The sequence below is a fragment of the Mycolicibacterium sp. SMGY-1XX genome (assembly GCF_059132455.1).
Genome location: NZ_CP101139.1, coordinates 6,477,385 through 6,533,722, shown reverse-complemented (window position 1 = coordinate 6,533,722; position 56,338 = coordinate 6,477,385). Strand labels below are relative to the sequence as shown.

At 68.0% G+C, this 56,338-nt stretch carries 57 protein-coding genes and 1 pseudogene (2 of these 58 running past the window's edge); 30 read left to right on the top strand and 28 right to left on the bottom strand.

Translation table 11 applies throughout. The features are described 5' to 3' along the window. Both NL241_RS31195 and mspA read left to right on the top strand, forming a co-directional pair. On the top strand, positions 1–66 hold the 3' portion of the coding sequence (locus NL241_RS31195) for a thiamine pyrophosphate-binding protein (protein WP_494395991.1). The gene continues 2,220 nt to the left of window position 1, outside the view; only the last 66 of its 2,286 coding nucleotides appear in the window; the start codon falls outside the window, past its left edge; it ends in the stop codon at positions 64–66. 159 nt (positions 67–225) lie between these two features. After that, the gene (gene mspA, locus NL241_RS31190; protein ID WP_487693219.1) at positions 226–885 is read left to right on the top strand and encodes a porin MspA; all 660 of its coding nucleotides are present in this window, start codon (positions 226–228) and stop codon (positions 883–885) included. A gap of 1 nt (position 886) precedes the next feature. Here the strand turns inward: mspA and fabG are convergent, their stop codons facing one another. Next, positions 887–1,663, bottom strand: coding sequence for a 3-oxoacyl-ACP reductase FabG (gene fabG, locus NL241_RS31185; RefSeq protein WP_487693218.1), 777 nt, complete (start codon positions 1,661–1,663; stop codon positions 887–889). A gap of 78 nt (positions 1,664–1,741) precedes the next feature. Between fabG and NL241_RS31180 the strand changes: the two genes are divergently transcribed. Next, positions 1,742–2,092, top strand: coding sequence for a hypothetical protein (locus NL241_RS31180; protein ID WP_487693217.1), 351 nt, complete (start codon positions 1,742–1,744; stop codon positions 2,090–2,092). Here the strand turns inward: NL241_RS31180 and NL241_RS31175 are convergent. Then, the gene (locus NL241_RS31175; protein ID WP_494395990.1) at positions 2,089–2,706 is read right to left on the bottom strand and encodes a DUF4873 domain-containing protein; all 618 of its coding nucleotides are present in this window, start codon (positions 2,704–2,706) and stop codon (positions 2,089–2,091) included. The genes NL241_RS31180 and NL241_RS31175 overlap by 4 nt on opposite strands. Continuing rightward, positions 2,703–3,602 carry an AurF N-oxygenase family protein gene (locus NL241_RS31170; RefSeq protein ID WP_487693215.1) on the bottom strand — a complete coding sequence of 300 codons (900 nt, stop codon included), beginning with the start codon at positions 3,600–3,602 and terminating at the stop codon, positions 2,703–2,705. The genes NL241_RS31175 and NL241_RS31170 overlap by 4 nt, the downstream gene beginning before the upstream one ends. 117 nt (positions 3,603–3,719) lie before the next feature. Here NL241_RS31170 and NL241_RS31165 point away from each other — a divergent pair, with 117 nt between their 5' ends. Both NL241_RS31165 and NL241_RS31160 read left to right on the top strand, forming a co-directional pair. Further along, positions 3,720–4,019, top strand: coding sequence for a hypothetical protein (locus tag NL241_RS31165; RefSeq protein WP_487693214.1), 300 nt, complete (start codon positions 3,720–3,722; stop codon positions 4,017–4,019). 213 nt (positions 4,020–4,232) lie between these two features. Then, a pseudogene (locus tag NL241_RS31160) lies at positions 4,233–6,167 on the top strand (HNH endonuclease signature motif containing protein). Positions 6,168–6,283: 116 nt separating this feature from the next. Here NL241_RS31160 and NL241_RS31155 read toward each other — a convergent pair. From NL241_RS31155 to NL241_RS31125, 7 genes are all read right to left on the bottom strand, one after another. After that, a complete protein-coding gene (locus NL241_RS31155) occupies positions 6,284–7,315 on the bottom strand; it encodes an alcohol dehydrogenase catalytic domain-containing protein (RefSeq protein ID WP_494395989.1) in 1,032 nt (343 codons plus the stop codon). 7 nt (positions 7,316–7,322) lie between these two features. Beyond that, positions 7,323–9,245, bottom strand: coding sequence for a flavin-containing monooxygenase (locus NL241_RS31150; protein WP_494395988.1), 1,923 nt, complete (start codon positions 9,243–9,245; stop codon positions 7,323–7,325). A 53-nt stretch (positions 9,246–9,298) separates the two neighbouring features. Further along, positions 9,299–10,075: a bestrophin-like domain gene (locus NL241_RS31145; RefSeq protein WP_494395987.1), complete on the bottom strand. Its 777-nt coding sequence runs from the start codon at positions 10,073–10,075 to the stop codon at positions 9,299–9,301. Positions 10,076–10,130: 55 nt separating this feature from the next. After that, positions 10,131–12,281 (bottom strand): glycogen debranching protein GlgX, encoded by a 2,151-nt coding sequence (glgX, locus tag NL241_RS31140; RefSeq protein ID WP_494395986.1) that lies wholly within the window; start codon positions 12,279–12,281, stop codon positions 10,131–10,133. Positions 12,282–12,399: 118 nt separating this feature from the next. Continuing rightward, positions 12,400–12,600, bottom strand: coding sequence for a hypothetical protein (locus tag NL241_RS31135; RefSeq protein WP_487693209.1), 201 nt, complete (start codon positions 12,598–12,600; stop codon positions 12,400–12,402). Between the two features lie 117 nt (positions 12,601–12,717). Further along, positions 12,718–13,155, bottom strand: a complete 438-nt coding sequence (locus tag NL241_RS31130; protein ID WP_494395985.1) for a hypothetical protein — start codon at positions 13,153–13,155, stop codon at positions 12,718–12,720. Between the two features lie 3 nt (positions 13,156–13,158). After that, positions 13,159–13,839, bottom strand: coding sequence for an HAD family hydrolase (locus NL241_RS31125; protein ID WP_494398421.1), 681 nt, complete (start codon positions 13,837–13,839; stop codon positions 13,159–13,161). A 189-nt stretch (positions 13,840–14,028) separates the two neighbouring features. Here NL241_RS31125 and NL241_RS31120 point away from each other — a divergent pair, with 189 nt between their 5' ends. From NL241_RS31120 to NL241_RS31105, 4 genes are read left to right on the top strand one after another with little or no spacing between them, the layout of a single operon-like run. Next, positions 14,029–15,873 carry a hypothetical protein gene (locus tag NL241_RS31120; protein WP_487693263.1) on the top strand — a complete coding sequence of 615 codons (1,845 nt, stop codon included), beginning with the start codon at positions 14,029–14,031 and terminating at the stop codon, positions 15,871–15,873. Beyond that, entirely contained in the window at positions 15,870–16,034 is a 165-nt protein-coding gene (locus NL241_RS31115; RefSeq protein ID WP_487693207.1) for a hypothetical protein, read from the top strand. The genes NL241_RS31120 and NL241_RS31115 overlap by 4 nt, the downstream gene beginning before the upstream one ends. Positions 16,035–16,051: 17 nt before the next feature. Continuing rightward, a complete protein-coding gene (locus tag NL241_RS31110; RefSeq protein WP_494395984.1) occupies positions 16,052–16,468 on the top strand; it encodes a hypothetical protein in 417 nt (138 codons plus the stop codon). Continuing rightward, positions 16,465–17,787, top strand: a complete 1,323-nt coding sequence (locus tag NL241_RS31105; protein ID WP_494395983.1) for a hypothetical protein — start codon at positions 16,465–16,467, stop codon at positions 17,785–17,787. Before NL241_RS31110 ends, NL241_RS31105 begins: the two co-directional genes overlap by 4 nt. 4 nt (positions 17,788–17,791) lie before the next feature. Here NL241_RS31105 and NL241_RS31100 read toward each other — a convergent pair whose 3' ends face one another. Further along, positions 17,792–18,388, bottom strand: a complete 597-nt coding sequence (locus NL241_RS31100) for a TetR/AcrR family transcriptional regulator (protein WP_487693205.1) — start codon at positions 18,386–18,388, stop codon at positions 17,792–17,794. 120 nt (positions 18,389–18,508) lie between these two features. On the opposite strand from NL241_RS31100, the gene NL241_RS31095 reads away from it, so the two are divergent. Further along, positions 18,509–19,876, top strand: coding sequence for an MFS transporter (locus NL241_RS31095; RefSeq protein ID WP_494398420.1), 1,368 nt, complete (start codon positions 18,509–18,511; stop codon positions 19,874–19,876). A 29-nt stretch (positions 19,877–19,905) separates the two neighbouring features. Then, positions 19,906–20,373 carry a PPOX class F420-dependent oxidoreductase gene (locus NL241_RS31090; RefSeq protein ID WP_494395982.1) on the top strand — a complete coding sequence of 156 codons (468 nt, stop codon included), beginning with the start codon at positions 19,906–19,908 and terminating at the stop codon, positions 20,371–20,373. On the opposite strand, the gene NL241_RS31085 is transcribed toward NL241_RS31090, so the two are convergent. Beyond that, complete coding sequence (locus NL241_RS31085; protein ID WP_494395981.1) at positions 20,358–21,185, bottom strand: hypothetical protein; 828 nt, start codon at positions 21,183–21,185, stop codon at positions 20,358–20,360. The genes NL241_RS31090 and NL241_RS31085 overlap by 16 nt on opposite strands. A 32-nt stretch (positions 21,186–21,217) precedes the next feature. Here NL241_RS31085 and NL241_RS31080 point away from each other — a divergent pair, with 32 nt between their 5' ends. Further along, positions 21,218–21,718, top strand: a complete 501-nt coding sequence (locus NL241_RS31080) for a hypothetical protein (protein ID WP_494395980.1) — start codon at positions 21,218–21,220, stop codon at positions 21,716–21,718. Here NL241_RS31080 and NL241_RS31075 read toward each other — a convergent pair. Together NL241_RS31075 and NL241_RS31070 are read right to left on the bottom strand one after the other, a co-directional pair. Continuing rightward, positions 21,715–22,890, bottom strand: a complete 1,176-nt coding sequence (locus NL241_RS31075; protein WP_494395979.1) for a serine hydrolase domain-containing protein — start codon at positions 22,888–22,890, stop codon at positions 21,715–21,717. The genes NL241_RS31080 and NL241_RS31075 overlap by 4 nt on opposite strands. Further along, positions 22,887–23,543: a TetR/AcrR family transcriptional regulator gene (locus NL241_RS31070; RefSeq protein ID WP_494398419.1), complete on the bottom strand. Its 657-nt coding sequence runs from the start codon at positions 23,541–23,543 to the stop codon at positions 22,887–22,889. The genes NL241_RS31075 and NL241_RS31070 overlap by 4 nt, the downstream gene beginning before the upstream one ends. Positions 23,544–23,653: 110 nt before the next feature. Here NL241_RS31070 and NL241_RS31065 point away from each other — a divergent pair, with 110 nt between their 5' ends. Further along, on the top strand, positions 23,654–25,009 hold the full coding sequence (locus NL241_RS31065) for a cytochrome P450 (protein ID WP_487693200.1): 1,356 nt from the start codon (positions 23,654–23,656) through the stop codon (positions 25,007–25,009). Here the strand turns inward: NL241_RS31065 and NL241_RS31060 are convergent. Further along, on the bottom strand, positions 24,978–26,162 hold the full coding sequence (locus NL241_RS31060; RefSeq protein WP_494395978.1) for an MFS transporter: 1,185 nt from the start codon (positions 26,160–26,162) through the stop codon (positions 24,978–24,980). The genes NL241_RS31065 and NL241_RS31060 overlap by 32 nt on opposite strands. A 69-nt stretch (positions 26,163–26,231) precedes the next feature. On the opposite strand from NL241_RS31060, the gene NL241_RS31055 reads away from it, so the two are divergent. Beyond that, the gene (locus NL241_RS31055) at positions 26,232–27,422 is read left to right on the top strand and encodes an ROK family transcriptional regulator (RefSeq protein WP_494395977.1); all 1,191 of its coding nucleotides are present in this window, start codon (positions 26,232–26,234) and stop codon (positions 27,420–27,422) included. On the opposite strand, the gene msrA is transcribed toward NL241_RS31055, so the two are convergent. Together msrA and msrB are read right to left on the bottom strand one after the other, a co-directional pair. Beyond that, on the bottom strand, positions 27,423–27,938 hold the full coding sequence (gene msrA, locus NL241_RS31050; RefSeq protein ID WP_494395976.1) for a peptide-methionine (S)-S-oxide reductase MsrA: 516 nt from the start codon (positions 27,936–27,938) through the stop codon (positions 27,423–27,425). Continuing rightward, positions 27,935–28,390 (bottom strand): peptide-methionine (R)-S-oxide reductase MsrB, encoded by a 456-nt coding sequence (gene msrB, locus NL241_RS31045; protein ID WP_487693196.1) that lies wholly within the window; start codon positions 28,388–28,390, stop codon positions 27,935–27,937. The genes msrA and msrB overlap by 4 nt, the downstream gene beginning before the upstream one ends. Positions 28,391–28,560: 170 nt before the next feature. Here msrB and NL241_RS31040 point away from each other — a divergent pair, with 170 nt between their 5' ends. From NL241_RS31040 to NL241_RS31015, 6 genes are all read left to right on the top strand, one after another. Further along, positions 28,561–29,070, top strand: coding sequence for a nuclear transport factor 2 family protein (locus tag NL241_RS31040; RefSeq protein WP_494395975.1), 510 nt, complete (start codon positions 28,561–28,563; stop codon positions 29,068–29,070). Then, on the top strand, positions 29,067–30,128 hold the full coding sequence (locus tag NL241_RS31035; RefSeq protein ID WP_494395974.1) for an NAD-dependent epimerase/dehydratase family protein: 1,062 nt from the start codon (positions 29,067–29,069) through the stop codon (positions 30,126–30,128). Before NL241_RS31040 ends, NL241_RS31035 begins: the two co-directional genes overlap by 4 nt. Positions 30,129–30,137: 9 nt before the next feature. Continuing rightward, positions 30,138–30,959 (top strand): class I SAM-dependent methyltransferase, encoded by an 822-nt coding sequence (locus tag NL241_RS31030; RefSeq protein ID WP_487693193.1) that lies wholly within the window; start codon positions 30,138–30,140, stop codon positions 30,957–30,959. 176 nt (positions 30,960–31,135) lie between these two features. Continuing rightward, complete coding sequence (locus NL241_RS31025) at positions 31,136–31,513, top strand: DUF427 domain-containing protein (protein ID WP_494395973.1); 378 nt, start codon at positions 31,136–31,138, stop codon at positions 31,511–31,513. Continuing rightward, positions 31,510–32,421: a DNA-3-methyladenine glycosylase family protein gene (locus NL241_RS31020; protein ID WP_494395972.1), complete on the top strand. Its 912-nt coding sequence runs from the start codon at positions 31,510–31,512 to the stop codon at positions 32,419–32,421. Before NL241_RS31025 ends, NL241_RS31020 begins: the two co-directional genes overlap by 4 nt. A gap of 75 nt (positions 32,422–32,496) precedes the next feature. Beyond that, positions 32,497–33,051 carry a Dps family protein gene (locus NL241_RS31015; RefSeq protein WP_487693190.1) on the top strand — a complete coding sequence of 185 codons (555 nt, stop codon included), beginning with the start codon at positions 32,497–32,499 and terminating at the stop codon, positions 33,049–33,051. A gap of 59 nt (positions 33,052–33,110) precedes the next feature. Here the strand turns inward: NL241_RS31015 and NL241_RS31010 are convergent, their stop codons facing one another. Together NL241_RS31010 and NL241_RS31005 are read right to left on the bottom strand one after the other, a co-directional pair. Further along, positions 33,111–34,529, bottom strand: a complete 1,419-nt coding sequence (locus tag NL241_RS31010; protein WP_494395971.1) for a chloride channel protein — start codon at positions 34,527–34,529, stop codon at positions 33,111–33,113. Further along, a complete protein-coding gene (locus NL241_RS31005; RefSeq protein WP_494395970.1) occupies positions 34,526–35,431 on the bottom strand; it encodes a fumarylacetoacetate hydrolase family protein in 906 nt (301 codons plus the stop codon). Before NL241_RS31005 ends, NL241_RS31010 begins: the two co-directional genes overlap by 4 nt. Positions 35,432–35,644: 213 nt before the next feature. Between NL241_RS31005 and NL241_RS31000 the strand changes: the two genes are divergently transcribed. Together NL241_RS31000 and NL241_RS30995 are read left to right on the top strand one after the other, a co-directional pair. Continuing rightward, positions 35,645–37,006 (top strand): hemolysin family protein, encoded by a 1,362-nt coding sequence (locus tag NL241_RS31000; RefSeq protein ID WP_494395969.1) that lies wholly within the window; start codon positions 35,645–35,647, stop codon positions 37,004–37,006. Beyond that, positions 37,003–38,010, top strand: a complete 1,008-nt coding sequence (locus NL241_RS30995; protein ID WP_494395968.1) for a CNNM domain-containing protein — start codon at positions 37,003–37,005, stop codon at positions 38,008–38,010. The genes NL241_RS31000 and NL241_RS30995 overlap by 4 nt, the downstream gene beginning before the upstream one ends. 2 nt (positions 38,011–38,012) lie before the next feature. On the opposite strand, the gene NL241_RS30990 is transcribed toward NL241_RS30995, so the two are convergent. The 4 genes from NL241_RS30990 to NL241_RS30975 form a co-directional block, all read right to left on the bottom strand. Continuing rightward, positions 38,013–38,270, bottom strand: a complete 258-nt coding sequence (locus NL241_RS30990; RefSeq protein ID WP_487693184.1) for an HPr family phosphocarrier protein — start codon at positions 38,268–38,270, stop codon at positions 38,013–38,015. 84 nt (positions 38,271–38,354) lie between these two features. Beyond that, positions 38,355–40,388 carry a PTS fructose transporter subunit IIABC gene (locus tag NL241_RS30985; protein WP_494395967.1) on the bottom strand — a complete coding sequence of 678 codons (2,034 nt, stop codon included), beginning with the start codon at positions 40,386–40,388 and terminating at the stop codon, positions 38,355–38,357. Positions 40,389–40,420: 32 nt separating this feature from the next. Further along, complete coding sequence (locus tag NL241_RS30980) at positions 40,421–41,392, bottom strand: 1-phosphofructokinase family hexose kinase (RefSeq protein ID WP_487693182.1); 972 nt, start codon at positions 41,390–41,392, stop codon at positions 40,421–40,423. Then, a complete protein-coding gene (locus tag NL241_RS30975) occupies positions 41,389–42,156 on the bottom strand; it encodes a DeoR/GlpR family DNA-binding transcription regulator (protein ID WP_487693181.1) in 768 nt (255 codons plus the stop codon). Before NL241_RS30975 ends, NL241_RS30980 begins: the two co-directional genes overlap by 4 nt. A 118-nt stretch (positions 42,157–42,274) precedes the next feature. On the opposite strand from NL241_RS30975, the gene ptsP reads away from it, so the two are divergent. Together ptsP and NL241_RS30965 are read left to right on the top strand one after the other, a co-directional pair. Beyond that, a complete protein-coding gene (gene ptsP / locus NL241_RS30970; RefSeq protein ID WP_494395966.1) occupies positions 42,275–43,984 on the top strand; it encodes a phosphoenolpyruvate--protein phosphotransferase in 1,710 nt (569 codons plus the stop codon). A 70-nt stretch (positions 43,985–44,054) separates the two neighbouring features. Then, the gene (locus NL241_RS30965) at positions 44,055–45,044 is read left to right on the top strand and encodes a pirin family protein (protein WP_487693179.1); all 990 of its coding nucleotides are present in this window, start codon (positions 44,055–44,057) and stop codon (positions 45,042–45,044) included. On the opposite strand, the gene NL241_RS30960 is transcribed toward NL241_RS30965, so the two are convergent. Together NL241_RS30960 and NL241_RS30955 are read right to left on the bottom strand one after the other, a co-directional pair. Further along, positions 45,007–47,172 carry an FUSC family protein gene (locus NL241_RS30960; protein ID WP_487693178.1) on the bottom strand — a complete coding sequence of 722 codons (2,166 nt, stop codon included), beginning with the start codon at positions 47,170–47,172 and terminating at the stop codon, positions 45,007–45,009. The two genes, NL241_RS30965 and NL241_RS30960, sit on opposite strands and share 38 nt — an antisense overlap. Before the next feature lie 17 nt (positions 47,173–47,189). Then, positions 47,190–47,771, bottom strand: a complete 582-nt coding sequence (locus NL241_RS30955) for a TetR/AcrR family transcriptional regulator (RefSeq protein WP_487693177.1) — start codon at positions 47,769–47,771, stop codon at positions 47,190–47,192. Between the two features lie 376 nt (positions 47,772–48,147). Between NL241_RS30955 and NL241_RS30950 the strand changes: the two genes are divergently transcribed. From NL241_RS30950 to NL241_RS30925, 6 genes are all read left to right on the top strand, one after another. After that, positions 48,148–48,783 (top strand): TetR/AcrR family transcriptional regulator, encoded by a 636-nt coding sequence (locus NL241_RS30950; RefSeq protein ID WP_487693176.1) that lies wholly within the window; start codon positions 48,148–48,150, stop codon positions 48,781–48,783. A gap of 96 nt (positions 48,784–48,879) precedes the next feature. After that, on the top strand, positions 48,880–49,815 hold the full coding sequence (locus tag NL241_RS30945; RefSeq protein ID WP_494395965.1) for a class I SAM-dependent methyltransferase: 936 nt from the start codon (positions 48,880–48,882) through the stop codon (positions 49,813–49,815). A gap of 88 nt (positions 49,816–49,903) precedes the next feature. Further along, positions 49,904–51,307, top strand: coding sequence for an aldehyde dehydrogenase family protein (locus NL241_RS30940; RefSeq protein WP_487693174.1), 1,404 nt, complete (start codon positions 49,904–49,906; stop codon positions 51,305–51,307). Between the two features lie 24 nt (positions 51,308–51,331). Continuing rightward, positions 51,332–52,195: an SDR family oxidoreductase gene (locus NL241_RS30935; protein WP_487693172.1), complete on the top strand. Its 864-nt coding sequence runs from the start codon at positions 51,332–51,334 to the stop codon at positions 52,193–52,195. Beyond that, positions 52,196–53,161, top strand: a complete 966-nt coding sequence (locus NL241_RS30930) for an NADPH:quinone oxidoreductase family protein (protein ID WP_494395964.1) — start codon at positions 52,196–52,198, stop codon at positions 53,159–53,161. Between the two features lie 26 nt (positions 53,162–53,187). Next, the gene (locus tag NL241_RS30925) at positions 53,188–53,670 is read left to right on the top strand and encodes a DUF456 domain-containing protein (RefSeq protein ID WP_487693170.1); all 483 of its coding nucleotides are present in this window, start codon (positions 53,188–53,190) and stop codon (positions 53,668–53,670) included. 50 nt (positions 53,671–53,720) lie between these two features. Here the strand turns inward: NL241_RS30925 and NL241_RS30920 are convergent, their stop codons facing one another. The 3 genes in view from NL241_RS30920 to NL241_RS30910 are tightly spaced (at most 47 nt apart) and all read right to left on the bottom strand, a layout consistent with a single transcriptional unit that may run on beyond the window. Continuing rightward, positions 53,721–54,509, bottom strand: coding sequence for a tyrosine-protein phosphatase (locus NL241_RS30920; protein WP_494395963.1), 789 nt, complete (start codon positions 54,507–54,509; stop codon positions 53,721–53,723). Beyond that, a complete protein-coding gene (locus tag NL241_RS30915) occupies positions 54,506–55,732 on the bottom strand; it encodes an acyl-CoA dehydrogenase family protein (RefSeq protein WP_494395962.1) in 1,227 nt (408 codons plus the stop codon). The genes NL241_RS30920 and NL241_RS30915 overlap by 4 nt, the downstream gene beginning before the upstream one ends. A 47-nt stretch (positions 55,733–55,779) precedes the next feature. Then, a protein-coding gene (locus NL241_RS30910) for an ROK family protein (protein WP_494395961.1) crosses the window boundary here: on the bottom strand, positions 55,780–56,338 show its 3' end. Its footprint extends 623 nt past the window's final position; 559 of the gene's 1,182 nt are visible here — the last part of the coding sequence; its start codon lies off the right edge, out of view; it ends in the stop codon at positions 55,780–55,782.

The following is a 56,338-nucleotide window of genomic DNA, read 5'->3' as shown; positions in this document are numbered from 1 at the left end:
GTGTACCGCTACCACGGCATCGACACCGACAGCATTGTCACCGCGGCCCTTGACCTGCTGTTTTGAATCCAAGACGCAATCGTTAGCGTTAATTAAGAGCAGCATGTGAAGTTTCTCATTTGTGACCTTTTGGCCCCGGACGGTGCCAGCATCCTCAGTGCGGTAACCGCCGACCCCGGTTGAACAAACTGCCGGGAATTCACCGCCGACCAGGCTGGGGGCAAAATGAAGGTAATCGGACGGGTGCTGGTGGCGTTGATCGCCTCCGTCGCGGCTCTGTTCGCGAGCACGGGCACCTCACATGCTGGCTTGGACAATGAGCTGAGCCTCGTCGACGGTCAGGGCCGCACCCTGACCATCCAGCAGTGGGACACGTTCCTCAACGGTGTCTTCCCGCTGGACCGCAACCGCCTCACCCGGGAGTGGTTCCACTCCGGCAAGGCCGTCTACGCGGTGACCGGTGCGGGCGCGGACGACTTCGAGGGCGTGCTGGAGCTGGGCTACCAGGTGGGCTTCCCGTGGTCGCTGGGTGTGGGCATCAACTTCAGCTACACCACCCCGAACATCGCGTTCGACGGCCAGGACTACGGCACGTTCAACCCCATCACCGGTGGTTTCGATCTGGACCTCATCCCGGCCATCGTGACCCCGCCGCTGTTCCCCGGCGTCTCGATCTCGGCTGACCTGGGCAACGGCCCCGGCATCCAGGAAGTCGCCACCTTCTCCGTGGACGTCACCGGCTCGGGAGGTGCGGTGGCGGTCTCCAACGCGCACGGCACCGTGACCGGTGCGGCCGGTGGCGTGCTGCTGCGCCCCTATGCCCGGCTGATCTCCTCGGCCGGTGACAGCGTGACCACCTACGGCGCGCCCTGGAACATGAACTGATTCAGGGTGTGACGGCCTCCGGCGATTCCGGCAGCACCTGCCCGCCGTCGACGGTGATCGACTGGCCGGTGATGTAGCCGGCTTCGTCGGAGGCCAAAAACGCTGCGGCGTACCCGATGTCCTCGGGTTTGCCCAGCGCGCCGTTCGGGATGGAGCGGGCCATCTGCGCCAGGTAGTCCTCACCGAGATCGGCCAGGCCCTCGGTGTACACATTGCCCGGCAGGACGGCGTTGACGGTGATGCGGTGCGGAGCCAGCTCGATCGCGGCCGTCCGCATGAACCCCAGCTGTGCGGCCTTCGAGGCGCCGTAATGTGACCAGCCCGGGAAACCGGTGATAGGCCCGGTGATCGAGGACGTCAGGACCACCCGCCCCCGGCCCGAGGCGATGAGCGCGTCCAGGCAGGCCTGCACGCTGAAGACATTGCCCTTGACGTTGATGTCGAAGACGTCGTCGAACTGTTCGGGTGTCATGGTCTTCAGCGGCGCGTCGGGAAAGACGCCCGCGTTGGCGCACAGCACGTCGATGCCACCGAACGCCTCCACCACGGCCGCGGCCATCGCGGCGCACGAATCCGGTTGCCGCACATCAACGGTCACGCCCAGCACCTTTCCGGAACCGAGGCCGTCGAGCTCGGCCACCGTCGAATCCAGATCGGCGGCCGAACGCGCGGCGATCGCCACGTCGGCGCCGGCTCGCGCGAACACCGAGGCGATGCCCTTGCCGATACCCTTGCTGCCCCCGGTGACCAGAACCGATTTACCCTCCAGCGAAAACATGGACACAGTGTGCGGCACATCGGCCGTTCTGGCACGGCGGCGTGACACCGACTGCCGCCGGGGGTATACCAGCAAGTCATGGCGAAGTACGTCGTCAACGACGCGGCGGTGAGCAAGGCACACGAGCTGATCGGGGCCCGTCAGTACGTCCTGGACAGTGATTGGGGGCAGGTCCAGCCCAAGGCGCAGGCGCAGAACGACTTCCTGGAAACACACACCTGGGATGAGTACGCGCAATGGCACCTGGCGCTGACCGATGGCGCCACCGACGAGACCAAAGCCCGATATGCGTTCGCCTACGGCGATTTTCGGCGGCTGCACCGCTCCGGGTTGATCGCCTGTGTGTACCGGGCGATGGAGTGGCGCCACAAAGAGGTCGAACTGGCCGCGCACGACCTGCTGCAGCGGCTGGACACGGCGACGCGTTAGGCCAGTGCGTACGGCGGGGCATCGACACCGGTGACGGTGTAGCCGCCCCACGGGGTCTGCTCGACGATCTTGGCCTGTGCACTGTGTCCGGGGGTGGACACGGTGACGGTGCGCGCACCTTTGAGGACGTCGGTCGGCAGCGCTCCGGTGACGGTCCCGCGCCAGTGATACCGACCGTCGATGGCCGCCAGGTGTCCGGACAGCCGGGCCCGCACGTCGACGTCGCCGTCGGGCAGCCCGACCGTGGCCGGGCCTTCGTAGACATCGTCATCATCAGGAGCGGTGCCACTGAGGTAGAACCGCCGCGCCAACGGCACCGGGCTCCACCGGCTGGCCGTGACGCGCGAGCGGGCTTCGATCCGGGCGGCTCCGCTGCGCTCGAACAGGTCCAGGCAGCGCTGCACCAACCGGGTCTGGTGTTCCACATCAGGGCCCGGGACGCGGAAGTAGTTCGGGATGCCGTGCACGGCGATGGCGGTGTCACCGGAGCGCCGGGTGTCGATCACCACCGCGGCCGTCTCGCACCGGCCGTCGGCGGTGGTCACGGTCCAGGTCTCGGTGGAATGGTCGAAACGGGCCTGGTCGGCGCTGTCGCGGATGACGATGACGCTCACAGGAATCCGGCCCGCCGCCACATCCTGCGGCCGATCCGGCCCATCAGGCCCACCTCTTCGAAGAAGGCGTTCAACGAGGCGAACGACGTCACGCACATCGCCTGGAAATGCGGGCTGTTCCTGGCCACCCGGCGCATCCGGGTGCCGTCCAGCCCGGCCCGGTGGTACTGGATGGGCAGGGTGAACAGCATCCGGTAGAACGGCCCGCCTGCGCCGTGCAGATTCGCCAGCACGAACTTCCGGTACCGGGGCATCGCCGGCACCGACTTGCGCAGCCCGTCGCGTGCGAACTGGATGTGGCGGGCTTCCTCGGTGACATGAATCCGCATGAGCCGCTGGACGATCGGCTGCAGATCCGGATCCTCCATGATCTGGCGTTGCAGTGCGTCGAAGATCTCTTCGCCCACCAGCGCCGCGCCCCACAGCACGCTGCCGCGGAACAGGAACGGCAGCGAGTTGATGATGATCCGCTGCGCCAGTTTGGGCCGCACCGGTACACCGCCGATACGGGCGATGGTCTTGCCGAACATCACCATGTGCCGGGTCTCGTCACCCAGTTCGGTGAGCGCGTAGTGGGTGGAGCTGGCGGTGGGGTTCTTGTGCATCAGGTCGCGCAGCAGCGCCTGGTTGAGGATGTTCTCGAACCAGATGCCCGCGGACAGGATGTTGATCAGTTCCTGCCGCGACAGTTCGATCTGCTGCTCACGGGTCATCGCCTCCCATTCCGGGGTGCCGAAGATCGTCACGACCTGGGGTGGCAGATAGAACTTGTCGGGATCCAGTGGTGCGTCCCAGTCGATGTCGACGATCGGTGCATAGGACTTCTTGACCGAGCCCTTGAGCAAACGGTCGGAGAATTCTTCGCGGGCGGTCCCCGGAGCAGTCGGCGCAACCATGAACCCACGGTATGGACCCCGATGGGGCTTAGTCAATACCCGCGGTACCGGATACTTTTGGTACTGGCGAGTAACCCCCAGGTTTTGTGAATCCGGGGATGGGGCACACTCGTGCGCGTGGACGGTGATTACGACGATGAAGGGCCCGACAACACGCTGAGCCCCAGTGAATCGCTGGACTCCGACGAGGTGCGCAACAACGACGGCGATATCGTCGTCGACCCGCCGGAACAGTGGATCGAGGCGAAGGAGGAGGAGACGCTCGACGAGCGACTCGCCGACGAGGTGCCCGATGTGCTCACCGGTGGGGACGAGCAGGAGCGTCCGGCGCGACGCACCCGGGGCCAGATCGACGGGACACCTGAGGACGGCGAGTCGTTCTACGAGATCGTCGACGAGGACGAAGCCACCTCGTGACGTAGCGCGGCGCGGGCTTAAGTGCGCGCTCTGGGCTCGGAGTTGCCCACGGGAACTTCCAACCGGCGGAACATCGGTGACTGCTGGAGTCGTTGTGCCCGCGTCTGTGCGACAATTGTGCGACACCGATGTGATTCTCTGACAACGCTTTTGGGTGCCAGGTTCTGTCGGACCCGGTCGTTATGGTCGAAGCATGTTCCCCCCTTGCCGACGATGATCGACGAATTGCGAGGTGGCTGTGATGCCGCCCCGGTCGTTGATGCCGCGGTGGGGTGGGCGCGGGCGGGCGCTGCCTGCGAAGCCCAGCGGTTGGCCGCGATGGCCGAATGGGCCGCGGTGTTCCTCGCCGACGCCGACGAGGACGCCGGTTTGTGTGCCATCGACGGCGAAGACGATGTGGTGGCCCAGATGGGCATCGCGTTCGGGATCTCCCCGAGGTGGGCGTTCACCGATCTGCAGGTCGGGGCGGCGATGCGGGAACGCTTCCCCAAGTTGGCCGCGGCGTTTCTGCGGGGGGAGATCTCGGCGCGGGTGATGTCCACCGTCGTGGAGCGCACCCTGCTGGTGGTCGATGACGAGGCCCTGGCCAAGCTCGACGACGCCTGCACAGAAGCCGCCGCGCTGTATGGGTGGAGCGGGTTGTCGTACTACCGTTTGAAGAACGCCGTCGATGTGTAGGTCGAACGGTTCGATCCCGATGCGGTACGCCGGGTCCGCAACACTGTGCGCGGGCGGGGGGTCAGTGTGGAACACACCGACGACCAGGCCGGGATCACCACCATCAAGATGCGGTTGAGCAAACCGGGTGGGGCCCTGTTGATGGGGACACTGCGCGCCATGGCCAAGGCCGTCTGCGCCGATGATCCCCGAACTCTGGATCAACGCATGGCTGACGCCACCGAAGCCCTGCACGTCGGCGCCCGCCACCTCACATGCCTGTGCGGCTCCGACACCTGTGCCGCCGCCGCCGATGACGGAGTGGCCTCGCGATTCGTGGTGCACATCTACGCCGACGCCGACCTGCTCGACGCGCCGCCGGATCCACTGATCCACGGCGAGGGCGTGTTCCCCACCGGCCCGGACAACGTGACCGTCACACACCGCAGCAAAAAGACCGAGCCGGCGTCGGCAGACGCCCCTGTCGCCGAGGCCGAGGCTGCTGAGCACGTCGACGCACCCTCCGGGGACGAAATAGACTCGTCCGCAAGCAAATCCGAGACGGCCAAGGAGACTGCTGAGCCCGACGCCGAGGCCATCGACGAGCCCGCCACCGGCCAAGGGCCGGGCTCGTCGGCTCCGCGGCACTGCCCGGTTCCTGCTGTCCAGGACGCCGAGCCGCCCGCAGACGGCCGGCCGGAGGAGACTGCCCGGGGTGAGGCGGACCAGGCCATCGACGCAACCGCTGAGCACGTCGACGAGCAGGATGGCGCCGAAACCACTCCTTCCACAGGACCTTTGAAAGTGGGCCGGGCGCCGGGGTTCATCCCCGGATACGGCGTGGTGCCGAATGCGCTGATCGCCGCATTGATCGCCGCCGGTGCCGAAGTTCGCCATGTCAAGGCACCGTCGCTCGAGCCGACCGAAAGCTACCGCCTCCGCGACGCCGACCGCGAATTCGTGCAAGCCCGGGATCTGACCTGCCGGATGCCGGGCTGCGACCGCCCCATCCACGACGCCGACCTGGACCACACCATCTCCTGGGGTGATGGCGGGCCCACACACCCCTCCAACGAGAAGGGCTATTGCAGGCACCATCACCTGCTCAAGACCTTCCGCGCCGGCTGGTCAGACGTCCAAAAGCCCGACGGCACACTGATTATCACCACGCCCACGGGTCACACGTACACCAGCATCCCGTTGAGCCGCATTCTGTTCCCGCGCGTGAACACCACCTCGGCCCCGGTGCAGCGGGGCAGCCCCAGAAAGCAACCGGCCGCCGACAAGTCGGTGAAGATGCCAAAACGACAACGCAGCAAGGCCAAGGACCGCGCCTACCGCATCGCCGCAGAGCGCGCATTGAATGCTGCCTATCGCGCCAGCGGCGGTGCTCCCACCCACCGCGCGGCCCTCAAAGACAACTGGGGATACCGGCTCTTCTTCGGCGAGTACACCCAAAACGCCGACCCCAACGACCCGCCACCCTTCTGACAGGCCGCCGCTGTTGGGCGTCGACAGCACCCGGTCGCCGACCCGCAGCAGATCAGACGGCAGTACGGTGCTGCTACCGCCTCTGCGACAGTGCCGCCGAGAGTCGGTTCATCTCGCTACGTCTTGACTGTCAGCGCCACTTTCACACACCCGGCGGTCCGGGCGGCGACGGCGGCATAGGCCTGCGGCGCGGCGTCCAACGGCAGGAAGTCGGTGAAGATGCCGCTGGTGTCGAGGCGCCCGGCCCGGATCAGCGGCACCAGCTCCGGCCAGGTGCGTTGCACCGGTGCCGTGGTCATCCGCAGGGTCACGCTGCGCACCAGGCTCATCAGCGCCGGGAACGGGAACGGGTTCAGATCGTGGACGCCGATCACAGACACCGTGCCGCCGGCGCGTACGCACGTCAGCGCGTCGGTCATGGTGGTGTCATTGCCCACCGCGTCGATCACCGATGCCGCGCCGCGGCCGGCGGTGGCATCGAACACGGCACCCACCGCCGGCGGTGCCAGCGGCGTGGCGCCCGATCGCACGGCCAGGTCGCGGCGGCCCTGCACCGGGTCGACCGCGAAGACAGTGCCCGCGCCCTGGGCGATGGCGCTGCGGACCGCGCACAGCCCGACCGCGCCCAGGCCGAGCACCACCACGGTGCCGCCCGGCGGGATGTCGGCCCGTTGGGCGCCCGCCCAGCCGGTGGCCAGGTTGTCGGTGAGCAGCAGCGCCGCTTCGGTGTCGATACCGTCGGGAATCGGCAACAGCTGGAAATCCGCGGCGGGCACGGCCAGCAGTTCCGACTGTGCACCCCCGAGAGCGCCGGATCCGAAGATCTGCGGCCCGGACACGCACGTGACGGGGTCGTGTGTCGCGCAGCCGGCGCAGCGGCCGCAGCCGGCGACCGAGGACACCAGCACCCGGTCTCCCACCGTCACGGTGCGCACGTCGGCGCCCACCTCGACGACGGTGCCCACCGCCTCGTGCCCGAGCGGAACCGGTTGTGGCAGTGGATAATCACCTTCGTAGAAGTGCAGATCGGAGCCGCAGATGGCGGCGGTGTCCACGGCCACCACGGCGCCGCCGGATCCGGGCAGGGCGGGATCGGCGACGGTGTCCACCCGGATCTGCCCGGGGGCGTCGATCAGTACGGTGCGCATGGTCCCCCTAGCTCAGGACAAAATCGTCGGGGTCAGGGCTGCGGGTCCAGGTCCAGAAGTCCACGAGCCGCCAGGGACTCAGCGAGTGCACCTTTCCGGCGGCGTCTTTGTAGAAGCTGTGTTCGATCGCCGGATGTGACCACACCATGGTCTCGAGTTCTGCCTGGCTGCGCCGGTACCAGTCGTCATAGCGGTCCTGCCGCGGCTCCATGGCGCGCTTACCGCCGGCGATCAGCAGGTCCAGGCACCCCATGATGTAGCGGACCTCGCACTCGGAGTGGAAGATCAGACTTCCACCACTGGCCAGGTTGGTGCCGGGGCCGTAGAGGCAGAAGAAGTTCGGGAAGTCCGGCACGGTGATACCGAGATATGCCGACGGCTGGGGTCCCCAGTAGTCGTGTAGTTCGATTCCCTTGCGGCCGTGTACTTTCAGCGAGGACAGCATGTCGTTGACCCGGAAACCGGTGGCGTAGACCAGGACGTCGGCGGGATACCGGGTGCCGTCTGTCGCCACCACGGCATGGGGTTCGATACGCGCGACGCCGTCCCGGACCAGTTCCACGTTGTCGCGGGTCAGTGTGCGCAGCCAACTGCCGTTGTCCTGCAGGGTCCGTTTGCCGGTGGCGGGATAGTCGGGGATCACCTTCGCGAGAAGGTCTGAGTCACCGTCTATTTGGCTTGTGATCCAATCGGTGAACATCATCCGGGCCAGGTCGTTGGCGGCGCTGACGGAGGTCTGCTGATCGGGCCAGTCGGGGTCGATCCTGGCGGCGGCCAACCCGGTGTCGCAACCCGGCCAGAACAACAGGAAGCGGTACCAGCGTCCGTAGAACGGCAGGTGCCGCAGCGCCCACTGCACCCCGGGGCCCACCTTGGCGTGATAGTTGGGGTTCGGGAACATCCACTGGGCAGTGCGCTGGAAGACGGTCAGGCTCTCCACCCGGCCGGCGATGGCGGGTGCCACCTGGAACCCGGTGGCACCGGCGCCGATCATCACCACCCGCCTGCCGTCCAGGTCGACGTCATGGTCCCAGCGTGCGGTGTGAAAGGCCGGGCCGGCAAAGGTTTCCGCGCCGATGAAGTCCGGGACGTGCGGGGCGTTCAGCTGGCCGACGGCGCTGATCACCGCCCGTGCGCGCAGGATCTCCCCGGTGTCGAGGTGGACGGCCCAGGTCGAGGTGGCCTCATCCCATTCGGCGCACGTGACGCCGGTGTTGAACCGGACGTGCGCGGTGACGCCGTGCTTGTCCATCACCGCCTGGAAATAGGCCTGCAGTTCCGGCTGCTGGGCGAAGAACTCCGACCAGTGGTCGTCAGGCTCGAAGCTGTAACAGTAGCAGTGATTGCCGACATCGACCCGGGCACCCGGATACGTGTTCTCCCACCAGGTTCCGCCCACGCCGGGGTTCTTCTCGATCACGGTGTAGGGGATGCCGGCCTGCTGCAGGCGGATCGCGGCCAGCAGGCCGGACTGTCCGGCGCCGATGACCACGACGGGGAACTCGGACCGGGCGGCCGCGGTCGAGCGGAACGTGGTGTCACGCTGGTCTCGGCCGTCGAGCTCCATCTCCTCGAGCATCATGGGCACGTACTCGGGCGCGACGTCCTCACACACCAGCCAGTCCATCATCCGCTTGAGCAGGGCGCCGTCCACGGCCGCGGGTTCGGGACAGCCGCGGTCGCGGTAGTCGCGGATGGTGTCGAGCGCCAGGGCGCGGGCGGCCGTCTTGTCCTGCTCGCTCATGAACCCCTGGACTTCGTTGAGGAACAGCCCGGCCGGTTTGAGCGGACCGTCCAGCAGGGCGGCGTCACCGCTCATGTGCACACAGGACAGCAGCAGTGCGGGTATGGAGACGTCTTCCAGGGCCGCCGCGATGTCGGCGTCGGAATCGGTGAACGGCACCCCAGCGTGCGGATTGCGAGCGGCCACCAGCCGAACGCTAGGGCATCGTTCCCGCCGTGTGTGCAGATTCCCGAAAGTGTCTACTGGCTCCAGTCCTTGAGCAGGTTCACATAGGGGGTGGGTGACACCGAGAGTCCACCGACATACGGGTGTTCCAACGCGAAGATCAGGTACACGACGAAGCCCAGCAGCGCCGCCGTCAGCCCCACCGCCACGCAGTGCACCAGCAGATCCCGGGTTCCCAGCAGGAAGGTGAAGGCCATGATCACGCCGCCGCCGCCCAGCAGCAGTACCCACAGTTCGCCGGGTACCTGGGCGTCGCCGGTGGAGACGCGCATCTTGCGGTCGGCGGTCAGATCGTTCAGCCGGACGATGGCGTGATCGAAGAACGCGATCTGGTTGCGGGTTTCCGGCTGGACTTTGAGATAACTCTCCCAGACCGCGGTCAGCTGACCGGACTGTTCGTCGACCGTCTCTCCGCGACGCATCCTCGGGAACTCCTCGTCCACCACGTACCGGGTGTAGGCGAGCAGGTTCTGCTGCACCTCCTGCTGCGCCTCGGCGGGCAGGGCTGCCGAATCCCGCAACAGGTCGGTGATGGCGGTGGCCTCATCGCTGGTGGCGTCCTGGGCGTCGCCGAACTGTTCCCACACGACGACCACCACGAACGCCACCAGCACGGCATACAGCACACCGCCCAGTTGAAAGACCGTGCCCGAGACCGCATTCGCATTCTCGAACCTGGTGTGGGGCACCAGCTTGCGGAACAGGATGAGTCCACCCACCGAGATCCCGACGATCGCGGCCACCCAGAGGGCGCCGAGCACCGGGGGAGGTACCTGCAGGAGCCACAGCACGCCCGATTATCACCGCGCGAGGCCTCCCTCGGGTGCTCAACACACCGTTGGGGACCTACTGCTGCGCGACCGCCTGCAGCACCACGATGGCGCGCGCCCCGACCTTGAGGGTTTGGGTGGCCGCCACCGGATCACCGTCGACGGCACCGGGATCGGCGGCGGTGTCGATGACCGGCTGCCAGGCCGCACCGAATTCCTCGGGCGGAACCGTGAACTCGATCGGTTCGTGGTGGGCGTTGAAGCAGATCACGAACGAATCATCGGTGACGCGTTGACCGCGCGGATCGAGGTCGGGGATGCCGTGGCCGTTGAGGTACACCGCCACCGACTTGCCGAAGCCGGAGTCCCAGTCCTCGTCGTTCATCTCTGATCCGTCCGGGCGGAACCACGAGATGTCCGGGACACCGGCGGAGCCGCGCTGCCGAACCGGCCGGCCGTTGAAGAACCGGCGTCGCCGGAACACCGGGTGCTCGGCGCGCAAATTCGACACCTTGCGGGCGAAGTCCAGCAGTTCCTGGTCGGCCTCGTCCCAGTTGACCCAGGTGATCTCGTTGTCCTGGCAGTAGCCGTTGTTGTTGCCGCCCTGGGTGCGGCCCAGCTCATCACCGTGGCAGATCATCGGAACACCCTGGGAGAGCAGCAGGGTGGTCAGGAAGTTGCGCTGCTGCTGTGACCGCAGTGCGTTGATCTCCGGGTCATCGGTGGGGCCTTCGACGCCGCAGTTCCACGAGCGGTTGTGGCTCTCGCCGTCGTTGTTGTCCTCGCCGTTGGCCTCGTTGTGTTTTTCGTTGTAGGACACCAGGTCCCGCAGCGTGAAACCGTCGTGTGCGATCACGAAGTTGATCGATGCCACCGGCCGGCGTGCGGTGTGCTCGTAGAGATCGGCCGACCCGGTGAGCCGCGAGGCGAACTCGCCGAGGCTGGCGGCCTCCCCGCGCCAGAAGTCGCGAACGGTGTCGCGGTATTTGCCGTTCCACTCGGTCCACTGCGGCGGGAAGTTGCCCACCTGGTAGCCGCCGGGGCCGACGTCCCACGGTTCGGCGATCAGCTTCACCTGGCTGACCGTCGGATCCTGTTGCACCAGTTCGAAGAACGTCGACAACTTGTCCACGTCATAGAACTCGCGGGCCAGTGTCGACGCGAGGTCGAACCGGAATCCGTCGACGTGCATCTCGGTGACCCAGTACCGCAGGGAATCCATGATCAGCTGCAGGGAGTGCGGGTGCCCGACGTTGAGGCTGTTGCCCGTGCCGGTGTAATCCATGTAGTACCGCTTGTCGTCATCGACGAGCCGGTAGTAGGCGGCGTTGTCGATACCGCGCATCGAGACCGTCGGGCCCATGTGGTTGCCCTCGGCGGTGTGGTTGTAGACCACGTCGAGGATCACTTCGATACCCGCCTCGTGCAGGGTGCGCACCATCGCCTTGAATTCCTGCACCTGGCCACCGGGGGTGCCGCTGCTGGAGTACTTGGAATCCGGGGCGAAGAAGCCGATGGTGTTGTAACCCCAGTAGTTCGACAGGCCCTTGTCGATCAGGGTCGAATCGTTGGCGAAGTGGTGCACCGGCATGAGCTCGATGGCGGTGACACCCAGCGCCTTGAGGTGATCGATGATCGCCGGATGGCCGATGGCGGAGTAGGTGCCGCGCATCGAGTCCGGGATGTCGGGGTGGGTCTCGGTCAGCCCTTTGACATGCGCTTCGTAGATGAAGCTGTCGGCGTACTCGTATTTGGGCGGGCGGTCGACGCCCCAGTCGAAGAACGGGTTGATCACCACCGACTTCGGCATGCTGGCCGCGGAGTCGTCGTCATTGCGGCTGTCCGGCTCACCGAAGTTGTATCCGAACAGCGACTGGTTCCAGTCGAAGTTGCCGTCGATGGCCTTCGAGTACGGGTCGAGCAACAGTTTGTTCGGGTTGCACCGCTGACCGTTACCGGGATCATACGGTCCGTGCACCCGGTAGCCGTAGCGCTGACCTGGTTCGATGCCGGGCAGAAAACCATGCCAGACGAAACCGTCGACCTCGGGGAGCGTGTAACGGGTCTCCCGGTAACCTCCGGCGCCGTCCTCCTCGAACAGGCAGAGTTCGACCTTCTCGGCGACCTCGCTGAACAGGGCGAAGTTGGTGCCCGAGCCGTCATAGGACGCGCCCAGCGGATACGCCTTACCGGGCCAGATCTCGGCCGGCTGGGATGCCGGGCTCACGTGCTGGCTCGCTTGCGCCGGGCGGTCATCACGGTCGACTCCTCGCGTTGGGGGTGAGGGGTTCAACCTATCCACTGACCTTTCTGGGTGCACACTGGCGCGTTTGGCGGCAGGAGCGTCATTCGGCGGCACGGTGCCGACCGTGATAGAGGGAGGCGGTGCTGGTACCCGAGCGCAGCGTGGTGGGTGACAGTGACCCGTTTCCACCGAATAACGCCAGGCCAGGGTCGCCGAACAGCTGTAGATCGGCGGCGACGACGCCTGCGTCAACCGAGCTCGCGTCGGGTGTCCACTGGTGCTCGGATGTGGTGTTCGCCATGTCGCCGTTCGTGCCTTTCCCTCTCGTAGGTCCGGGCGGGCGCCCGATCTCGAGCTGCGGGATACCCGAAACGGACCCGGTGAAACTGACCGTTGCGGCAATAACCCCGGGGTGGGTTCAGCCGGGGGTCGCCTCGTGTCCCGGGCGGCCGGGGGTGCGTCGGTCCTGTTTCATCTCTGCCTCGAAAACGTGGCGGATCCCACCCAGCAGCTCCTGGCGCACGGTCCGCTCGTGCTCGCGGAACACCGACCAGTAGACGTCGTCGAACTCTTCGACCACCTGGAACGTCCACCGGCCCGGCAGCACGTTGCGCCCCACCAGGTCGGTCTCCAACCGTTCGGCGATCTCGTCGTGGCCGGCGGCGCGCAATTTCTCGCACGCCTCGCCCACCTGGAAGTCGGCGTGTCCCATCAGCTGGTGGAAGGTGTACAGCGCGCCCCGGGCGCGTTCGATGGTCTCCAGCGCCTCGGACAGCTTGCCCGTGGCCTCTACGGTGGCGTCATCGACCCCGGCGGGCCGGCGGTCGAGGCCCTGTTCGGCCTGCCTAATGGACATCGGTCAGCCACCCTTCCGTGCGAGCCCGCCGATCCGGGTGGACTCCAGATTCTCGAGCAGATCAGCTGTGTCCTCGAAAACCGCTATCGCACCGGCAGTCTCGAGTTCGCCACGTGAAAAGCCACCGGACAACAGGCCGATGCAGGGCACGCCGGCGCGCACACACGCTTCGACGTCCCACACCGCGTCGCCGACGAAGACGGCGCGCTCTGCCGTCACTCCGGCCCGCTCCAACGCCACTGCGACGATGTCGGGCTCGGGTTTGGCGGTGTCCACGTCCTCCGACGACGTCACCGTCGACACCACGTCCTCGCTGTCGAGAACCCGGCGCAACAACTGCAGTTCGTCTTCGGGCGCCGAGGTGGCCAGCACCGCCTGCAGACCCAGTTGCTCGACCCGCTCGAGCAGTGCCCGGGCTCCCGGCAGCTGCTTCAACAGACCGGCCGTCTCCTGGTAGTAGCGCGAGTGCAGATCTTTGAGCCGGTGCTGCACATCCTCCTCGGCGCCATCGGACAACGTGTCCACCAGAGTGGAGCCGTCCATTCCGATACACCGGTGCACCCGCCAGGAGGACACCTCGAAGTGCTCCTCGGCAAAGGCCCGGGACCAGGCGTGGACGTGGAGGTAGTTCGAATCGACCAGGGTGCCGTCGACATCGAAGAGAACCGCAGCGGAACGCACCACGCTCAATTACCCGCTCCGCAGCCGCCCTATCTTCTCCCGACGAGAAAGATTTTTGACAAATTCGCCCGAACGTAAAACCGGGTCCGAAGTGGGCGTTCACCCCATCACAGCGGTACCGGCGGTCCGGGTAATCCCCCGAACCCCCTTGAAACCGCCCGCGAACCGTCCATACTCAGCCTTGTGACGTCGATGAATGCCACCTCGGGTCCCGCCATCCTGGCCGCCACGAGTGAAGGTGGTGGCGCCGCACTGGATCAAGTGCTCGGTCTGTCCGTGGCCGCCGGCATCGTGACCGTGGTGCTGTTGTGGATCGGTTACCAGCACCGGACCCGCAAGATCACGTGGCTCCAGACCTTCGCCGGCCGTACCGGTGCCAAGTTCAACCGGCCACCCTGGGTGGCGTTGCAGGTCTTCCTGTTCACCGCCACCATCATCTGTGCGCTGTTCGGCTTCATCTGGGATGTCAGCCTGCACATCGGGAAGGGTCGCGACTCGGGTCCGCTGGCGAACCCCGCGCACTACTTCATCCTGTTCGGGCTCTTCCTGCTGTTCATCGCCGGAGCGCTCTCGGTCGTACTGCCGTACGACAAGCCAGGCTCGGCCGCGGTGCGCATCACGCGTACCTGGTTCGCCCCGGTGGGCGGTCTGTTGATGACGGCGTGCGGGTTGTACGCGCTGATCGGCTTCCCCCTCGACGACGTGTGGCACCGGATCTTCGGCCAAGACGTCACATTGTGGGGCCCGACGCACCTGATGTTGATCGGCGGCGCCGGGCTCTCGCTGATCGCGGTGCTGCTGCTGGAATACGAAGGCAGACGGGCCATGGGACCGGACGCGCCCCCGGACACCAAGTTCCTGAAGTTCGTCCAGTACTTGTCTTTCGGCGGGTTGCTCATCGGATTGTCGGTGTACCAGATCGAATACGACTTCGGCGTCGAGCAGTTCCGCCTGGCCCTGCAGCCGATGATGATCGCCGGTGCCGCGGCGCTGGGATTGGTGGCCGCGCGTCTGGTGCTCGGCCGTGGTGCGGCCATCGCCGCCGCGCTGATCGCGATCGGGCTGCGCGGCGCCGTGGCACTCGTGGTGGGCCCGGTGCTGGGGGCGCCCACCAGCTGGTTCCCGCTGTATCTCGGCCCGGCCATCGTGGTCGAACTGCTGGCCCTCACCCCGCTGATCAAGCGGCACATCGTCTTCGGCGCGGTCGCGGGACTGCTCGTGGGCACCGCCGGGTTGTGGTTGGAGTCGCTGTGGATCGCGGCGGTCTACCACTACCCGTGGCCCACCAGCATGTGGGCCGAAGCCCTCGGCATGGCGATCCCGGTGGCGGTGCTCATGGGTGTCTGCGGTGCGCTGCTGGCCATGGTGCTCACCGGGGTGCGGCTACCGCGGCCCGCGATCGGAATCAGCCTGGTGGTCTTGACGGTACTGGTCATCGGCGGCGCGGTGGCCAACGGTCTGCGCACCGAGGTTCCGGAGAATGCCACGGCCACAATCGCGTTGACCGACCTACCCGCGCAGAATGACCAGCGGATGGTGTCGGCCGACGTCCGGATCAATCCGCCGGACCTCATCAGTGACAACCCTGAGTGGGTGACGATTCTGGCCTGGCAGGGTGGTCTGGAGAACGAACGCGGGTTGGTGATAGACCGGCTCGATCGGGTCGGCCCCGGGCACTACCGGTCCACCCGACCCATCCCGGTGTCAGGCACGTGGAAGACGCTGTTGCGCGTCCAGGACGGCACCACCATGGCGGGCGTGCCGATCTTCCTGGCCGGCGACCCTGGAATCGGCGCCCAGGAAGTGCCGGCCGAGGCCAACGCCACCCGGGATTTCGTCCCCGAGATCACCATCCTGCAGCGCGAACGCAACTTCGACCACCCGAGCTGGCTGTTCACGGCGGCGTCGATCGTGGTGCTCATCTGCACACTGATCCTGATCGCCGCCCTGACGTGGGGTGCCGGCCGGATCAACGGCAGCGAACCCGAACCGGCTCAGCGCAAGGACACCCGACCGAGGGTGTCCCCCGGTACATGACAACGCACCACGACGTCATCTACCTCGCCGACCACACCCTGCTGCTCGCTCTGCCCGCCCTGATCCCCGCCGTGATCGTCGCCGGGGTGGTGCTCTTCATCGCGGTACGCGACCGGCGTCAGGGTGACGATCCGGCGGAACCCAACGAAGGGGAACAGTGAGGTACCGTACTGCGTGCGTGCTGATCGGCACAGCGTTGGTGCTCAGCGGTTGCGGCACAAGCCAATCCGGCCCCGCCCAGTCCGGTGCCATGCCGTCAGGCAGCGCGTCCGCGGGAGCCCCGCCGGCGAGCGGCGTGTCGTCCAGCCAGGCCGAGCCGGCACCATCCGGTCCCTCTCTCGACATCACCATCGCCGCAGGTACGGTGACCCCCACCAACGCCACCCTGGAAGCGCAGGTGGGTACCCCGATCACCGTGAACGTCACCAGCGACGCCGCCGATGAGCTACACGTGCACGCCGTACCGGAGTACACGTTCGAGGTGAAAGCCGCTCCCGCGCAGACCTTTCAGTTCACCGTCGACATACCCGGACGCGTCGAGGTGGAGCTGCATGAACTGCACCGCACCGTGGCGACCATCCAGGTTCGCCCGTGACCCAGGCCGCCGTGCTCGCCCATGGGCTCGGTGGCTCGACGGATCTGCCGATCCCGCCCACCTACGCCCTGATCGGCGCGGCGTGGGCGCTGACGTTGACGTTCGTCGTCGTGGCGTTCGCGTGGCGCTCTCCGCGCTTCGATCCGGCCAAACCGGGCCGCCGCCTGCCTGATCGGCTCAGCCGCGTCGTCGACAGCCCGGTCACCCGGTGGACGGCTGCCATCCTGGTGCTCGCGCTGGCGGTCTGGGTGCTGGTGCTGGCGGTCTGGGTGCTGGTGCTGGCCGCGACCGCTCCACAGGACGCCGACAATCCACTGCCCGGGACGTTCTATGTGCTGCTATGGGTGGGTGTGGTGGCGGTGTCGGTGGTGGTGGGTCCGGTATGGCGGGTGATCTCTCCCGTGCGCACCGTATGGCGGTTCCTGCCAACCAGATTGGCCGCGGGGCGGCGCGATTACCCGCCCGGGTGGGGGTACCGGCCCGCGGCGCTGGGCTTGTTCGCGTTCGTGTGGCTGGAACTGGCCAGCCCCGATCCCGGCTCGGTGTCCGCGATTTCGCTGTGGCTGTTGGTGTATGCGGTGGCGATGTTCGCCGGAGCGGCCGTCTGCGGCGCCCGCTGGTTCACGCGGGCAGACCCGTTCGAGGTCTACAGCGTTGCCGCGTCGCGCATGTCGCCGTTTCGGCGCAACTCCGCGGGTGTGCTGGTGGTCGGTAATCCGTTCGACCATCTCCGTACGCTTCCGGTGCGTCCGGGCACCGTCACGGTGCTGGCCGTGCTGCTGGGATCGACGGCGTTCGACAGCTTCTCGGCCATGCCGGGGTGGCGCAGTTTCGTCGACGGGATCAGCGATGACCCGTGGGTGGCCAGCGGTGTGCGCACCCTCGGGTTGGCGGTGTTCATCGCCGTGGTGGGAGTGTCGTTCTGGGGGGCGGCGCGGGCCACCGGGGGAGTGGACGCCGAGCGTCGCCGTCGGCTCCCGGGGCAGCTGGCGCACTCGCTGATTCCCATCGTGATCGGATACGTTGCGGCGCATTACCTTTCGTATCTCGTCGAGCGCGGGCAACAGACGGTGATCCTGCTGGTCGAACCCCTGGGCCTGAGCTGGGACGTGCACTACATCCTGTCCACCCACCCCGGCGTGCTGGCCACCATCAAGGTCGGTTGCGTGGTCGCCGGCCACATGGCCGGGGTGGTCGCCGCGCACGACGCGGCCCTGCGCCTGCTACCCAAGAGGCATCAGCTGACCGGGCAGCTCGCGATGATGCTGGTGATGGTCGCCTACACCTTCACCGGCCTGTACCTGCTGTTCGGCGGATGACGCCTCAGGGCGCCGTCGCCAGGACGGCCAAGGCGTCGGCCGTTCGGCTGCAGTAGGCCTCCCGATCCGCCAACCCGCGCGTCATCGCGCGTGTCGCGGTCGAGGCCACCAGGAAGTCGAACACCGCATCGGACCGGATATCCCGTTGTGCTGCAGGCAATTTCGCCAGCGTGGGCGCCAACAGGTCGGCCATGGCGGTGCGTACGTCGAGTTCGGATCGCACCACCAGGCGTTCGTAGAGTTCTTCGTCGCGATGGTAGGCGGCCAGCAATCCGGGCAGTGCGGCCCGCGTCACCGGGTCGGCCAGCCACTCCAGGAACATCGCCGTCCACGCCCGCAGATCCGCGCGCAGGTCGCCGGTGGCGACCGGAAGCGGCGCGGGCTGTGCGTGCCCGAACGCGGCCTCCTCGATCAGCGCTTCCTTGTTGGGCCAGCGGCGGTAGATCGTCGGGGCGCCCACACCGGCGCGGCGCGCGATCGCCACCACCGTGGCGCCCTGATAGCCGGCCTCCACCAGCAGTTCGCGGGTGGCCGCCACGACGGCGATGTCCTTCTCGGGATCGCGCGGCCGGCCCGCGGTCGGTGCAGGTGCAGCCGTCACCGGTGGAACCCTACCCGCGTTTCGTTATCGGCTGTAAAGCAATCCGGCCGCGTCCGGCGACGCGCCCACTGGAACACTTGTGCGGTGTCATCCGCTGAGCGAACCGCGTTCCCGTTGGGAATGGCACTGCTGGTGGCCGGGTGTTTCTTCATGGAGATCCTCGACGCCACGATCATCACCCCGGCCATCCCGCTGATCGCCTCGTCCTTCGGCGTCGAACCGGTGGACGTCAACGTCGCGATCTCGGCGTATCTGGTGACCGTCGCGGTGCTGATACCCGCCACCGGATGGATGACCGACCGGTTCGGTATCCGCCGCGTCTTCCTCACCGCGATCGTCGTGTTCACCCTGGCCTCGATCGGCTGCGCGCTCAGCGTCTCGCTGCCCATGTTGGTGGGGATGCGGGTGCTGCAGGGAATCGGCGGGGCCATGATGGTGCCCGTCGGCAGGCTCGCGGTACTGCGCTACAGCGACAAGCTCGACCGGGTGCGCGCCATTGCGCTGCTCACCTGGCCGGCACTGGCCGCACCGGTGGTGGCGCCCGTCCTCGGCGGTGCCATCGCCACGCTCGGCTCATGGCGGTGGATCTTCATCGTCAACATCCCGATCGGGGTCGCCGGTTTCCTGTTGGCGCTCAAGCTGATGCGCGGCGGGCCCGCCGACTCGGCGCGGCCTCTGGACTGGCGCGGCCTGCTGGCCCTGGGCGCGGGAATCGCGGCGGCGCTGATCGCCCTGGAGAGCATCCGCGTCACCGGCACCGACTGGCTGCTCGTGGCGATCGGTGGTGCCGTCGCCGTGGTCCTGCTCGGGGGCGCCGTCGTCCACCTGCGCCGCGCCGCACAGCCGCTGATCAGGCTGAGTGTGCTCAGGTTCCGGTCGTTACGGATCACCGTCACCGCCGGATCGCTGTACCGGATGGTCATCACCTCGGTCCCGTTCCTGCTGCCGCTGCAATTCCAGCTGGTGTTCGGCTGGACCCCCTTCATGGCCGGGCTGATGGTGGCCGCGCTGTTCGCCGGCAATCTGACCATCAAGCCGGTCACCACGCCGCTGATGCGACGGTTCGGGATCAAGCGGGTGCTGCTCGTCAACGGTGTGGTGTCGGTCGGGTGGTTCGCGCTGCTGGCGGTGCTGCAGCCGGGACTGCCGGTGTGGGCCATCGTGGTGATCCTCTACGTCAGCGGCGCGCTGCGCTCCATCGGCTTCACCGCCTACAACACCCTGGCCTTCGCCGACGTCGAAGGCGACAACCTCACCCACGGCAACACGCTGAACGCCTCGGTGCAGGAACTCGCCGCCGGTGTGGGCATCGCGGTGGCGGCGCTGCTGCTCAGCCAGCTGACCCCGCTGGCGGGCGGCGACCTCGGCACGGCCTACACCTGGACGTACCTGGTGCTCGCCGGGATGCTGGCGCTGACGCTCATCGAAACCGTTCGCCTGCCCCGCGACACCGGTGCCGAGGTCAGCGGGACCCGCATCCGGCGTTGACCGAACCGGCAGTGACTACGGTGGGCACCATGGCCCGCAAGTACGCAACCGCTGACCGTGTGGAACTCGATCAGCTGCTGGAGTTCGTGAAGCCGCGGCACCAGATGATCCTGACCACCTTTCGGCCCGACAAGAGTCCGCAGAGCTCACCTGTCACCGGAGGGGTTCACGACGGTCGCCTGGTGATCTCCACATATCCGCAGCGCGCCAAGACCGTCAACATCCGGCGCAACGGCGCCGCCAGCGTCGTGGTGCTCTCCGACGAGTTCAACGGTCCGTATGTCCAGATCGACGGCGACGCCGAGATCGTCGACCTGCCCGAGGCGGTGGACGCACTGGTCGACTACTACCGCGCGATCGCCGGTGAACACCCCGACTGGGACGAGTACCGGCAGGCCATGCAGGACCAGGGCAAGTGTCTGATCCGGATCACGCCGGCCCGCTGGGGGCCGGTGGCCACGGGCGGCTTTCCGCCACCTGATCAGCCGCGCAACTGATCCAGCCGGTCCCGTAGCTCGGTGATGCGGGCCGAGGCGGCCAGCCCGGCCTGCTCGGCGTCGGCGTAGGCCTGTTCCGCCTCCTGCAGGGCACGTTCGGCATCGCGGAGGCGGCGCTGCGCCTGTTCGTGGTGTGTCCTGGCCGCGGCGAGATCCTTGTGGCGGCTCAGCATCAACTCGTCGGTGTCCGACTTGGCCCGCCGCGCCTCGGCGATCGCCGCGCGGGCGGCTTCGAGCTCACGACGGCGGGTCCGATCCTGCTCGCTGGCCCGCTCACGGGTTTTCTCGGTGGGCTTCTTCACCGGCGGCGCGGGCGGCGGCTTCTTCGGGGCCGGCCCTTTGGCGGTGGACACACCGAACCCGAACCCCGACCACTGCTCGGCCTTGACCAGCGTGCCCAGCCGCTCGGCCACCTCAGGGTCGGCGATCGCCGCCTGCAGGGTGGCCGTCACGTCATCGTGCAACGCGGCCGAGGGGTTGGCCACGTCGGCGGCGGCGAACGCCGCCTTGCTCAACTGGGTCACCAGCTGGCGTTGTTCGGCCGACAGCGCCCGGATGCGGTCGCCGTCCATCTCGGCGTGCGCGTCGCGTAGCTGGGCGGACAGATCACGAAGCCGGTCGCGGGCGTCGTCGTCACTGTGCACCAGGGAGTTGACCACCCAGGCGGCCGTCGTCGGCTTACGCGCCGCGGTGATCCGTGTGGCCGCCTCGGTGTCTCCGCGGTCCTTGGCGGCCTTGGCCAATGCGGTGCGCAGTGCGGTGAACTCCTCCGGCCTTGCTGCGTACAGCTGAGCAAGCTCCTCGTCGGCCATACCCACCATCATCGCGCCTACCCTGGCAGGTGATGACGCTCGATTTCACCAAGCTGAAGCTCCGCCAGCGCGACGGCGTGACGTGTGGGCCCAGTACCGCGATCGTCGCGGCGGCCATGCTGGACCCCGAGTACGCCGCCCGGCTGGAACTCACCGGCTGGTTCGAGTCGGAACAGGCCACCCTGCACCGGCAGCTCAACACCGTGTGGCCGCGCGCCTTGGGCACCACACCGTTCGGCATGGTGGAGGCGCTCAACGCCCACAGCAAGGGGGTGCGCTACCACTGGCGGTTCGCCCGAGCCGCTCAGCTGGACGCCATCCGTACCGCCGTGACCGCGGGATGGCCGGTGCCGATGCTGCTGGGCAAGGTGATCCCGCGGCACTGGGTGCTGCTGATCGGATTCGAAGGCGGACGGTTCCGCATCTATGACCCGGGCCGGGGCGACGTGCTGCTGGCGACACCCGCAGAGTTGCGTGGTGGTCTCGGCTTCCCCCAGGTGTTCGGCTACGTGGTGCCGGACCTGGGCACCTAGCTCAGCGAGGCGGCGATCGCGTCGAAGGCGGCCAGGGTGGAGAACAGCTTGGCGGTGTCCTGGGGCAACGGCCAGCTGGACAGTTTGGCGGCCACCATGTCGGCGGCGCGGTTGATGTAGATCATCTGGCCGTGGATGCCGATGCACATCAGTACGTTGTCACCGGGATAGGGCAACCAGATCTGATTGCGGTACATGCCGCCGGGCATCCGGTTGTCATCCGGGCTGGCGGCGAACGCGGCCCGGGAGTCCGGCCCGCCGGTCAGAGTGTCGGCCACCCACGCCTGCGGCAACACCTGCACACCGGTGCGTGATACCCCGTCGGACAGGAACAGGGAGCCGAACCGGGCCAAGTCGCTCAGGCAGGCGTTGATGCCGCCGTCGAACATGCCGGTGCCCACCGGGTCCACGCCGATGCTGGCGTCGTTGCGCGCACCCAGGTGGCCCCAGACCAGTGTGGACATCAGTTCCGGCATCCGCTGCCCGGCGGCGGCCTCGCACACCCAGCCCAGCACGTCGGTCTCGCACGAGCGGTAGTGGAACGGGCCGCCGTGCGGTGCGGCCTGGCGCAACGTCGCCAGGAAGCCGTACATCGTGGCCGGCAGGTCGGGGACGGTACGCGGTGCCCAGCCGATGGCCTGCTCGAGCAACCGCACCTCGGCAAGCGGGTTCAGGTACTCCTCGGAAAACGCTATGCCGGAACGCATGTCGAGCAGATTGCGAACGGTGGCGCCCGCATAACCGGACGCCGCCAGCTCGGGTACGTAGGCGGTCACCTCAGCGTCGACGTCGAGTACGCCGGCACCCGACAGTGCGCCGACGACGCCGGCGATCAGCGTCTTGGAAACCGACATCAGGATGTGGACGGTGTCCGGGGTCATCCCGCCGTGGTAGTGCTCGGCGAGGGTTCTGCCGTGATGCACCACCATCCAGCCGTCGGTGACCGTCTCCGCCATCACGTCGCCCACGGTGGTCTGCCTGGCGTGGGTGGCGTCGTAGAACGGCAGTTCCGCGAGCGCGGTGGGTTCCGGCGGCAGCTCGGCGACCGGCCCCGTGCCCCGTGAGATCGCCGCGACGGGCAGGAAATCGGCCATGTGCTGAAACGCCCAGTGCAGCTGCTCCGGCGACTGCCAGTTGGCCAGCGTCAGGTCCGGCGGCACACGGCCGATCAATCCCGCCCCCCGAGGTCGGAGTGCGCTCCCGGGTGGCCGTGGCTGAGCAGTGCGGCACAGGCGGCCACCGCGGTGTCGGTGATGCTGCGGATGTCGTCGCCGTCTTCCATGGTGTTGGCGGTCAACTCGCGCAGCCCACCCAGCAGGATCAGCGCCAGCGGCCGCGTCACGGGAGGGAACTGCGCGCGCACGAAGCCCGGGTTGGCGGTCAGGTCCATCAGCATGTCGGTGAGACGTTCCATGCTGCGACGCTGGACCGGCCGGGCGCGGTCGCCGAGTGCCGGGAACTCGCGGATCCACGCCAGCCAGATCGCGGGCCGAGAGGCGATGGTGTTCACGTAGGACTCGATGGCCTGCTCCACCTGGCGGTACCAGTGTGCGTCGGGATCCACGGCGGTGCGGATATCGGCGATCATCCGCGCGTTGTCGATGTCGAGCAGTTCGAGCAGGCAGTCGTCCTTGTTGCCGAACTGGTCGTAGAACGTCCGCTTGGAGGTCTTGGCGTGCCGCACGATGTCGGCCACCGTCGTCTCCCGGTAACCGCGCTCTTCGATGGAGGCGGCCAGCCCTTCGAGGAGGCGAGTCCGGAACGGGTCCTCACCAGCGGTGGACCCGGGGACATCGACATCGGCCACGCCACCATCCTCCCCCATCCGTCGCCCGGGCAGGGCGGCATGCCTTGCCACCGTTGGTACCACCGGGTACCGTGGGGGGACACCACGCGGTACGGTGCGGTACCGCGGTAATGGAGGGGGCCGATCCCATGACCGTGCACGCCGAACCAGAACCGGACATCGCACTCCGGGTGCCACCGATGGCGCCGGTGCCCAAGGTGCTTCAGGGCCTCGGCTACGCGCTGTTCCGCAGGCAGACCATCAGCGTGTTGCGCGCCCGCTACGGCAGCGCCTTCACCATCCGCGTACCGGTGTTCGGCAACATGGTGGTGGTCACCGACCCGCTGCTGGCCAAGCAGGTCTTCACCGCCAGCACCGAGGACCTGGGCAACATCCAGCCCAACCTGAGCAGGATCTTCGGGCCCGGCTCGGTGTTCGCCCTCGAGGGCGCCGAACACCGCCGTCGGCGCAAGTTGCTGACCCCACCGTTTCACGGCAAGGCGATGAAGAACTACGAACGCATCGTCGAAGAGGAGACGGTGCGGGAGACGGCTTCCTGGCGTGACGGCGAGGAGCTCGAAACCCTCGAGCCGATGATGCGGATAACGCTGAACATCATCCTGCGCGCCATCTTCGGTGCCGACGGTGCGCGTCTGCAGACGCTGCAGCGCATCATCCCGCCGTGGGTGACGCTCGGCTCCAGGCTGGCGATCTTACCCACGCCGGCAAGGACTTTCGGTTCGTGGACCCCATGGGGCCGGCTGGAGTCCTACCGCCGCGAATACAACGCCGTGGTGGACCAGCTGATCGAACAGGCGCGCCGCGATCCGGCGCTGGAGCAGCGCACCGACATCCTGGCGCTGCTGTTGCGCAGCACCTACGAGGACGGCTCGCCCATGTCGCGCAGTGAGATCGGCGACGAGCTGCTGACGTTGCTGGCTGCCGGCCACGAGACCACCGCGTCGACGCTGGCATGGAGCTTCGAGCGGATCTCCCGGCATCCGGCCGTGCTGGCCCGGCTGGTCGAGGAAGCGAGCGGCGACGGCAACGAATACCGCCAGGCCGTCATCCTGGAAGTGCAGCGCAACCGCACCGTCATCGATTTCGCGGGCAGGCACGTCCTGGCGCAAGGGTTCGAACTCGGTGAATACCGGATACCGCAGGGTTATTCGGTGAGCGTCGCGATCGGCCAGGTGCACGGCAACTCGGACGAATTCCCCGACCCGGAGGTGTTCGACCCCGAACGCTTCCTCGGCAAGCGGCCGAACACCTTCGCCTGGGTGCCGTTCGGTGGCGGCACCCGGCGCTGTGTCGGCGCTGCGTTCGCCAACATGGAGATGGACGTGGTGCTGCGAACGGTGTTGCGCGACTTCAGAATAGACACCACCTCGCGCGCAGGTGAGAAGTGGCATTCCCGCGGAATCGCGTTCACACCCAAGAACGGCGGCCGGGTCACCGTGCACCGCCGCGCAGTCACGGGCGCGCCGGGAACGCCCGCGGCGTGAACAGACTCAGGGTGAGTGAGCCGGCGACCAGGGCGACCGCCACCCAGGGCAGCCAGGCCGGACCCAGGGTGGGCAACAGGGCAGCGCCCAGTGCCGCTCCGCCGGCGATACCGATGTTGGCGGTCGAATTCACCCAGGCGCCGGCCATTTCCGGCGACACTGCGTGGGTGCGCACCGAACAGGCCTGGTAGATCAGCGGCACCCCGCCGAAGGCCCCGTTCCAGACCGCGGCGGCCAGTACCAATGGAATCAGCGCCGGGAAGCCCGCGCCGAACGCGGTCACGGCGAGCACAACGGCGCCCAGCGACAGCCACGTCGTACGGCGGGGATTGCGATCCAGACCGCGGCCGGCCAGCCACAGCCCGAGCAGTCCACAAGCGCCGCACACCAACAGGATCGGACCGATGAACGCCGGTGCCGCCCCGGCGCCGAGCAGGAGAACGCTGATGAACGTGTACAGCGTGAACTGACCCAGGTAGGTCAGGGTGTTCCCGGCGGCGACCGCGGTCAGGTCGCGGCGGCGGCCGCTGCTCTCGGCCGGACGCTCCGGTGTGCCGGAGTCGACGGCGGGCAGCAGCCGGGTCACCAGCAGCAGCGTCACCACGGCCAGGGCGGCCAACAGCCCGAACGACAGCCGCCATCCGACGGCGTTGCCGAGCGATGTCGAAATCGGCACGCCCAGAACAAAACCCGCCGAGGCGCCGCCGGTGGCGATGGACAACGCCCGGCCGACGAGCGCACGGTCCACCAGGCGTGGCACGTAGCCGATACACAACGAGAAGAACAGTGCGTGGGTGATGCCGCCGATCACGCGTCCCGCGGCCAGCACCGCGAAGGCCGGCGCCAGGGCCACCACGGCGTTGCTCAGGGCGTAACACGCCAGCGTGGACAGCAGCAGCGGCTTGCGGGGCAGGCGAGCGGTGATCAGCGTCAGCGGTACCGCGAGGACCGCGACCATGGTTGCGTACAGGCTCACCAACAGGCCCGTGCTGGCGTCGGAGGCGCCGAAGGTCTGACCGATCGCGGGTAACAGACCGATGGGCAGCATCTCGGTGGTGACCGCCAGGCACGACGCCAGGGCAAGCGACAACAGGCCGGGCAGGCTCTGGCGCACGCTCGTCTGAACCGGGCGAGAAGGCTGAACTGCGGTCACTGCAATGAATATACTCAGCCGTCGAGTTTATTCAACCGGATAAGCCCGCTGGGTAAGGTGTTCGCCGATATGCCCCAGGAGCAGCGATCGGCCGACCAGTTGCGGTGGCTCAGCGCCGCGCAACTGCTGGCGTTGGTCCGCGCCGAACCCGGCATCACCCGGGCGGCCGCGGCTGCGCGGCTGGGCATCGGCAGCGGCAGTGCCACTGACGTGGTGGCGCGGTTACGGCGGGCATGGCTGCTCGACGAGCTACCCGCGCCGGCCCAGGGGCGGGGCAGGCCCACGAGCGTTCTGGTGCCGCACCCCGAAGGCCCGCTGGTGCTGGCCGCCGAGGTGCGGGCCGCAGACTGGCGGTTGGCCACCGCCGGGTTGGACGGCCGCTGGCAGGTGATCGATCGCGGCGAACATGCCGGCAAGCGGCTGCCGCGGTTGCTCACCGAACTGGGCTCGGCGCTGGCCGCGGCCCATGAGCGCGATCCCGACCGTATCGGCGCGGTCTCGGTGTCGGTGGCCGGCACGGTCAGCGGGTCGCGGCTGGTGCAGTTCACCACCAGGGGCTGGAAAGACGTCGAGTTGTCCGTACTGACCGAACGGCTACCTGCCGGGGTGCCGCTGTTGATCGGCAACGACGCCACCCTGGCCGGACTGGCCGAGGCGCGCACGGGTGCGGCCCGGTCGGCGGGCACCGCACTGCATCTCATCGTCGCGGTCGGCTTGGGCGGGACGTTGGTGGTCGACGGCGTTCCGCTGGCCGGAGCCCACGGCGCCGCCGGCGAGTACGGCCATGTGCCGTTCGGCGACCCGGATCTGGTGTGCCCGTGCGGGGCCCGGGCCTGCTGGGACCTGACCGTCGACGGGCGTGCGCTGGCGCGTCATCTCGGGGCGGCTCCGCCGGACGATCCGGTCGAGTACGCCCACAGCCTGCTGGAGGCTACGTCCACGACCCGCACCCGCGCAGCGTTCACCGAGGTGGCCACCGCCCTGGGGCGCGGGGTGGGGGGACTGGTGAATCTGCACGATCCCGACGTGGTGACACTCGGTGGGCTGGCCGTGGGCTTGCGCGGTGCTGCGCCCGCATCTTTTCAGCAGGCCTATCTGGACGGATTGATGGCGTTCCGCAAGGCCGCGGCCCCACCCGTGCTCGATGGACTGCACGGCGACGAAGCGCCGCTGCTGGGCGCCGTCCTACGCGGCCTGGACCACCTCACCACCGAGGCCGCGCTGGCGGAGTGGGCGCGCGCACACGCCCACTCCGGTTGATCAGGCGTTCTGGGTCGCCCGCTTGGGCAGCTTCCAGCCTGCGCGCGGGAAGTGGCAGGTGTAGCCATTCGGGTAGTGCACCAGGTAGTCCTGGTGCTCCGGCTCGGCTTCCCAGAAGTCGCTTGCGGGAGTCACCTCGGTGACCACCTTGCCGGGCCACAGACCGGAGGCGTCCACATCGGCGATGGTGTCCTCCGCGACGCGCTTCTGCTCGTCGTCGAGGTAGAAGATCGCCGACCGGTAGCTGGTGCCGACGTCGTTGCCCTGACGGTCCTTGGTGCTCGGATCGTGGATCTGGAAGAAGAACTCCAGCAGGGTGCGAAAGTCGGTCTGTGCCGGGTCGTACTCGATCTCGATGGCTTCGGCGTGCCCGGGATGATTCCGGTACGTCGGATGATCGTTGGTGCCGCCGGTGTAGCCGACGCGGGTCGAGACGACGCCGGGCTGCTTGCGGATCAGATCCTGCATGCCCCAGAAGCAGCCGCCCGCCAGGATCGCGGTCTTGGTAGCGCTCACGCCTGTGCCTCCTTGAAGAGCTTGGTGTACTGGCCGTACCCCTCCGACTCGAGGTCGTCGAGGTGGATGAATCTCAGCGAAGCCGAGTTGATGCAGTAGCGCAACCCACCCTGATCGCGGGGACCGTCGTCGAACAGGTGTCCCAGATGGCTGTCACCGTGTGCGGAGCGCACCTCGGTGCGGATCATGAAATGGCTCAGATCGCGCTTCTCCAGCACGTTCTCCGCTTCGATGGGCTTGGTGAAACTCGGCCACCCGCTGCCGCTCTCGAATTTGTCCACCGAGGCGAACAGCGGCTCGCCGGACACCACGTCGACGTAGATACCGGGCTCGTGGTTGTCCCAGTACTCGCCGGTGAACGGGCGTTCGGTGCCGTTCTTCTGCGTCACCTGGTACTGCTCGGGTGACAAAGCGTTGATCGCGTCCGGATTCTTGTTATAGGCCCTGGTCATGTGTCCTTCCTTGTCAGACTGTCTGTATAACCTCAAGTCACGTTCAGATAGTCCTGCAACCGTCCTGTTTACCGGCGTACCCAGCCGTCCGGGGTTGCACGCCACCGACCCGCTTCACCAGGGTGGACCACTCTCGACAAACGCGGCTAGAACGTGTTCTAGTTCTGATTGTGACGGCTGCAAGCACTTTCACCCGCGACGAGCTGACCGCCGCGTTCGCCACGTTCGAGCAGACGGTGGACCGCGCGGCGCGCACCCAGGACTGGGACGCCTGGGTGGAGCACTACACCGACGACGTGACCTATGTCGAGCACGCGGCGGGCACCATGCACGGCCGTGACGAGGTCCGCTCCTGGATCTGGAAAACCATGACGGTGTTTCCCGGCAGCTACATGACGTCGTTCCCGTCGCTGTGGAGTGTCATCGACGAGCCGACCGGTCGCGTGATCTGCGAACTCGACAACCCGATGCGCGATCCCGGCGACGGCACCGTCATCAGTGCCACCAACATCTCCATCGTCACCTACGCCGGCGACGGCAAATGGCGGCGTCAGGAGGACATCTACAACCCGCTGCGGTTCGTGGCGGCCAGCGTCAAGTGGTGCCGCAAAGCGGAGGCACTCGGCACTCTCAACGACGAGGCGGCGGCGTGGTTCGCCAAGTACGGGAAACGCTCATGAGCCCGGTCGACGAGCCCGAGGGACGAGGGGGAGAGAGGACCGGGCGCGGGACGACGGCTCTGGTGATCGGCGCCAACGGATTCCTCGGCTCGCACGTCACGCGCCGGCTCGTCGCTGCCGGCGAGGACGTCCGCGTCATGGTGCGGCCGAGCGCCAACACCGTCAGCATCGACGACCTGGACGTCACCCGGTTCGTCGGCGACATCTTCGACCTCGACACCGTGCGCGCGGCGATGGCCGGCTGCGACGTCGTGTACTACTGCGTGGTCGACACCCGCGCGTGGTTGCGAGATCCTGCGCCGCTGTTCCGCACCAACGTCGAAGGGTTGCGCGGGGTGCTCGACGTGGCCGTCTCGAGCGGCCTGCGGAAGTTCGTGTTCACCAGCAGCTACTCGACAGTGGGGCGCAAGCACGGGCGCGTCGCCACCGAGAGCGACGAGATCGACCGGCGCGGACTGACGGCCTACGTCCGCTCGCGGGTGCAGGCCGAGGACCTGGTGTTGGAGTACGCCAGGACCAAAGGTCTGCCGGCGGTGGCGATGTGCGTGGCCAGCACCTACGGCCGCGGCGATTACGGCATGACACCGCACGGCGCGCTGATCGCCGGGACGGTGTTCGGGAAGATGCCGTTTGTACTCGACCGGATCTCACTCGAGGCGGTGGGCGTCGAAGACGCGGCAGACGCACTGATCAAGGCCGCCGAACACGGTCGCCCGGGTGAACGCTACCTGGTCTCCGAGCGGATGATCAGCAACGCCGAGGTGGTCCGGATAGCCGCCGACGAGGCCGGCGTGGACCCACCCACACGGACCATTCCGCTGCCCGCGCTGTGGGCCATGGCGGCCGTCGGCACACTCAAGGCGCGACTGCGCGGCACCGACGAGCGGCTGACGCTGGAATCGGTGCGGCTGATGCGGGCCGAAGCGCGCGTGGACTGCGCGAAGGCACGTCGCGAACTGCAGTGGGAGCCCCGGCCGGTGCAGGAGTCGGTGCGCGAAGCCGCGCGGTTCTGGGCGGATATGCGCGCGGAGCGCAAGAAGGCCCGCGCGTCGGATTAGCGTGGACTCATGGGTGTTCCCGTGAATCTGAACGGCCCGCCCCAGACCATGTTGGCGACGCTGTATGCCAAAGCGCTCGACGCCGACGCGCCCCGGCCGATCCTGGGCGATCGGTTCGCCAAGGCGGCCGTCGAGAAGATCGACTACGACTGGGCCCGCACCACGATCGACGCCCGCCGCGCCCCGGCGGTGACCACCCGAAGCGCACACTTCGACCACTGGGCGGCGCAGTTCCTGGCCGCTCATCCGAAAGCAGCGGTGCTGCACCTGGGCTGCGGCCTGGACGCGCGGGTGTTCCGCCTGGACCCCGGACCGGGCGTCGAGTGGTTCGATGTCGACCACCCCGAGGTGATCGGCCTGCGTACACAGGTCTATCCGCAGCGTGACCACACGCACGTCGTCGCCGCCTCGGTCACCGATCCGGGCTGGCTGACCGGTATCGCCGCAGACCGCCCCGCCCTGCTGATCGGCGAGGGCCTGACCATGTACCTCACGCGTGAGGACGGGGTGGCCATGCTGCGTCGGGTGGTCGAGCACTTTGGGTCCGGTGAGCTGCAGTTCGACGCGTTCAACCGCCTCGGCATTCGTGCGCAATTCACCAATTCCGTGGTCCGGCGGTCCGGCTCGACGCTGTCGTGGGGCATCGATTCTCCCGATGACATCACCGGCGCCGTTCCGGGAACGCGGCTGCTGGCCTGGGTCTCGGCCTTCCAGGCCGACAGCTTCCGTGCGGTGCCGCGGGCCTACCGAATCCTCGGCGCGGCGATGAGTTCGGTACCCGCCCTGCGGAACATGGCGACCTACCATCGCTACGCATTCGGTGGCCGTTGACAGGACGTGCGGTGGCCCCGGCGTTCCAGGGAGCTCAGGGCATACACCTGCTCAGGGTCGGCGTTGATCTCCACAGTGGCCGTCACGGTGGGTGAGCCCGGCGCAGTCAAGCCGGAAGCGCAGCCGCCGCGGCGCCGCCGAACAGCTACTCTGGAGCATCGCCAGGAGGTATCAGAATGGGTCAGCGCAAGGTCCTGCAGCCCGGTCCCGACCATCCCATCACCATCGAGCCCACCGCGGGCCGCGTCGTGGTCCGGGTCAACGGCGACGTGGTCGCCGACACCCGTTCCGCCCTGACCCTGCAGGAATCCACTTACCCTGCGGTGCAATACATTCCCTTCACCGACGTGGCGCAGCACGGGCTGACGTGCACCACGACCACCACGTACTGCCCCTACAAGGGTGCCGCCAGCTACTACAGCGTCACCGCTGGGGGCACCACCGTCGACGACGCGATCTGGGCCTACGAGCATTCCTACCCCGCGGTGGCGGCGATCGCCGGGCATGTCGCGTTCTACCCGGACAAAGCCGAGATCAGCGTCACCGACGATTGACCGCCCTCGAACGCACCGTCATCTTCGACGGCCCGGCCAGCCCAGGGGCCACACTGTCCCCGCTGCGGCGCGGCTCGGGTGACCCGACGTTCCAGATTGCCGACGGCGCGATCTGGCGTACCAGCCTGCTGACTTCCGGGCCGGTGACGGCGCGGATCGTCCGCACCGCGCCGAATGCCGTGCGTGCGCAGATGTGGGGTCCGGGCGCAGCGGAATTCGCCGACGGCCTCCCGGCGTACCTGGGCGCCGACGACGACGCCGGCGACTTCGTGCCGACGCACCCGCTGGTGGCCGACGCGTTGCGCAAGGCGCCGCACCTGCGGCTCGGACGAACATCGCAGGTGCTCGAGGCGCTGATCCCGGCGGTGATCGAGCAGCGGGTGCCCGGCGCCGACGCGTTCCGCGCCTGGCGGTTGCTGGTGACCAAGTACGGCACACCGGCTCCGGGGCCGGCGCCGGAGCGGATGCGGGTGTTTCCCGCGGCCGAGGTGTGGCGGCGTATTCCGTCATGGGAGTTCCACCGCGCCAACATCGACCCCGGACGTGCGCGGACCGTCGTGGGGTGCGCGCAGCGGGCCGACTCCTTGGAGCGTCTGGTGCACCGTGCCCCTGAGGAGGCGCGCACGGCGATGATGTCGCTGCCCGGCGTCGGCGTCTGGACCGCCGCCGAAACCGCGCAGCGTGCCTTCGGCGACGCCGACGCGCTCTCGGTGGGCGACTATCACGTCTGCAAGATGATCGGCTGGACATTGCTCGGTTACCCGGTGGACGACGACGAGATGGTCGAGTTGCTCGAGCCCATGCGGCCGCACCGGCACCGCGTGGTGCGGCTGTTGTACGTCAGCGGGTATGCGCATGAGCCGCGGCGGGGACCACGGCTGCCGGTGCAGAACATTTCTGCGCTCTGACCTGAGCCTGTTACGGGAGCGGCAGTCCGGGTACACCACACCCGATCGGCAAATACTTCAGGCAAAGGAGCAACTATGCCTAGCTTCACTGTTCCCGGGATGTCGCAGGACACGGCCCGCAAGGTGACCGACCTGCTGCAGAAGCAGCTCAGCACGTACAACGACCTGCACCTCACCCTCAAGCACGTGCACTGGAACGTGGTGGGACCCAACTTCATCGGCGTGCACGAGATGATCGACCCTCAGGTCGAACTGGTTCGCGGGTACGCCGACGAAACCGCCGAGCGCATCGCCGCACTGGGTGCGTCACCGCAGGGCACCCCCGGCGCCATCCTCAAGGACCGCACCTGGGATGACTACTCCGTGGGTCGCGACAACGTGCTCGCCCATCTGGCCGCGGTGAACCTGGTGTACGACGGGGTGATCGAAGACACCCGCAAATACATCGAAACCCTCGGCGACCTGGATCCGGTGTCGGAGGACATGTTGATCGGGCACTCCGCCGAGCTGGAGAAGTTCCAGTGGTTCGTGCGTGCACACCTGGAGAACTCCGGCGGTGAGATCGTCAGCTCGGGCGAGAGCACCGAAAAGGGAGCCGCCCGCAAGGCCAAGCAGAAGGCCAAGAAGTAGCCAACACTCGATTCAGGCCCGCGCCGCTGTGGTGCGGGCCTGAATCATGTTGGGCGGGATCAGTACTCGGAATCCGTGGCCTTGCGGGCCGGTAGGACACCGCGTTCGGCTGCGGCGGTGTCCCGGTCGAGTCGCTGCGCCCGGTACATCGACACCGTGGTGCGGGTGATCAGCAGGTAGGCGATGCCCACTCCCACCATCGCGCCGGGAATCACGGAGAATGACCCCGTCATCTCCGCAACCATGATCATCACCGCCAGCGGCGCATGGGCGACGCTGCCGAAACACGCCATCATCGCGATGATCATGAACACCGCCGGCCCGTCGGGAAGCGCTGGGGCACCGGCCAACTCGGCCAGCCGCCAGATCGCGGCCCCGACGAACCCGCCGATGACGATGCCGGGCCCGAAGATGCCGCCGGAGCCACCCGTCCCGATGGACAGCGAGGTCGCCACGATCTTGGCGATCGGGAGAACGATGACGATCCACAGCGGTATCGCCATCAGAGTGTCCCGGTCAGCCGCAAGCTGCACCCACCCGTAACCGCTGGACAGGATCTGGGGAATCATCAACGCCAGCAGGCCCACCAACAGACCGCCGACGGCCGGTTTCACAACGGACCCACCCGGAATGGCGAGGCGATCCGCGAACGCCACCGTGCCGTAGAAGATCTTGGCGTACAGGTAACCGACTGCGGCGGAGACGATTCCGATCAGCAGGAACCAGGGTAGTTGCGCCGGGTCGAAGCGATAGTCGGTGGCGAGGTAACCGAACAACGGGTCGAAACCCACGATGGACCCGAACACCGCATACGCGGTACCGGAGGTGATGAAGCCGGGTATCACGGCCCGGTAATCGAAATCCTCGCGGTAGACGATCGAGGCCGCGAGGACCGCGCCGCCCAGGGGCGCACCGAAGATCGAGCCGATACCGCTGCCGATTCCCAGTGATACCGCCACCCGCCCGTCTGCGTCGGACAGATCCAGCCACCTGGTCAGCAGCGACCCGAACCCCGCAGAGATCTGCGCCGTCGGGCCCTCACGTCCGGCGGAACCGCCGGACCCGATGGTGAGCGCGCTGGAGACCATCTTGACCAGGACCGCCCGGGCGCGGATGGCGCGTGGATCAGTGTGCACCGCTTCGATGGCGTTGTCGGTGCCGTGCCCTCTGGCCTCCGGGGCGAGTGCGGCGACGATGAGCGCCGAGACCAGCGCGCCGGCGGTGGTGATCAACGGGATCGCCCAGGGGCGGTCGAAGCCCTCGGACCCGCGGTCATTGCCGTCGGCGAACGCCGTCGGGACGTCATAACCGCCCAGATAGCCGAGAAGGAACTCGGTGGAGTACTTCAGCGCCAGGTAGAACACCACCGCCCCGAGGCCGGCGATGACGCCGATGGACACCCCCAGGATCAGCCACTTGCGGAGGTAACCCGACTCCCGGACGAAGGCGCCCAACCGTCCGCCGGACGTGCCCGTCACGGCAGGATCTCGTGTTCGACGGTTCCGATCCCGTCGAGTTCCAGACGGAGGGTGTCGCCCGGACGCAGCCAGTTCCCGGTCTCCATGCCGGACCCGCCGGCCAGGGTGCCCAGGCCGATCAGCTCGCCCGGCAACAACTGCTCATCGCGCGAGGCGTGGGCCAGCACGTCACCGATGGTCCACTGCAGTCCGGAGGTGCCGACGGTGCTCACCACCCCGCCGTTGATCGCCACCGAGCCGGTGAGCGTGTCGAAACGCGGCAGCACCTCGTCGGCGGTGACCGCGATCTCCGACATGGAGCTGAGGAAGTGTTTGGACTTCTGTGGGCCGAGGCCGCTGTTCATCTCGTTGCGCTGCACGTCGCGTGCGCTGAAATCGTTGAGCAGGACGAATGCGCCGATGGCGTCGGTGGCCTCGGCCGGACCGGCGTTGTGCAGGGGTTCGGCCAACACGAAACCGAGTTCGAGCTCGAAATCCAGCCCGTGGGAGTACCCGGGGAAGGCCACCGGGGTGCCCGTCGGCACGATCGTCATGGCGTTCGACATGTAGTAGATCGGTTGTTGATAGAAGAGTTTCTTCGGCCGGAACAGGGGAAACGTTCGGCGCGTGAGCCTTTCGGCCACCGAGGTGATACGCGCCTGCTTTGGGTAGAACCGGGCCAGCATGCCGCGAGCGGCGTTGACGTTGTGTGTTTCGCTGAGCAGGAAGTCGCGGAACGACAGCGGGGTGAACGGCAGCAGTGCATTCGAGTGCTGCAGGTGACGGTTCGCAGTGGCGAGTTCCCACTCCGGTGTGAACGGGGACGGCCCCAGCGGCGACGCGCCCGGGAGTTCCTGCCAGGTTCCGTTGTGGAGCCGCTGGGTGTGCAGAACATTGTCGGTCAGGACTCTGCGCAGCTTCATGGTTGTCCACTGTGCCATTGCGGCGCCCGGATTTCGGCTTCCGAGGCTGCGACCTGAGCGCTGACCTGCGTTGATGTGGGATTCCGTTATGCTCGGGATCCTCTATCCGAAATCGACCGCAGAGGGAGTGATGAGGCGCTTGCCCGCCGAACCCCGAAGACCCGTCCCACCCCGGACTGATGCCGCGACGAGTTGCAGGCCGGAGGTGGGGAGATGGTGACAGCGGTTGCCGGTATCGCGCTCGGCGTCGTCGTGGTGCTCTTCATCACCGCGCTGACCGGATACTTCGTTGCTCAAGAATTCGCCTATATGGCCGTCGACCGGTCGCGCCTGAAAGCGCGCGCCGAATCCGGTGACGGCGCGTCACAACGCGCGCTGGCCGTGACCCGACGGACGTCGTTCATGCTCTCGGGCGCCCAGCTGGGCATCACGGTCACCGGCCTGCTGGTCGGGTACGTCGCCGAACCCTTGATCGGCGAGAGCATCGGAGTGCTGCTCGGTGGCGCTCACGTGCCCACCGGGGTGGGCATCGCCATCGGTGCGGTGGCCGCAATCGTGTTCTCGACGCTGGTGCAGATGCTCTTCGGCGAGCTGTTTCCCAAGAACCTCGCCATCGCCCGGCCGGAGCCGGTGGCCCGCGCGCTGGCGTTGTCGACCACCTGGTATCTGCGGTTGTTCGGCTGGCTGATCTGGCTGTTCGACCAGAGCTCGAACCTGCTGCTGCGGGCGCTGCGTATCGAGCCGGTGCACGATGTCGAACACTCGGCAACGCCAAGGGATCTCGAGCACATCGTGGCCGCTTCCCGCGATGCGGGGGAGCTGCCGCGCGATCTGTCCGCGCTGCTGGACCGGACGCTGGACTTCCCGACCCGGACCGCCGAGCACGCCATGATCCCGCGGTCGCGCGTGGATGTGGTGCACGCCGACGAACCCGCTGACGCCGTGCTGGCGCTGATGGCCCGTGGGCACACCCGGTACCCGGTCGTCGGGGAGGACGTCGATGATCTGCGCGGTGTGGTGCGCATGCTGGATCTACTGGATCCCGAGGTGTCCGGCGGAACCGCTGGAACACGTTGTCGCCCAACGGTGATCGTGCCGACAGCGATGCCGCTGCCGTCGGTGTTGGGGGCGCTGCGCGCCGCTGACGAGGAGATGGCGCTGGTGATCGACGAATACGGTGGATTCGCCGGTGTGGTCACCATCGAGGACATGGCCGAGGAATTGGTCGGGGAGATCGACGACGAGCACGATGCAGACTCCGACGACGACGCCGTGGCCGAAGGTGACGGCTGGGTGATGCCCGGCGACACCCCGCTCGACGAGGTGCACCGGCTGTTCGATCGCCTTCTGCCCGAGGGCGATTACGAGACCATCGCCGGTCTGGCCATCGCCGAATCCGGCGGGCTGCCCGCTGTCGGCGACACGGTGGCGGTGGCGCTGGAGCCCGAAGCCGCCGATCTGGTGGCCGACGAACCGCAGCCGCAGGATCTGCTGACCATCAAGATCCGGGCCGTCGACAAGCACGTGCCCTCGTCGGTGTTCGTCGCCGTCCGCGCCGAGGAGGCCCAGCGATGAACAGCCCGTTGGTCATCGGTCTCATCACCGTCGCGCTGATCGCGGCGAGTGCGTTCTTCGTGGCCGTGGAGTTCGCGTTGATCGCGGCGCGCAGGCACCGTATCGAGGACGCTGCGTCGAGCAGTCGCTCCGCCCGCGCCGCGCTGCGCAGCTCGAGCGAGCTGTCGGTGTTGTTGGCCGGATCGCAGCTCGGCATCACCGCGTGCACCCTGGCGCTTGGTGCCATCACCAAACCCGCTGTGCACCACTGGCTCACGCCGGTGTTCAGCTCCTGGGGAGCGCCCGGCTGGGCGGCTGACGTCGCCGGTTTCATACTGGCGCTGGTGATCGTCACCTTCCTGCACCTGGTGGTGGGCGAGATGGCGCCGAAGTCGTGGGCGATCGCGCACCCGGAGCGTTCGGCAATCATGCTGGCGCTGCCCATGCGGGCGTTCATGGCGGTGTTCCGGCCGCTGCTGATCGCACTGAACCACGCCGCGAACTGGATGCTGCGCAAGGTCGGTGTCACCCCGGTCGACGAGGTGGCCTCCGGACAGGACCCGGACACCCTGCGGCATCTGGTGGAACACTCGGCGACGGTCGGCACACTCGATGAGCGTTACAGCGCCAATCTGATGAGCGCGCTGGAGTTGCAGGCGTTGACGGTCGGGGAGCTGGTCTCCGGTGAGGTGCCCAGCGCCGTGACCGCAGACGCGGATCCCGCTGCGGTGCAGAGGGTCTCGCGTGCCACCGGGCATCTGCGGCTGCTGGTGCTCGGTGACGGCGTGGAGGGTGTGGTGCATGTCCGCGACAGCCTGTCGGCGCGGCCGGGCGCCACGGCGGCTGATCTGATGCGGCCGGCGCTGGTACTGCGCGGTGCTACACCGGTGTATGAGGCGCTGCGCACCATGCGCGAAACGCGTGGGCATCTGGCCGTGGTGACCGACGGTGACGCGCCGGTGGGGTTGATCACCCTCACCGACGTGCTGGACCGGTTGATGCCGACCGGCGAGACCGCCGCTTAGCCTCAGGCGTCGAGGTCCTGCTGCACCAGTTTGGCGATCTCGTCGACCGTCGCCTCGTTCTCCGAGGCGACGGTCACCTGGGCGCCGTTGCCCGCGCCGAGGGTCATGATCATCAGGGCCGAGCCGGCGTCCACCGGTTCGCCGCCGTCCACCGAAAGGGTGACGGGGACACCGGCTTTGACGACGGCTTCGGAGATGATGGCGGCGGGGCGGGCGTGCAGGCCGATGGCGGAGCCGACGATGACGGTTTTGGTGTGCATTGTTGTTCTCTCCTGTGTCGAGATCGACGTAATGGTGGGTTCTACTCGTACTTTTGGGCCCATGTGTCGGTTTGGGCGCAGGTTTCAGGCCGCGGCGAGTTCGGTCGTGGCCGGGGCGGTTTCCCTGGGCTTGGCGCCGAGGAACTGCTTGGCCGCGATCACGGCCGCCGCGGCGACGACGGTCCCGGCGACCAGCGAGATGAGGAAGCCGAGCTTGTTGTCGATGGCGAAGAGGACGAAGATGCCGCCGTGCGGGGCGCGGCACTGGACGTCCAGGGCCATGCTCAGCGCACCGGTGACGGCGCCACCGGCCATCATCGACGGGATCACCCGCAAGGGGTCTGCAGCAGCGAACGGGATGGCGCCCTCGGAGATGAACGAGGCACCCAGAAGCCAAGCTGCGCGGCCGTTTTCGCGTTCCGGCTCGGTGAACAGCCCGGGCCGCACCGTCGAGGCCAGTGCCATGGCCAGCGGCGGGACCATACCCGCGGCCATCACGGCGGCCATGATGGTGAAGCTCGCGGTGGTGGCCGCGGCCAGGCCGGCGGTGGCGAACGCGTAGGCCGCCTTGTTGACCGGACCGCCCAGGTCGAAGCACATCATCAGGCCCAGGATCACGCCCAGCACCACAGCCGAGGTGCCGGACATGCTCGACAGCCACTCGGTCAGGCTGGTGTTCACCCACGCCAGCGGACGGCCGACCAGGAAGAACATCAGCAGGCCCATGATCAGCGACGCGAACAGCGGGATGATGACCACCGGCATGAGACCGCGGAACCACTTGGGCACGTTGATCCGGCTGATCCACAACGCCGCGAAGCCCGCCATCACACCGGCCACGATGCCGCCGATGAAGCCGCCACCCACGAACACCGCCACCGCACCTGCGGTGAAACCCGGTGCGATACCGGGCCGGTCAGCGATTGCGAAGGCGATGTAACCGGCCAGCGCAGGCACCAGGAAGCCGAAGGCCAACCCGCCCAGGGTGAACAGCACGGCACCGATGTACTGGGTGAGACCGCCCGGGGGCAGGTTGGTCAACGAGTTCTCGAGGGCGTACATGTTGCCGAACGACAGTGAGCCGCCCTCGGGGGTGTTGGCGATCTCGTAGCCGGCGAACAGGAAGCCCAGCGCGATCAGCAGACCACCCGCGGCGACGAACGGGATCATGTAGCTGACACCGGTGAGCAGGATCTGCCGGGTTCTGGTACCCCAGCCCACGCCGGCGGATCCCGACGGAGCGGACGACGTGGTAGCCGCAGAACCTTCCACCCGCGCGGCGTTCGGGTTGTCGGCGGCGGCCAGGGCATCGGTGATCATCTGGTCGGGTTCGTTGATCGCGCGCTTGACCCCGGAGGCGATCACCGGTTTCCCGGCGAACCGCTGGCGGTCCTTGACGCCGACGTCGGTGGCGAAGATGACGGCGTCGGCAGCGGCGATGGTGGCTGCGGACATCGGGGTGCTGCCCGAGGAGCCCTGTGTCTCCACGGTGAAGTCGACGCCGGCCCGCTTGGCCGCGGCTGCCAGCGAATCGGCGGCCATGTAGGTGTGGGCGATGCCGGTGGGGCACGCGGTGATGGCCACGATCGACTTCTGGTTGGCCACAGCGGGTTCCGCGGCCGGCGCCGGGGCGGCCACCGGCGCCGGCGCGGGGGCGGGATTGACCACGTCCTCGACGAGGCCCACCACCTCCTCGGCCGACGAGGCGTCCCGCAGTGACGCGACGAAATCGGGTCGTACCAGGGCACGGGCCAGGCTGGAGAGCAGCTTCATGTGCTCAGCGCCGCCGGAATCGGGGGCCGCGATGAGGAACACCAGATCGGCGGGGCCGTCGGGGGCACCGAAATCCACCTTCGGGGACAGCCGGGCGAATCCTATGGTCGCCGAGTCCACGTACGGCGAGCGGCAGTGCGGGATGGCGATACCACCGGGCAGGCCGGTCGCCGACTGCGCTTCCCGGGCCATGGCTGCACCCCGCAGACCGTCGGGGTCGGTGGAGCGGCCGACGGCGGCGACTTGCTCGGCCAGTCGGCCGATCACCGCCTCTTTGTCTGGGCCACCGTCGACGTCGAGCAGCACCAGACCCGTCTCGGTGATCGGTTGGCGTGGATTGGTCATGTCAGACACCTCGGGTTTCGGCGGTTCGTGGTTCACAGGAGATGGGGCGAGATCGACACGACGCGGACTCCGTCGAGGTCGATGTCGGCCGGTGCGGGCAGTGCCGAGCCGGGCAGCGCGGCGGCGGCGCTACCGTAGGCAACCGCCATCTGCAGGCGTCGTGGCGCTTCCGCCCCGGCGACGTCGGCGCGTACGTAACCGGCGAGTGAGGAGTCACCGGCGCCGACGGTGCTCCTCGGAATGATCGGTGGTGGGGTGGCCAGCCAGGCGCCGGTGTTGTTGACCAGCACCGCTCCGGAAGCGCCCAGGGTGGCCAGGACATTGCCGACGCCGCGGCCCAGCAGGGTCAGTGCGGCTGACACCACGGGTTCCGGATTACCCTGTGCGACGGCTGCTTCCAGCTCAGCGGGTGAGTGCCCGGAAAGGCTGGCCAGCTCGTCGCTGTTCGGTTTGAGCAGGTCGGGGGCCGCGTCGTCGAAGCGGGCGGCCAACGCCAGCAGGGGCCCCTCGGAGGTGTCGACGGCCACACGGCAGGGCAGTCCCCGCAGGGCTGCCACCACATCGGCGTACCAGCTCTGCGGCGCGCCGGGAGGAAGCGAGCCGGAGAGCACCACCCAGTCGGCGGCCGCGGCGCGCTTGACCACCGCATCGGTCAGGGCAGCCAGCGACGCCTGATCCAGCGCGGCGCCCCGCTCGTTGAGTTTGGTTGTGGTGCCGTCATTCTCGGTGATCGCCAGGTTGGTGCGCACCGCATCCCCGATCGGCACCGTCGCATAGGGCACGCCGGTCCCGGCCAGGGCGGAGATGAACGGGTCGCCGTGTGCGGCGGGCAGTACGGCCACCGCGTCGACGCCGGCCAGGGTCAGCGCCCGGGCCACGTTGACGCCTTTGCCGCCGGGTTCGGTGGACACGGTGGCGATGCGGTGCACCGCACCCCGGGTCAGTGGAGTCGGCAGTGTGACGGTGCGATCGACACTGGGATTCGGTGTGACGGTGACGATCACGCGATCACCACTTCGAGACCGTGTTCGGTCAGTGCCGCTCGTGCATCGTCGGCGATCTCGTTGTCGGTGATCAGCGCGTCCACCTCACTGAGGGCGGCGAAGCTGACGAATTCCTCGCGACCGATCTTCGATGAATCCGAGACGACCACAACGTAATTGGCGCATCGCACCATGGCCCGCTTCACGGCGGCCTCCTCGGTGTCGGGAGTGGACAGGCCGTGCGAAGTGGTGATGCCGTTGGTTCCGATGAACGCGATGTCGACGCGCAGGGTGTCGAGCACCCGCAGCACCTGCTCGCCCACGGCGGCCTGGGTGAGGCCGCGGACCCGGCCTCCGAGCAGTTGTAGTGACACCGATGGTGACGTCGCCACCCGCGCCGCGATGGGCACCGAGTTGGTGACGACGGTGAGCTCGTGCTCCTGGGTCAGCATCGCGGCCACCCGCGCGGTGGTGGTGCCGGCGTCGAACAGCACGCTGGCGCCGCTGATGGGGAAGAACTCCATGGCGGCGCGCGCAATCGCATCCTTGTGGTCGGCCCGGGTGCTGTCGCGCTCGGCGACTCCGGATTCGACGACGTGCAGAGCGCGAGCAGGCACCGCGCCGCCGTGGACACGGCGCACGACACCGGCCCGGTCCAGCACGGCGAGGTCGCGTCGCACGGTTTCGGTGGTGACCTCGTAGGCCTCGGCCAGTTCGGTCACCGAGGCGCGGCCACGCGACATCACCAGTGCGGCGATGGCCTGTTGACGCTCTTCGGGGTACACGGCGCTCCAGATCAGTGGAATCCCGTTTGTGTGGGATTCAAGCCGGTTAAATGTTGATATGTGTTGTTTTACGCTTGAACGTGTTGACTTGTCAAGGGAAAGTTGTAATCTGCTTCACATGAGCCGTTCATCTGCACCTGTGTCACCTGCTGCCGGTGAGGTCGCCGGGAGCGTCCTGCGGGGCGTGCCGGTGGTCCCCGGCGTCCAGTACGCGCCTGTCATCCGTCCCGGCCACGCGGTGCCGGTGGAACGGCTGGCCGCGCAGCCCGAGATCGAGGAAGCGGCCCGTCCCGCGGAGGTCAGCCGTTTCGTCGCCGCGGCGAACGCAGTGGCGCAACGCCTGCGGGACCGGGCGGCGCACGCCACCGGCGCGGCGTCCGAAGTGCTGGCCGCCACGGCCATGCTGGCGCAGGACCGCGCGTGGCTGGGGGCCGCCGAGAAGCGGATCGGTCAGGGCAGCCCGGCGGTGCGTGCCACCGTCGACGCCGTCGCACAGTTCACCGATCTGTTCACCCAGATGGGCGGTCTGATGGCCGAGCGGGTCACCGACCTGCGTGACATCCGCGATCGGGTGGTGGCCGAACTCAGCGGCCTGGCCGAACCCGGTGTCCCGGTGCCCGACGTGCCGTCCATCCTGTGTGCCGAGGATCTGGCTCCGGCGGACACCGCGGGACTGGACCCCGCCCTGGTCGTCGGGTTGGCCACCACATTCGGCGGGCCCACCAGCCACACCGCCATCATCGCCCGCCAGCTCGGCATCCCGTGTGTCGTCGCGGTCGGGGGCCTCGATGACGTGCAGGCCGGAACACGGGTCCTGCTCGACGGCACCCGTGGGATCATCGCCGTCGACCCGGAGCCTGCCGAGGCGCGGGCCGAGGTCGAGCGGGCGGGTGTCATCGCCGCGGCGACGGCCGGCTGGGCGGGTCCGGGCGCCACCGCAGACGGGCATCCGGTGGCCGTCCTGGCCAACGTCCAGGACGGAGCCGCCGCCCGGGCCGCCCTGGAGGTGCCCGCCGAGGGCATCGGCCTGTTCCGCACCGAGCTGTGCTTTCTCAACCGCGACTCCGAACCGTCGGTGGACGAACAGGCGGAGATCTACGGCGAGGTGCTCGAGGCGTTCTCCGGTCACAAGGTGGTGATCCGCACCCTCGACGCCGGATCGGACAAACCGCTGAAGTTCGCGGGTCATCCCGACGAGGCCAACCCGGCGCTGGGTGTGCGCGGCATCCGCATCGCGGCGGGCAATCCCGAGTTGCTGGAGCGTCAGCTCGAGGCCATCGCGGCGGCGGCGCAGCGCACCGGGACCTCGCCGTGGGTGATGGCGCCCATGATCGCCACGGCCGAGGAAGCCCGAAACTTCGCCGAGCGCGTGCGTGCCCACGGGCTGACGCCGGGGGTGATGATCGAGGTCCCCGCCGCAGCGTTGCTGGCCGACCGCATCCTGGCCCACGTCGACTTCCTGTCGATCGGCACCAACGATCTGGCGCAGTACACCATGGCGGCCGACCGGATGTCTGCCGAGCTGGCCACGCTCACCGACCCCTGGCAACCCGCGGTGGTGGCTTTGGTGGCGCTGGCCGCCAAGGCCGGGGTCGAGGCCGACAAGCCGGTGGGTGTGTGTGGTGAGGCGGCGGCGGACCCGCTGCTGGCGTGTGTGCTGGCCGGGCTCGGTGTCAGCTCGTTGTCGGCGGCCGCGGCCGCCGTGCGCGCGGTGGGCGCCAAGCTGTCGACGGTCACGCTGCAGCAGTGCCGGGACGCCGCGGAGGCTGTCCTGCGCACGTCCAGCGCCGCTGAAGCGCGCGCCGCCGCGGCACGCGTGCTGGGCTGACCGGGGAATAATCGGACCCCAGTCCGGTTATAGTGGGCATCGCTGTCAACCCCAAGTGAGGTGCTTGAATATGCCCGCCATCACCGTAGATACGCCCACCATGTTGGCCTTGCCGCGCGTGTCCGCGCCGTCGCCGGAGGAGACCGAACGCCCTGTGCGGTCGGTCACCACTGGCCCCCGCGGCTACGAAGGGGAGGGCTTCCCCGTCGTCCGCGCGTTCGCCGGTGTGCGCGCCGCCGATCTCGATCCGTTCGTCCACATGGATCAGATGGGCGAGATCGAATACCAGCCCGGTGAGCCCCGCGGCACCGACTGGCACCCGCACCGCGGGTTCGAGACCGTCACCTACATGATCGACGGGCGCTTCGCCCACCAGGATTCCCACGGCGGCGGCGGGCTGATCGCCGATGGCGCCACGCAGTGGATGACCGCAGGCTCGGGGATCCTGCACATCGAGACCCCGCCCGCCGAGCTGGTCGAGAGCGGCGGCGTCTTCCACGGTATCCAGCTGTGGGTGAACCTGCCCAAGAAGGACAAGTTCGCCGCGCCGAGGTATCAGTCCATCGAGGGGCAGCAGGCGGCCCTACTGTCCTCGGCTGACGGCGGAGCGCTGGTGCGCATCATCGCCGGCGACATCAGGACCGAAGACGGGGTGGAGCACGGTCCTGGTGCGACCCACACCCCGATCACGTTGGCGCACGCGACAATCGAGCCGGGCGCCGAGCTGAACCTGCCGTGGAACCGCGAGTTCAACGCGTTGGTCTACGTGCTGAGCGGACGAGGCACGGTGGGGCCGGTGAAGAACCCGATCCAGCAGGGCCAGTTGGCCGTTCTCGGGCCCGGTGACCGGATCTCGGTGAGCGCCGATGCCGGGCAGGACTCCAACCGGCCCGCACTCGAGGTGCTGCTGCTCGGTGGTAAACCCATCCGCGAACCCGTCTTCCAGTACGGGCCCTTCGTGATGAACTCCAAGTCCGAACTCATCCAGGCGGTGGAGGACTTCAACGCCGGACGCTTCGGCGTCATACCGCCGAATGCGTTGATGCCGCATCGGGTTTGACCGGATACAGCAGTTCCAGCTCACCGAGGTTGGCGGCCACCGTCACCAGGGGAAGCGCGTTGGCGATGGGGTGGTCCTCCGCGGGGGCCTCGGTGCGCAACGCCAGGACGAAATCCGCGGTGAGGGGCTCGTCGCCGATCGGCTTGTCGGTACGGCCCGACATCCGGTCGCACACCAGGGCCGTGTGCCGGTCGAGCACCGCCCGGGCGCGTGGATACGCGCCCGGGTCCGGGACCGTGGCGATATCGGCGATCAGGTCTGCCGCGATGCGCAGCCGGATCGCGCGATTCGCGCGGCGCACCACCGGCCCACGGGTGTCGGTGGGGCCGCCACTCTCGGAAAGATATTGGCGCACACCGTCATCGACGGTGCGTGACGCCGTGAGCGCCTGGTAGCTCAGCTCCGTCACCCGGTCTCGGTCGGCGGGCCGACCGCCGCCCTGGGTGATGCGCGAGACCGCGGCCTGCAGATACCGGGTGCCGACCGCGAACGCCGCGGTGGTCGCGTTGGTGACGGCGGTTCCGGAACCGCGGGGCCACAACAGGATCGACACCACGAACCCCACCACGCCGCCCACCACGATGTCCTCGATCCGGACCAGGCCCACCGCCCAGCCGCTGGGTGCGATCAGGTTGAACACGATCAGCACCAGCATGGTGAACGCTGCCTGCCCGGCGGCGAAGGAGGCGACTTCCGGAACGTAGGCGGCGACGAAGGCGACGACGGGCAGCACCGGCCACAGGACGGCGGGCTCGACACCGATCAGCTCGATGAGCACGGCGCCGATGACGAACCCGAGCACCGTCCCCATCACGGCGCGGAACACCCGGGTGCCGGTGGTCAGTGCGCTGCTGCGCAGCACCGACATCGCGGCCAGCACCACCCAGAAGCCGTGCTCCACGGGAAACACATGCGTGGTGGCGACGGCCAGGGCCAGACCCAGACCCGTGCGCAGGCTGTTACGGACGACGACGGCGCGGGTGGCGAGGTAGCCGGAGGGGATGTTGGCGACGGCTTCGGCCTCCGAGAGCACACGTACCGAGGCGCCCATCTCGGGCAGCCGGCGGCCCAGCACCCGCATCAGGACCGGGCGCGCATCGGCGGCCGCCGCGGTGGCGATCACCCGGCCGGTGGCGCCCACCGTCGCCCCGAAGGTCCGGCGGGTGAGCAGGCGCCGGCCGATCTCGACGGCTTCGGAGTCGCTGCCGCCGTCCAGCATCTCGGCGATGTCCTCGCGGTAGCGGCCCTGGGCCACCTCGCGCAGGTCGGCCAGCGCGTCGTCGAGTTCGGCCCGCGCCGGCGCCCGGTCGGCCACCCGCGCGATCCGCAGCAGCCGTGCCGAAGCGCGCAGTACCCGCACCGCGGGCTCGGTCATCACACCGAGGTTGTCGGCCGTCTCCTCCTGAACCCGGTCGCAGAGCCATTCCAGGTCGTCGATCACCCGGACCAGGGCCCTGCTGCCGGCGGTCAGGCCGACCGGCCGGAAATCGCTGCCGACGTAGTTGGCCCACAACGCGTTCATCGCCCGGTTCACGGCCCTGCGGTCGTCGTGGCCTTCGAGGTGGTGTGCCAGCGCCCCGCACACCCGGGCGGCGTGGCGGCGCAGGTCGTCGTGATGGCGGGGCGGCAGCAGGAACAGGGCGGCCGGGACACACACCGCCAGCGCGATCAGCCAGCCGAGCAGCCGCTCCCCGACGGGACCGGCGGGAGTGCAGGCGGGCAGCACGAACGTCAGCAGGGTTGCGCGCTGACCCGCGGCGATCGACGTGCTGAGCACGCCGGCGAAGGTGACCGCCACACCGAGGATGAACATCGCCGCCACCGCCAGCCAGGGATGCGGGGCCACCAGAGTGCCCAGCGTGATCAGGACCCCGCCGATGCCCGCCAGTCCGGCGTAGGAGACCGCCCGTCCCGCCCGGTTCCCGGGGAAGTCGACCACGATGAGCAGTGCGATTGATCCGAAGATCGCGAACAGCGGTGTCTGGCCGTTGCCGACCGCGAAGCCGATACCGGCCGAGATCGGGATGACCATCGCCGCGCGCGCCGCACGCCGGAAAGCGTCCAGCTCGGGATCGCGGTTCTCGACCCGGTCCAGCGCCCGGCGCAGCAGCATGCCGGGGGTCTTCATGGGTTCAACCGTAGAGGCTAGGTCCGGTCGGGCCGTGGGGCCGGCACGGACCCCAGGGTGCCGTTGTCCAGAGCGCTGCGGAACTGCTGTTTGGCGACCCAGGTGAACGCGTCCAGATCGCGGGGCAGGGCGCACTGTTCGTAGCCGACCAGGAGATAGATCGCCCATTTGGCGAACACATCAGCCTGGCGTTCGTCGCCCAGGATCTCGACCGCCGACGAGTGCACCATGTCGTAGCGGATCTGATCGAGTGTGGTGATGACCGCGCGGACGCGCGGATCCACCGAACTCCAGGCGCGAACCGCGGCGTACGCATCGAAGGGCAGTCCGAGGCCCATCTCGATCATCAGGTCGAGGCGCCGGTGCGGGTCGGTTTCGGCGGTCAATGCGGTGACCCGCTCGCGGGTGAAGCTGGTCAGCCAGTGCTCCACCAACTCATGGGTGTACTCGGCCCAGTTGTTGAAGTAGTGATAGAACGAGCCCGTCGTGACTCCGAGCCGATTACACACCTCGGCGAGTTTGAGCCCCCCATAACCCAGGTCTGCCAGCACTCCAATACCCGTCTTGAAGTAGGCCTCTCTGGTCACAACCGTCGCCATAATCCCCACCCTAAAACAGGGTGCCGGGCTGTTTTATACCCCAGCGCACAACGCGCGAATTATTTGGCAAATTCGGTAGTCCACCTCGGCATTTGTATGCGATTTTCGTCGCGACGAGCGGTCGCGGCGGCCGGATCGCGACGTTGCGCCTTTTCGGCGGCACTTCCGCATCGGGCCAGATAGTGTGACGTTTTGATGACACGACCGCGGGGGTGGCGGTGGTGATGGCGGCGGTCTCGAGCCGGTGCGACAATCGTTTATTCGGGGCCTGCTCACGAATCTCAGGGGGTCGTAGTTTGATGATCGAGATCGGCGCGCAACTCCGTGTCGCGAATATGGGAAAAGGTCAGCCAGTGACCTATGGCACAATTTGACCGTGCCGCATACCGCAAGTAGGGGCCCCGGTCGTCCTCCGGCAGCGAAGGCTGCTGAAACCCGGGAGCGAATTTTGCATGCAGCCCGTCAGGTGTTCAGTGAACTCGGATATGACGCAGCTACCTTTCAGGCCATTGCGATCCGCGCCGATCTCACCCGCCCTGCCATCAACCACTACTTCGCGAGCAAGCGGCTGCTGTACCAAGAACTCGTCGAGCAGACCAACAGTCTGGTGGTGACCGCGGGCGCCGATCGCGCGCAGGCGGCGACCTCGTTGGTGGACCGTCTGGTGGCCTTCATCTCGGCGGCGGTGCAGGCCGACGAGAAGGACCGGTCGGCAGCGGCGTTTCTGGTCACCGCGGTGCTGGAATCGCAGCGCCATCCCGAGCTCAACCAGGCGACGAACGATTCGCTGGAGACCTCCCGGCAGTTCGTCAGGTGGGCGGTCAACGAGTCCATCAGCTCCGGTGAACTGCGCACCGACACCGATGTGCAGGCGCTGGTGGAGATGCTGGTCGCCGTGCTGTGGGGGATGGGCTTCTACGCCGGTTTCGTCGGCGGCGACGACGGTCTGGACCGCATCACCGATCAGCTGAAACTCCTTCTGCAACAGAAGCTCTGGGAGTTCCAGGTCTGACCTCTACGGGCTCGGCAGCTAGGTGGCCTAAGTATCTGGCTACGATGGCCACTGAACGCCGGCAACCCGCCGGCCCGTGATCGAGGAACCCTCCTGATGAGTGCACTGCGCAGTCACGATGACACCTGGGACATCGCCACCAGTGTGGGCAGCACCGCCGTCATGGTGGCGGCCGCCCGGGCCTTCGAGACCGACCAGCCTGACCCGCTGATCCGTGACCCCTACGCGCGGATCCTGGTCGACGGCGCGGGCACCGGTGTCTGGGACAGCGTCCTCGACAGCGGACTGACCGCCAGGCTCGCCGACATCGACGCCGACATGGCGGTCATCTTCACGCACATGCGCAACTACCAGGCCGTGCGCACCCATTTCTTCGACGCCTACTACGCCGACGCGGCCGCCGCCGGGATCCGGCAGATCGTCATCCTGGCTTCGGGTCTGGACTCCCGCGCCTACCGGCTGGAGTGGCCCGCGGGCACCGAGGTCTTCGAGATCGACCAGCCGTTGGTGCTCCAGTACAAGGCCGACACGCTGGCCCAGCACGGCGTCACGCCCACCGCCGGCCGCCACGAGGTGCCCGTCGATCTGCGTTTCGACTGGCCGGCGGCGCTGAAATCAGCGGGATTCGATCCCGCTGCGCCCACGGCCTGGCTGGCCGAAGGGCTCCTGATGTACCTGCCGGCCGAGGCGCAGGACCGGCTGTTCGAGAACATCGGGGCGCTCAGCGCACCGGGGAGCCGTATCGCGGCCGAGACCATGCGCACGCAGGCCAGCGACCGTCGTGAGGAGATGCGCGAACGCTTCTCCGGGGTGGCCGAGAAGCTCGGGATGACGCAGATGCCGGATATCCAGGACCTCACCTACGACGAACCCGACCGGGCAGATCTCGCCGACTGGCTCAACGCGCACGGCTGGCGTGCCACGTTCGTCGAGTCCCGGGACGAGATGAAACGGCTCGGGCGCTGGGTCGAGGTCCCGTTGCAGGACGGCGACGACTCGTTCTCGCGGTTCGTGGTGGCCGAACGCGGCTGACGGGCGCGGCCGCAGTCCGGCGCGACCCCCTGTCGCCCAACCGGGTGGTTGGTTACCATGAGGCTTCCGCCGGTCAGGAAGGACTGCGATGACCACCGATTCCGTAGCGCCCGCCACCTCCGCACCCGCCGACATACCCGCGATCGTCGCGGGCCTTCGCCAGGTCTACGCCTCGGGCCGAACCCGCTCGATCGAATGGCGCCGCACCCAGCTCAAAGCGCTGGAGAAGCTGGTCACCGAGAACGAGGGCCGGATCGCCGAGGCGCTGGCTCAAGACCTCGACCGCAGCCCCTTCGAGTCCTGGCTCGCCGACGTCGCCAGCACCGCCAGCGAGGCCCGCGACGCAGCCCGCAACGTCGGCAAGTGGACCAAACGCAGACACCGGCTGCTGGAGTTCTCGCAGCTGCCCGGCCGCGGCTGGGTGGAGTACGAGCCCTACGGCACCGTGCTGATCATCGGCGCCTGGAACTTCCCGTTCGCCTTGACCCTGGGCCCGGCCGTGGGCGCCCTCGCCGCGGGCAACACCGTCGTGCTCAAACCGTCGGAGGTGGCGCCGGCGTCGTCGGCCCTGATGGCGGAACTGGTGCCCCGGTACCTGGATCGCGAAGCGGTGGTGGTCGTCGAGGGGGACGGCGCCGTCAGCCAGGAACTCATCGCCCAGGGCTTCGACAAGCTCTGCTTCACCGGGGGAACCGACATCGGCCGCCGGGTGTACGAGGGCGCCGCGCCCCACCTGACGCCGGTGACGCTGGAACTCGGCGGCAAGAGCCCGGTGATCGTGTCCCGCGACGCCGATATCGACGTGGCGGCCAAGCGCATCGCCTGGACCAAGCTGATCAACTCCGGCCAGATCTGCATCGCGCCCGACTATGTGCTGGCTGATGCCACCATCCGGGACCGGTTGGTCAGCAAGATCGGCGAGGCGGTGGCTGAGTTCGAGGCGAACAACCCCAGCGGCAAGAGGATCGTCAACCAGCGCCACTTCGACCGGCTGTCCACCTCGCTGGCGGCCACCAAGGGCACCGTCGCCGTGGGCGGCGCCACCGACGCCACCCAGCTGCGCATCCAGCCCACCGTCGTCGTCGATCCCGACCTGGACGAGCCGTTGATGCGTGACGAGATCTTCGGTCCCATCCTGCCGGTGGTGACCGTCGAATCCGAAGACGAGGCAATCGCTTTCGTCAACGCCCGGCCCAAACCGCTGGCCGTCTACCTGTTCACCAAGTCCAAGGCCATCCGCGAGAAGGTGATCAAGGAGGTGCCGGCCGGCGGCATGCTGGTCAACCAGCTGCTGTTCCAGTTCACCACCAGCAAGCTGCCCTTCGGCGGGGTGGGACCGTCCGGGATGGGCGCCTACCACGGCAAGTTCGGCTTCGAGGAGTTCAGCCACCGCAAGTCGGTGCTGACCAAACCCACCCGACCCGACTTATCCGCAGTGATCTACCCCCCGTATACAGAGAAGGCGTGGAAGTTGGCGCGCAAGATCTTCTGAGTGTCAGTCGGAGAAAGGAAGCACATGCCCGGAGTTGCAGATCGTGTCGTCGTCGTCACCGGTGCCGGTGGTGGGCTCGGACGTGAGTACGCGCTGACGCTGGCCCGTGAGGGTGCCTCGGTGGTGGTCAATGACCTCGGCGGCTCGCGTGACGGCACCGGCTCCGGTTCCGCGATGGCCGACCAGGTGGTCAACGAGATCAAAGAGGCCGGCGGTCGCGCCGTCGCCAACTACGACTCCGTGGCCGAACCCGAAGGCGCAGAGAACATCATCAAGACCGCCCTCGACGAGTTCGGCAAGATCGACGGCGTGGTCAGCAACGCAGGCATCCTGCGTGACGGCACTTTCCACAAGATGACCTTCGAGAACTGGGACTCCGTGCTCAAGGTCCATCTGTACGGCGGCTACAACGTGATCCGGGCGGCATGGCCGCACTTCCGCGAACAGAGCTTCGGCCGCGTGGTCGTCGCGACGTCCACCAGCGGTCTGTTCGGCAACTTCGGGCAGGCCAACTACGGCGCCGCCAAACTGGGTCTGGTCGGGTTGATCAACACGCTGGCCCAGGAGGGCGCGAAGTACAACATCAAGACCAACGCCATCGCCCCCATCGCCGCCACCCGGATGACCGAGGACATCCTGCCGCCCGAGGTGCTCAAGAACCTGACCCCGGAGTTCGTCGCCCCTGTGGTGGCCTACCTGTGCACCGAGGAACTGGCCGACACCGACTCGATCTTCATCGTCGGTGGCGGCAAGGTGCAGCGCACCGCGTTGTTCCAGAACGACGGCATCACCTTCTCGACGCCGCCGTCGGTGGATGACATCGCCGAGAAGTGGTCGGAGATCACCGATCTGTCTGCTGCCAAGGCAGCGGCTTTCAACCTCCGCTAGATGAAAGCTGTTGTAGTCCAGGAGCTTTCCGGCCCGTCGGGTGTGTCCTTCACGGATGTGCCCGACGTGACCGGCGGCCCTGGCGATGTGGTGATCGACGTCCGCGCGGCCGGGGTTTGCTTCCCGGATCTGCTGCTCACCCGCGGGGAGTACCAGCTGAAGCTGCCTCCGCCGTTCATCCCGGGTATGGAAGTGGCCGGTGTGGTGCGCTCGGCCCCGGACTCCTCGGGATTGTCGGTGGGGCAGCGGGTTTCGGCCTTCACCATGATGGGCGGTTACGCCGAGCAGGTGGCGGTGTCCCCGGACAGCGTGGTGCCCACCGCCGACGGTATCGACGACGCCCAGGCCGCCGCGCTTCTGGGCAACTACTACACGATGTATTTCGCGCTGGCCCGCCGTGGCGCGTTGCAGCTGGGTGAGACGGTGCTGGTGCTCGGCTCGGCGGGCGGGGTGGGCACCGCGGCGGTGCAGATCGCCAAAGCGCTCGGCGCCCGGGTCATCGCAATGGTGCATCGCCCGCACGCCATGGATTTCGTGAAGGGTCTGGGCGCCGACGTGGTGCTACCCCTGACCGAGGGCTGGCCGCAGGCGGTGCGTGATGCCACCGACGGGCGCGGTGCCGATCTGGTGGTCGACCCGGTGGGTGGGCAGACCTTCGACGACGCCATCCGGGTGATCGCCACCGAAGGACGACTGCTGGTCATCGGTTTTGCTGCCGGCGGTATCCCGACCGTCAAGGTGAACCGCCTGCTGCTGCGCAACGTCGGGGTGCTCGGCGTCGGCTACGGGGAGTTCGTCAACCGGACACCCGGGGCGCAGGCCAAGATCGGCGCCGGTATCGCTCAGCTGGTGGCGGGCGGGCTGCGGCCGCCACCGCCACAGCGGTTCCCGCTGGCCGACGGCGCGGCCGCGCTGCAGTCGCTCGCTGAGGGCGGGGTGTTGGGCAAGCTCGTGCTCGAGCCGTAGGTTACGACCGTGGGAACGGATCGCGAATGGACACTCTAGGCGTCGTTCTCGTCGCGCTGGCGATCGCCGTCGGCCTGGCCGGCATCGTCGTGCCGATCCTCCCCGGTGGGCTGTTGGTGTTCGCCGCGATCGCGGTGTGGGCGTGGGTCGAGGGCACCACGGTGGCCTGGGTGACCCTCGGTATCGTCGCGGCGCTGTTCATCGCGGCCGAGGTGATCAAGTACACCTGGCCCGTCAAACGCATGCGCCGCGCCGATGTACGCACGAAGAGTCTGGTGGCCGGCGCGGTGCTGGGCGTCATCGGGTTCTTCGTGGTGCCGGTGCTGGGGCTGGTGCTGGGCTTCGTGCTGGGGGTGTTCCTGGCCGAACTCGGTGTCCGGCGGGACTCGACACGCGCCTGGGTGTCGACCGTGCACGCCCTCAAAGGGGTGGCCCTGTCCGTCGGCGTCGAACTCGTCGGCGCGCTTGCCTCGACCGTCGTCTGGGTCTGTGCCGTCGCCTTCTGGTGATTTCGGCGCGTTCGTAACCGCTCAGCGGTTACGAACGCGCCCAAATCCCTCTACCGCAGCGCCGCCCGCAGCTTGTCGAGGTCCGTGGCCGTGACACCCGCGGCGGCCAGGTACCCGTCGAGTGAACCGTGCTCGTCGTCCAGCACGCGCAGAGCGGCGTCCAGATACTCCTCGCGCACGCCCAGCACATCATCGGAGAGCCGGGTCTCGGTCAGCTCGGCCATCTCCTCGGGGATCTCGCCGTCGAACCGGGCACGCACCCGCGCCAGGATCTGCTCGCGCAGCTGGGGGGAGGCGGCATTGCTGGCCAGGTAGTCGGCCATCACCGCGTCAGCATCGACGCCGGCGGCCCGCAGCACCACGCCGACGGTGAAGCCGGTGCGGTCCTTGCCCGCGAAGCAGTGCGCCAGCACCGGTCGCTGCTCGCCGAGCAGGGTGATCACCCGGTGCACGGCCCGTCGCGCGCCCGGTGACTTCGCGAAACCGCGGTACTCCTCGGCCATGTATCGCCGCGCGGCGGACGAGGTGGACTCGTCGGACGGCTTCTCGGTCATCAACCGCTGGAAGGCATGCTCGTGCGGGGCCTCACCGTCGGTGACCACGGTGTCGATGAACGGCAGCAGGTGGATCTGCACTCCGTCGGGCACCAGACCGGGGCCGTGCTTGTCCACCTCGATCGCCGACCGCAGATCGGCCACGTCGCCGATACCCAACGCCTGCAACTGATTTCGTCCTGAGTCGTCGAGGTTGCTGAGCTCGCCGGAGCGGAACAACAGGCCTGGCCGGATCCCGGTGGACGCGGTGACGTCGCGGAAGTTCCAGGCGCCGCCCAGTGTCACGGCGTCACCGCCGCGGCCAGTGCGCTCTTCTCCCGGCCGATCTCGGCGCGGGCGATGGACCGGATGTGCACCTCGTCGGGGCCGTCGAAGATGCGCATCGCGCGGTGCCAGCCGTACATCCGGGCCAACACGGTGTCATCGCTGATGCCGGCGCCGCCGTGCACCTGGATGGCGCGGTCGATCACATTGCAGGCCATCTGCGGCGCGACGGCCTTGATCTGGGCCACCAGATTGCGGGCCTCTTTGTTGCCGTGCTGGTCGATGGTCCACGCGGCCTTCTGACACAACAGCCGGGCCTGGTCGATCTCGTTGCGCGACAAGGCGATCTGCTGCTGCACCATGCCCTGCTCGGCCAGTGGTTTGCCGAACGCGATGCGGGTGTTGGCGCGGTCCACCATCAACGCCAGCGCCCGCTCGGCCACACCGATGGCACGCATGCAGTGGTGGATGCGGCCCGGTCCCAGCCGAGCCTGCGCGATGGCGAAACCGGATCCCTCCTCGCCCAACAGGTTCGACGCGGGCACCCGCACGTTGTCGTAGACGATCTCGGCGTGGCCGTGCTGGTCCTGCCAGCCGAAGACGCTGGTGGAGCGCAGGATCTGCACACCCGGGGTGTCGACGGGCACCAGGATCATCGACTGCTGCTGGTGGCTGGCCGCGTCGGGGTTGGTGCGGCCCATCACGATCAGGATCTTGCAGCGCGGATCGTTGGCGCCGGAGGTCCACCACTTGCGGCCGTTGATGATGTAGTCGTCACCGTCGCGCACGATCTGGGTCTGGATGTTGCGGGCGTCGCTGGAGGCCACCGCGGGCTCGGTCATGGAGAACGCACTGCGGATCTCACCGGCCAGCAGCGGTTCCAGCCACTGCTTGCTCTGTTCCGGGGTGGCGAACAGGTGCAGGGTCTCCATGTTGCCGGTATCGGGTGCCGCGCAGTTCAGCGCCTCGGGCCCGATCTCCATGCTCCAGCCGGACAGTTCGGCCAGCGGCGCGTACTCCAGGTTGGTCAGCCCCGACACCGCGGGCAGGAACAGGTTCCACAGTCCCTGCTCGCGCGCCTTGCTCTTCAACTCCTCGACCACCGGCGGCACGGTGAAATCACCGGGGCCTTTCTCGTGCCGGTAGGCGTCGTAGGCCGCCTCGGCGGGGATCACGTGTTCGGTCATGAACGCGGTGAGCCGTTGGTGGTAGTCCTGCGCTTTTGCCGACATCGCGAAGTCCATGACCGTCACGATATGACACGCGTCGAGACAGGTGCCCGGCGCGGTGTTCAGACCCGGAAGCGATGCGCGAGCTCCACGGACAGTGCGGTCCGGGTGGCCCAGTCGAATCGGCCGAGCGCGGCGCGCACGGCGCCGCGCAACACCGCGTCGGGCCCCAGGTGGGACAACCGGACATCGACGAACGGCGGTGCCTGACCGTCGAGATGGTGGGTCACGCGGTCCACCAACAGCTCGCCCACCGCATGGCTGAGCGTGCCCCCGAGGACGACGTAGCGGGGGGCGAGCACCCAGCACAGGGTGGACAGCGCGCGGGCCAGGATGGAGGCGAACTCGTCGACCACCCCGACGGCCGCGGCGTCCCCCTGCTGGGCGCGGCGCACCAGGTCCTGCGCGGTGGCCTGGCGCTGCTTGCTCTGCAACCGGCCCAGACCGTTGAGCGGCGAGTCCGCGATGGCGTCGAGGCCCAGCACCTTGGCCCAGAAGATCTCGCCGGCGGCGCCCTGCACACCGCGGTACGGCTGGCCGTTGGCCAGGATGCCCATCCCGTTGTGCACGCCCTCGAGCATCAACCACACCATGTGGTCGGCACCGACGGCCGCGCCTTCC

Excerpts from the sequence above, each read along its gene's own strand:
- NL241_RS30915 (WP_494395962.1), bottom strand. The coding sequence starts at position 55,732 with ATGGACTTCGCGATGTCGGCAAAAGCGCAGGACTACCACCAACGGCTC.
- NL241_RS31025 (WP_494395973.1), top strand. The coding sequence starts at position 31,136 with ATGGGTCAGCGCAAGGTCCTGCAGCCCGGTCCCGACCATCCCATCACC.
- NL241_RS30935 (WP_487693172.1), top strand. The coding sequence starts at position 51,332 with ATGCCCGGAGTTGCAGATCGTGTCGTCGTCGTCACCGGTGCCGGTGGT.
- NL241_RS31000 (WP_494395969.1), top strand. The coding sequence starts at position 35,645 with ATGGTGACAGCGGTTGCCGGTATCGCGCTCGGCGTCGTCGTGGTGCTC.
- NL241_RS30930 (WP_494395964.1), top strand. The coding sequence starts at position 52,196 with ATGAAAGCTGTTGTAGTCCAGGAGCTTTCCGGCCCGTCGGGTGTGTCC.
- NL241_RS30945 (WP_494395965.1), top strand. The coding sequence starts at position 48,880 with ATGAGTGCACTGCGCAGTCACGATGACACCTGGGACATCGCCACCAGT.
- NL241_RS31155 (WP_494395989.1), bottom strand. The coding sequence starts at position 7,315 with ATGCGCACCGTACTGATCGACGCCCCCGGGCAGATCCGGGTGGACACC.
- NL241_RS30985 (WP_494395967.1), bottom strand. The coding sequence starts at position 40,388 with ATGACCAATCCACGCCAACCGATCACCGAGACGGGTCTGGTGCTGCTC.
- mspA (WP_487693219.1), top strand. The coding sequence starts at position 226 with ATGAAGGTAATCGGACGGGTGCTGGTGGCGTTGATCGCCTCCGTCGCG.
- fabG (WP_487693218.1), bottom strand. The coding sequence starts at position 1,663 with ATGTTTTCGCTGGAGGGTAAATCGGTTCTGGTCACCGGGGGCAGCAAG.
- NL241_RS31070 (WP_494398419.1), bottom strand. The coding sequence starts at position 23,543 with ATGGGGGAGGATGGTGGCGTGGCCGATGTCGATGTCCCCGGGTCCACC.
- NL241_RS31120 (WP_487693263.1), top strand. The coding sequence starts at position 14,029 with ATGAATGCCACCTCGGGTCCCGCCATCCTGGCCGCCACGAGTGAAGGT.
- NL241_RS31035 (WP_494395974.1), top strand. The coding sequence starts at position 29,067 with ATGAGCCCGGTCGACGAGCCCGAGGGACGAGGGGGAGAGAGGACCGGG.
- NL241_RS31065 (WP_487693200.1), top strand. The coding sequence starts at position 23,654 with ATGACCGTGCACGCCGAACCAGAACCGGACATCGCACTCCGGGTGCCA.
- NL241_RS31180 (WP_487693217.1), top strand. The coding sequence starts at position 1,742 with ATGGCGAAGTACGTCGTCAACGACGCGGCGGTGAGCAAGGCACACGAG.
- NL241_RS30925 (WP_487693170.1), top strand. The coding sequence starts at position 53,188 with ATGGACACTCTAGGCGTCGTTCTCGTCGCGCTGGCGATCGCCGTCGGC.
- ptsP (WP_494395966.1), top strand. The coding sequence starts at position 42,275 with ATGAGCCGTTCATCTGCACCTGTGTCACCTGCTGCCGGTGAGGTCGCC.
- NL241_RS30990 (WP_487693184.1), bottom strand. The coding sequence starts at position 38,270 with ATGCACACCAAAACCGTCATCGTCGGCTCCGCCATCGGCCTGCACGCC.
- NL241_RS31095 (WP_494398420.1), top strand. The coding sequence starts at position 18,509 with ATGGCACTGCTGGTGGCCGGGTGTTTCTTCATGGAGATCCTCGACGCC.
- NL241_RS31080 (WP_494395980.1), top strand. The coding sequence starts at position 21,218 with ATGACGCTCGATTTCACCAAGCTGAAGCTCCGCCAGCGCGACGGCGTG.
- NL241_RS31170 (WP_487693215.1), bottom strand. The coding sequence starts at position 3,602 with ATGGTTGCGCCGACTGCTCCGGGGACCGCCCGCGAAGAATTCTCCGAC.
- NL241_RS30965 (WP_487693179.1), top strand. The coding sequence starts at position 44,055 with ATGCCCGCCATCACCGTAGATACGCCCACCATGTTGGCCTTGCCGCGC.
- NL241_RS31055 (WP_494395977.1), top strand. The coding sequence starts at position 26,232 with ATGCCCCAGGAGCAGCGATCGGCCGACCAGTTGCGGTGGCTCAGCGCC.
- NL241_RS31090 (WP_494395982.1), top strand. The coding sequence starts at position 19,906 with ATGGCCCGCAAGTACGCAACCGCTGACCGTGTGGAACTCGATCAGCTG.
- NL241_RS31115 (WP_487693207.1), top strand. The coding sequence starts at position 15,870 with ATGACAACGCACCACGACGTCATCTACCTCGCCGACCACACCCTGCTG.
- NL241_RS30960 (WP_487693178.1), bottom strand. The coding sequence starts at position 47,172 with ATGAAGACCCCCGGCATGCTGCTGCGCCGGGCGCTGGACCGGGTCGAG.
- NL241_RS30995 (WP_494395968.1), top strand. The coding sequence starts at position 37,003 with ATGAACAGCCCGTTGGTCATCGGTCTCATCACCGTCGCGCTGATCGCG.
- NL241_RS30940 (WP_487693174.1), top strand. The coding sequence starts at position 49,904 with ATGACCACCGATTCCGTAGCGCCCGCCACCTCCGCACCCGCCGACATA.
- NL241_RS31085 (WP_494395981.1), bottom strand. The coding sequence starts at position 21,185 with ATGGCCGACGAGGAGCTTGCTCAGCTGTACGCAGCAAGGCCGGAGGAG.
- NL241_RS31030 (WP_487693193.1), top strand. The coding sequence starts at position 30,138 with ATGGGTGTTCCCGTGAATCTGAACGGCCCGCCCCAGACCATGTTGGCG.
- NL241_RS31005 (WP_494395970.1), bottom strand. The coding sequence starts at position 35,431 with ATGAAGCTGCGCAGAGTCCTGACCGACAATGTTCTGCACACCCAGCGG.
- NL241_RS31015 (WP_487693190.1), top strand. The coding sequence starts at position 32,497 with ATGCCTAGCTTCACTGTTCCCGGGATGTCGCAGGACACGGCCCGCAAG.
- msrB (WP_487693196.1), bottom strand. The coding sequence starts at position 28,390 with ATGACCAGGGCCTATAACAAGAATCCGGACGCGATCAACGCTTTGTCA.
- NL241_RS31135 (WP_487693209.1), bottom strand. The coding sequence starts at position 12,600 with ATGGCGAACACCACATCCGAGCACCAGTGGACACCCGACGCGAGCTCG.
- NL241_RS30955 (WP_487693177.1), bottom strand. The coding sequence starts at position 47,771 with ATGGCGACGGTTGTGACCAGAGAGGCCTACTTCAAGACGGGTATTGGA.
- NL241_RS31130 (WP_494395985.1), bottom strand. The coding sequence starts at position 13,155 with ATGTCCATTAGGCAGGCCGAACAGGGCCTCGACCGCCGGCCCGCCGGG.